The organism is Enterobacter sp. B79-1, assembly GCF_057444735.1.
On sequence record NZ_JBYAZJ010000005.1, the window covers coordinates 114,043 to 169,761 of the forward strand.

58 protein-coding genes (2 of these 58 cut by a window edge) are annotated in these 55,719 nt (G+C 58.6%); 24 read left to right on the top strand and 34 right to left on the bottom strand.

Annotated features, from left to right (window positions below; genetic code table 11):
* From srlD to gutQ, 4 genes are all read left to right on the top strand, one after another.
* Nucleotides 1–238 carry the 3' portion of a sorbitol-6-phosphate dehydrogenase gene (gene srlD / locus AC2T6E_RS15335; protein ID WP_148401014.1) on the top strand. 542 nt of this gene lie to the left of the window's left edge, so only the last 238 of its 780 coding nucleotides appear in the window; its start codon lies off the left edge, out of view; its stop codon occupies nt 236–238.
* 92 nt (nt 239–330) lie between these two features.
* A complete protein-coding gene (gene gutM / locus AC2T6E_RS15340) occupies nt 331–690 on the top strand; it encodes a transcriptional regulator GutM (protein WP_010434428.1) in 360 nt (119 codons plus the stop codon).
* A 63-nt stretch (nt 691–753) separates the two neighbouring features.
* Nucleotides 754–1,527 (top strand): glucitol operon DNA-binding transcriptional repressor SrlR, encoded by a 774-nt coding sequence (gene srlR, locus AC2T6E_RS15345; protein WP_010434430.1) that lies wholly within the window; start codon nt 754–756, stop codon nt 1,525–1,527.
* Complete coding sequence (gene gutQ, locus AC2T6E_RS15350; protein WP_486692400.1) at nt 1,520–2,485, top strand: arabinose-5-phosphate isomerase GutQ; 966 nt, start codon at nt 1,520–1,522, stop codon at nt 2,483–2,485. The genes srlR and gutQ overlap by 8 nt, the downstream gene beginning before the upstream one ends.
* Here the strand turns inward: gutQ and norR are convergent.
* Nucleotides 2,482–3,996, bottom strand: a complete 1,515-nt coding sequence (gene norR / locus AC2T6E_RS15355) for a nitric oxide reductase transcriptional regulator NorR (protein WP_120159332.1) — start codon at nt 3,994–3,996, stop codon at nt 2,482–2,484. The genes gutQ and norR overlap by 4 nt on opposite strands.
* A 186-nt stretch (nt 3,997–4,182) precedes the next feature.
* Here norR and norV point away from each other — a divergent pair, with 186 nt between their 5' ends.
* On the top strand, nt 4,183–5,631 hold the full coding sequence (gene norV, locus AC2T6E_RS15360) for an anaerobic nitric oxide reductase flavorubredoxin (RefSeq protein ID WP_486692402.1): 1,449 nt from the start codon (nt 4,183–4,185) through the stop codon (nt 5,629–5,631).
* The gene (norW, locus tag AC2T6E_RS15365; protein WP_454539390.1) at nt 5,628–6,761 is read left to right on the top strand and encodes an NADH:flavorubredoxin reductase NorW; all 1,134 of its coding nucleotides are present in this window, start codon (nt 5,628–5,630) and stop codon (nt 6,759–6,761) included. The genes norV and norW overlap by 4 nt, the downstream gene beginning before the upstream one ends.
* Before the next feature lie 113 nt (nt 6,762–6,874).
* Here the strand turns inward: norW and AC2T6E_RS15370 are convergent, their stop codons facing one another.
* The 4 genes from AC2T6E_RS15370 to AC2T6E_RS15385 form a co-directional block, all read right to left on the bottom strand.
* Nucleotides 6,875–7,897, bottom strand: coding sequence for a HoxN/HupN/NixA family nickel/cobalt transporter (locus AC2T6E_RS15370; RefSeq protein ID WP_454539391.1), 1,023 nt, complete (start codon nt 7,895–7,897; stop codon nt 6,875–6,877).
* Nucleotide 7,898: 1 nt separating this feature from the next.
* The gene (gene hypF, locus AC2T6E_RS15375) at nt 7,899–10,115 is read right to left on the bottom strand and encodes a carbamoyltransferase HypF (protein ID WP_214594547.1); all 2,217 of its coding nucleotides are present in this window, start codon (nt 10,113–10,115) and stop codon (nt 7,899–7,901) included.
* A 6-nt stretch (nt 10,116–10,121) separates the two neighbouring features.
* Nucleotides 10,122–10,667: an electron transport protein HydN gene (gene hydN / locus AC2T6E_RS15380; RefSeq protein ID WP_108416405.1), complete on the bottom strand. Its 546-nt coding sequence runs from the start codon at nt 10,665–10,667 to the stop codon at nt 10,122–10,124.
* 134 nt (nt 10,668–10,801) lie between these two features.
* The gene (locus AC2T6E_RS15385) at nt 10,802–11,815 is read right to left on the bottom strand and encodes a LacI family DNA-binding transcriptional regulator (RefSeq protein WP_010434454.1); all 1,014 of its coding nucleotides are present in this window, start codon (nt 11,813–11,815) and stop codon (nt 10,802–10,804) included.
* A 213-nt stretch (nt 11,816–12,028) separates the two neighbouring features.
* Here AC2T6E_RS15385 and ascF point away from each other — a divergent pair, with 213 nt between their 5' ends.
* The gene (gene ascF / locus AC2T6E_RS15390) at nt 12,029–13,480 is read left to right on the top strand and encodes a PTS cellobiose/arbutin/salicin transporter subunit IIBC (protein ID WP_108416404.1); all 1,452 of its coding nucleotides are present in this window, start codon (nt 12,029–12,031) and stop codon (nt 13,478–13,480) included.
* Between the two features lie 18 nt (nt 13,481–13,498).
* The gene (locus AC2T6E_RS15395) at nt 13,499–14,923 is read left to right on the top strand and encodes a 6-phospho-beta-glucosidase (RefSeq protein ID WP_486692406.1); all 1,425 of its coding nucleotides are present in this window, start codon (nt 13,499–13,501) and stop codon (nt 14,921–14,923) included.
* Between the two features lie 81 nt (nt 14,924–15,004).
* Here the strand turns inward: AC2T6E_RS15395 and hycI are convergent, their stop codons facing one another.
* From hycI to hycA, 9 genes are all read right to left on the bottom strand, one after another.
* Nucleotides 15,005–15,460, bottom strand: a complete 456-nt coding sequence (gene hycI, locus AC2T6E_RS15400; protein ID WP_486692408.1) for a hydrogenase maturation peptidase HycI — start codon at nt 15,458–15,460, stop codon at nt 15,005–15,007.
* Nucleotides 15,453–15,863, bottom strand: coding sequence for a formate hydrogenlyase maturation HycH family protein (locus tag AC2T6E_RS15405; protein WP_148401027.1), 411 nt, complete (start codon nt 15,861–15,863; stop codon nt 15,453–15,455). The genes hycI and AC2T6E_RS15405 overlap by 8 nt, the downstream gene beginning before the upstream one ends.
* A complete protein-coding gene (locus AC2T6E_RS15410; protein WP_260662661.1) occupies nt 15,860–16,627 on the bottom strand; it encodes an NADH-quinone oxidoreductase subunit B family protein in 768 nt (255 codons plus the stop codon). Before AC2T6E_RS15410 ends, AC2T6E_RS15405 begins: the two co-directional genes overlap by 4 nt.
* Nucleotides 16,627–17,169 carry a formate hydrogenlyase complex iron-sulfur subunit gene (locus AC2T6E_RS15415; protein ID WP_447854666.1) on the bottom strand — a complete coding sequence of 181 codons (543 nt, stop codon included), beginning with the start codon at nt 17,167–17,169 and terminating at the stop codon, nt 16,627–16,629. Before AC2T6E_RS15415 ends, AC2T6E_RS15410 begins: the two co-directional genes overlap by 1 nt.
* A 9-nt stretch (nt 17,170–17,178) precedes the next feature.
* Nucleotides 17,179–18,888: a formate hydrogenlyase subunit HycE gene (gene hycE, locus AC2T6E_RS15420; protein WP_486692411.1), complete on the bottom strand. Its 1,710-nt coding sequence runs from the start codon at nt 18,886–18,888 to the stop codon at nt 17,179–17,181.
* 15 nt (nt 18,889–18,903) lie between these two features.
* Nucleotides 18,904–19,827 carry a respiratory chain complex I subunit 1 family protein gene (locus AC2T6E_RS15425; RefSeq protein WP_100166276.1) on the bottom strand — a complete coding sequence of 308 codons (924 nt, stop codon included), beginning with the start codon at nt 19,825–19,827 and terminating at the stop codon, nt 18,904–18,906.
* A 1-nt stretch (nt 19,828) separates the two neighbouring features.
* Nucleotides 19,829–21,643: a formate hydrogenlyase subunit 3 gene (hycC, locus tag AC2T6E_RS15430; protein WP_148401029.1), complete on the bottom strand. Its 1,815-nt coding sequence runs from the start codon at nt 21,641–21,643 to the stop codon at nt 19,829–19,831.
* Nucleotides 21,640–22,248, bottom strand: a complete 609-nt coding sequence (locus AC2T6E_RS15435; protein ID WP_214606281.1) for a 4Fe-4S dicluster domain-containing protein — start codon at nt 22,246–22,248, stop codon at nt 21,640–21,642. The genes hycC and AC2T6E_RS15435 overlap by 4 nt, the downstream gene beginning before the upstream one ends.
* Nucleotides 22,249–22,320: 72 nt before the next feature.
* A complete protein-coding gene (gene hycA, locus AC2T6E_RS15440) occupies nt 22,321–22,785 on the bottom strand; it encodes a formate hydrogenlyase regulator HycA (RefSeq protein WP_108416396.1) in 465 nt (154 codons plus the stop codon).
* Nucleotides 22,786–22,996: 211 nt separating this feature from the next.
* Here hycA and hypA point away from each other — a divergent pair, with 211 nt between their 5' ends.
* The 10 genes from hypA (at nt 22,997) to AC2T6E_RS15490 (ending at nt 32,926) form a co-directional block, all read left to right on the top strand.
* The gene (hypA, locus tag AC2T6E_RS15445) at nt 22,997–23,347 is read left to right on the top strand and encodes a hydrogenase maturation nickel metallochaperone HypA (RefSeq protein ID WP_010434483.1); all 351 of its coding nucleotides are present in this window, start codon (nt 22,997–22,999) and stop codon (nt 23,345–23,347) included.
* A gap of 3 nt (nt 23,348–23,350) precedes the next feature.
* Nucleotides 23,351–24,214, top strand: coding sequence for a hydrogenase nickel incorporation protein HypB (hypB, locus tag AC2T6E_RS15450; RefSeq protein WP_481977741.1), 864 nt, complete (start codon nt 23,351–23,353; stop codon nt 24,212–24,214).
* The gene (locus AC2T6E_RS15455; RefSeq protein ID WP_486692523.1) at nt 24,205–24,477 is read left to right on the top strand and encodes a HypC/HybG/HupF family hydrogenase formation chaperone; all 273 of its coding nucleotides are present in this window, start codon (nt 24,205–24,207) and stop codon (nt 24,475–24,477) included. The genes hypB and AC2T6E_RS15455 overlap by 10 nt, the downstream gene beginning before the upstream one ends.
* A gap of 3 nt (nt 24,478–24,480) precedes the next feature.
* Complete coding sequence (hypD, locus tag AC2T6E_RS15460; RefSeq protein WP_253178971.1) at nt 24,481–25,602, top strand: hydrogenase formation protein HypD; 1,122 nt, start codon at nt 24,481–24,483, stop codon at nt 25,600–25,602.
* Entirely contained in the window at nt 25,599–26,609 is a 1,011-nt protein-coding gene (hypE, locus tag AC2T6E_RS15465) for a hydrogenase expression/formation protein HypE (RefSeq protein ID WP_108416391.1), read from the top strand. The genes hypD and hypE overlap by 4 nt, the downstream gene beginning before the upstream one ends.
* A gap of 62 nt (nt 26,610–26,671) precedes the next feature.
* Entirely contained in the window at nt 26,672–28,744 is a 2,073-nt protein-coding gene (gene flhA / locus AC2T6E_RS15470) for a formate hydrogenlyase transcriptional activator FlhA (protein ID WP_465284728.1), read from the top strand.
* Between the two features lie 152 nt (nt 28,745–28,896).
* On the top strand, nt 28,897–29,895 hold the full coding sequence (gene eitA, locus AC2T6E_RS15475; RefSeq protein ID WP_108416389.1) for a siderophore ABC transporter substrate-binding protein EitA: 999 nt from the start codon (nt 28,897–28,899) through the stop codon (nt 29,893–29,895).
* Nucleotides 29,895–30,932, top strand: coding sequence for a FecCD family ABC transporter permease (locus AC2T6E_RS15480; RefSeq protein WP_042717167.1), 1,038 nt, complete (start codon nt 29,895–29,897; stop codon nt 30,930–30,932). Before eitA ends, AC2T6E_RS15480 begins: the two co-directional genes overlap by 1 nt.
* Nucleotides 30,932–31,693 (top strand): siderophore ABC transporter ATP-binding protein EitC, encoded by a 762-nt coding sequence (eitC, locus tag AC2T6E_RS15485; protein ID WP_316383868.1) that lies wholly within the window; start codon nt 30,932–30,934, stop codon nt 31,691–31,693. Before AC2T6E_RS15480 ends, eitC begins: the two co-directional genes overlap by 1 nt.
* Before the next feature lie 15 nt (nt 31,694–31,708).
* Nucleotides 31,709–32,926 (top strand): MDR family MFS transporter, encoded by a 1,218-nt coding sequence (locus AC2T6E_RS15490; RefSeq protein ID WP_447854662.1) that lies wholly within the window; start codon nt 31,709–31,711, stop codon nt 32,924–32,926.
* Nucleotides 32,927–32,934: 8 nt separating this feature from the next.
* On the opposite strand, the gene AC2T6E_RS15495 is transcribed toward AC2T6E_RS15490, so the two are convergent.
* Nucleotides 32,935–33,279: a nitrous oxide-stimulated promoter family protein gene (locus AC2T6E_RS15495; RefSeq protein ID WP_214606278.1), complete on the bottom strand. Its 345-nt coding sequence runs from the start codon at nt 33,277–33,279 to the stop codon at nt 32,935–32,937.
* Nucleotides 33,280–33,453: 174 nt separating this feature from the next.
* On the opposite strand from AC2T6E_RS15495, the gene AC2T6E_RS15500 reads away from it, so the two are divergent.
* The gene (locus tag AC2T6E_RS15500; RefSeq protein WP_010434511.1) at nt 33,454–33,684 is read left to right on the top strand and encodes a SymE family type I addiction module toxin; all 231 of its coding nucleotides are present in this window, start codon (nt 33,454–33,456) and stop codon (nt 33,682–33,684) included.
* Nucleotides 33,685–33,727: 43 nt separating this feature from the next.
* Here AC2T6E_RS15500 and AC2T6E_RS15505 read toward each other — a convergent pair whose 3' ends face one another.
* Together AC2T6E_RS15505 and AC2T6E_RS15510 are read right to left on the bottom strand one after the other, a co-directional pair.
* On the bottom strand, nt 33,728–34,210 hold the full coding sequence (locus AC2T6E_RS15505) for a hypothetical protein (RefSeq protein ID WP_253178974.1): 483 nt from the start codon (nt 34,208–34,210) through the stop codon (nt 33,728–33,730).
* Nucleotides 34,207–35,034, bottom strand: a complete 828-nt coding sequence (locus AC2T6E_RS15510) for a winged helix-turn-helix domain-containing protein (protein ID WP_089601224.1) — start codon at nt 35,032–35,034, stop codon at nt 34,207–34,209. The genes AC2T6E_RS15505 and AC2T6E_RS15510 overlap by 4 nt, the downstream gene beginning before the upstream one ends.
* 390 nt (nt 35,035–35,424) lie before the next feature.
* Here AC2T6E_RS15510 and mutS point away from each other — a divergent pair, with 390 nt between their 5' ends.
* Nucleotides 35,425–37,986 carry a DNA mismatch repair protein MutS gene (mutS, locus tag AC2T6E_RS15515; RefSeq protein ID WP_486692419.1) on the top strand — a complete coding sequence of 854 codons (2,562 nt, stop codon included), beginning with the start codon at nt 35,425–35,427 and terminating at the stop codon, nt 37,984–37,986.
* 93 nt (nt 37,987–38,079) lie between these two features.
* Here mutS and AC2T6E_RS15520 read toward each other — a convergent pair whose 3' ends face one another.
* The 3 genes from AC2T6E_RS15520 to AC2T6E_RS15530 are packed head-to-tail and all read right to left on the bottom strand — an operon-like array spanning nt 38,080 to nt 40,331.
* Nucleotides 38,080–38,301 (bottom strand): non-oxidative hydroxyarylic acid decarboxylases subunit D, encoded by a 222-nt coding sequence (locus tag AC2T6E_RS15520; protein ID WP_003862116.1) that lies wholly within the window; start codon nt 38,299–38,301, stop codon nt 38,080–38,082.
* A gap of 10 nt (nt 38,302–38,311) precedes the next feature.
* The gene (locus AC2T6E_RS15525) at nt 38,312–39,739 is read right to left on the bottom strand and encodes a non-oxidative hydroxyarylic acid decarboxylases subunit C (RefSeq protein ID WP_010434519.1); all 1,428 of its coding nucleotides are present in this window, start codon (nt 39,737–39,739) and stop codon (nt 38,312–38,314) included.
* Nucleotides 39,729–40,331, bottom strand: coding sequence for a non-oxidative hydroxyarylic acid decarboxylases subunit B (locus AC2T6E_RS15530; protein ID WP_108416384.1), 603 nt, complete (start codon nt 40,329–40,331; stop codon nt 39,729–39,731). The genes AC2T6E_RS15525 and AC2T6E_RS15530 overlap by 11 nt, the downstream gene beginning before the upstream one ends.
* Before the next feature lie 172 nt (nt 40,332–40,503).
* Between AC2T6E_RS15530 and AC2T6E_RS15535 the strand changes: the two genes are divergently transcribed.
* Entirely contained in the window at nt 40,504–40,911 is a 408-nt protein-coding gene (locus AC2T6E_RS15535; protein WP_100166286.1) for a MarR family winged helix-turn-helix transcriptional regulator, read from the top strand.
* Here AC2T6E_RS15535 and AC2T6E_RS15540 read toward each other — a convergent pair.
* On the bottom strand, nt 40,908–41,795 hold the full coding sequence (locus AC2T6E_RS15540; RefSeq protein ID WP_486692422.1) for a LysR family transcriptional regulator: 888 nt from the start codon (nt 41,793–41,795) through the stop codon (nt 40,908–40,910). The genes AC2T6E_RS15535 and AC2T6E_RS15540 overlap by 4 nt on opposite strands.
* Before the next feature lie 109 nt (nt 41,796–41,904).
* On the opposite strand from AC2T6E_RS15540, the gene AC2T6E_RS15545 reads away from it, so the two are divergent.
* Together AC2T6E_RS15545 and AC2T6E_RS15550 are read left to right on the top strand one after the other, a co-directional pair.
* The gene (locus AC2T6E_RS15545) at nt 41,905–43,113 is read left to right on the top strand and encodes an MFS transporter (protein WP_214606276.1); all 1,209 of its coding nucleotides are present in this window, start codon (nt 41,905–41,907) and stop codon (nt 43,111–43,113) included.
* Complete coding sequence (locus tag AC2T6E_RS15550) at nt 43,110–43,487, top strand: DUF4440 domain-containing protein (protein WP_089601212.1); 378 nt, start codon at nt 43,110–43,112, stop codon at nt 43,485–43,487. The genes AC2T6E_RS15545 and AC2T6E_RS15550 overlap by 4 nt, the downstream gene beginning before the upstream one ends.
* Before the next feature lie 54 nt (nt 43,488–43,541).
* Here the strand turns inward: AC2T6E_RS15550 and rpoS are convergent, their stop codons facing one another.
* From rpoS to cysG, 13 genes are all read right to left on the bottom strand, one after another.
* A complete protein-coding gene (rpoS, locus tag AC2T6E_RS15555; RefSeq protein ID WP_013098493.1) occupies nt 43,542–44,534 on the bottom strand; it encodes an RNA polymerase sigma factor RpoS in 993 nt (330 codons plus the stop codon).
* Nucleotides 44,535–44,593: 59 nt separating this feature from the next.
* On the bottom strand, nt 44,594–45,718 hold the full coding sequence (gene nlpD / locus AC2T6E_RS15560) for a murein hydrolase activator NlpD (protein ID WP_010434532.1): 1,125 nt from the start codon (nt 45,716–45,718) through the stop codon (nt 44,594–44,596).
* Nucleotides 45,719–45,834: 116 nt separating this feature from the next.
* A complete protein-coding gene (locus tag AC2T6E_RS15565; RefSeq protein ID WP_010434533.1) occupies nt 45,835–46,461 on the bottom strand; it encodes a protein-L-isoaspartate(D-aspartate) O-methyltransferase in 627 nt (208 codons plus the stop codon).
* Nucleotides 46,455–47,216, bottom strand: a complete 762-nt coding sequence (gene surE / locus AC2T6E_RS15570) for a 5'/3'-nucleotidase SurE (protein ID WP_010434534.1) — start codon at nt 47,214–47,216, stop codon at nt 46,455–46,457. Before surE ends, AC2T6E_RS15565 begins: the two co-directional genes overlap by 7 nt.
* Nucleotides 47,197–48,246 carry a tRNA pseudouridine(13) synthase TruD gene (gene truD / locus AC2T6E_RS15575; protein ID WP_108416380.1) on the bottom strand — a complete coding sequence of 350 codons (1,050 nt, stop codon included), beginning with the start codon at nt 48,244–48,246 and terminating at the stop codon, nt 47,197–47,199. The genes surE and truD overlap by 20 nt, the downstream gene beginning before the upstream one ends.
* The gene (gene ispF / locus AC2T6E_RS15580; protein ID WP_108416379.1) at nt 48,243–48,722 is read right to left on the bottom strand and encodes a 2-C-methyl-D-erythritol 2,4-cyclodiphosphate synthase; all 480 of its coding nucleotides are present in this window, start codon (nt 48,720–48,722) and stop codon (nt 48,243–48,245) included. Before ispF ends, truD begins: the two co-directional genes overlap by 4 nt.
* Nucleotides 48,722–49,432 carry a 2-C-methyl-D-erythritol 4-phosphate cytidylyltransferase gene (gene ispD / locus AC2T6E_RS15585; RefSeq protein ID WP_042716231.1) on the bottom strand — a complete coding sequence of 237 codons (711 nt, stop codon included), beginning with the start codon at nt 49,430–49,432 and terminating at the stop codon, nt 48,722–48,724. Before ispD ends, ispF begins: the two co-directional genes overlap by 1 nt.
* A gap of 19 nt (nt 49,433–49,451) precedes the next feature.
* A complete protein-coding gene (ftsB, locus tag AC2T6E_RS15590; RefSeq protein WP_003862095.1) occupies nt 49,452–49,763 on the bottom strand; it encodes a cell division protein FtsB in 312 nt (103 codons plus the stop codon).
* A 79-nt stretch (nt 49,764–49,842) separates the two neighbouring features.
* Nucleotides 49,843–50,169, bottom strand: coding sequence for a DUF3561 family protein (locus tag AC2T6E_RS15595; RefSeq protein WP_042716229.1), 327 nt, complete (start codon nt 50,167–50,169; stop codon nt 49,843–49,845).
* A 58-nt stretch (nt 50,170–50,227) separates the two neighbouring features.
* Nucleotides 50,228–50,833: an adenylyl-sulfate kinase gene (cysC, locus tag AC2T6E_RS15600; RefSeq protein ID WP_174341017.1), complete on the bottom strand. Its 606-nt coding sequence runs from the start codon at nt 50,831–50,833 to the stop codon at nt 50,228–50,230.
* A complete protein-coding gene (cysN, locus tag AC2T6E_RS15605) occupies nt 50,833–52,257 on the bottom strand; it encodes a sulfate adenylyltransferase subunit CysN (RefSeq protein ID WP_089601201.1) in 1,425 nt (474 codons plus the stop codon). Before cysN ends, cysC begins: the two co-directional genes overlap by 1 nt.
* 9 nt (nt 52,258–52,266) lie before the next feature.
* Nucleotides 52,267–53,175: a sulfate adenylyltransferase subunit CysD gene (gene cysD / locus AC2T6E_RS15610; RefSeq protein WP_010434549.1), complete on the bottom strand. Its 909-nt coding sequence runs from the start codon at nt 53,173–53,175 to the stop codon at nt 52,267–52,269.
* Between the two features lie 9 nt (nt 53,176–53,184).
* Nucleotides 53,185–54,543, bottom strand: a complete 1,359-nt coding sequence (gene cysG / locus AC2T6E_RS15615; RefSeq protein WP_486692428.1) for a siroheme synthase CysG — start codon at nt 54,541–54,543, stop codon at nt 53,185–53,187.
* Nucleotides 54,544–54,779: 236 nt separating this feature from the next.
* Between cysG and AC2T6E_RS15620 the strand changes: the two genes are divergently transcribed.
* On the top strand, nt 54,780–55,719 hold the 5' portion of the coding sequence (locus AC2T6E_RS15620) for an aminopeptidase (RefSeq protein WP_108416375.1). The gene runs 104 nt beyond the window's last position; 940 of the gene's 1,044 nt are visible here — the first part of the coding sequence; its start codon is at nt 54,780–54,782; its stop codon lies off the right edge, out of view.

Below are 55,719 nucleotides of genomic sequence, written 5' to 3' on the forward strand. Positions count from 1 at the left end.
GCTGATGCTGGGCAACCTGTTGAAATCGCCGATGTTCCAGTCCCTGCTGCCGCAGTACGCCACCAAGCTCGGCATCAAGGCTGAGGAAGTGGAGCAGCACTACATCGATAAAGTGCCGCTGAAGCGCGGGTGCGACTATCAGGACGTGCTGAACATGCTGCTGTTTTACGCCAGCCCAAAAGCCTCGTACTGCACCGGGCAGTCGATCAACGTGACCGGTGGGCAGGTCATGTTCTAAGTCCCTTCCCCGGTGGCGCTGCGCTTACCGGGGCTACAATACCCGTAGGCCGGGTAAGGCGCAGCCGCCACCCGGCATTTAAGGAGTGAAATATGGTAACCGCACTCATCACCGTCGCCGCCCTCGCCTGGCTGTGCCAGATGGCGTTTGGCGGCTGGCAGATCCACCAGTTTAACCGCGCGTTTGATGCCCTGTGCCAGAAAGGTCGCGTCGGGGTCGGGCGTTCCGGCGGACGCTTCAAACCGCGCGTGGTCGTCGCCGTTGCGCTGGATGAAAACAATAACGTCTGCGATTCCCTCATCATGCGCGGCATGACCGTCTTCGCCCGGCCGGTGAAAATCCAGGCAATCAACGGCATTTCGCTCCAGGAATTACGGCCTGATGTGATCTTTCCCCATGATCCACTCTGTCAGAATGCACTATCATTAGCGCTTAATCTGAAACATGGATAATTTCGTTGTGAAAGCTATAGACTTGCGAAATTATCATTTCGCAACCTAAGGAACGAAGCGCCTATGAAACCTCGTCAGCGGCAGGCGGCCATTCTCGAACATCTGCAAAAGCAGGGAAAATGTTCGGTAGAGGATCTGGCCCACTACTTTGACACCACCGGCACGACAATACGCAAGGACCTGGTATTGCTCGAAAACTCTGGCGCCGTCATTCGAACCTACGGCGGCGTGGTGCTCAATAAGGACGAAGCGGACCCGCCTATCGATCACAAAACGCTGATCAATACCCACCAGAAAGCGCTAATTGCCGAAGCTGCCGTAAAATTTATCCAGGACGGTGATTCCATCATTCTGGATGCAGGCAGTACCGTCCTGCAGATGATCCCGCTGCTCAGCCGCTTTAACAACATCACGGTGATGACCAACAGCCTGCACATCGTCAACGCCCTGTCGGAGTTCGACAGCGAGCAGACCATCCTGATGCCCGGCGGCACCTTCCGCAAAAAATCGGCGTCGTTTCACGGCCAGCTGGCGGAGAATGCCTTCGACCACTTCAGCTTTGATAAACTCTTTATGGGCACCGACGGCATCGACCTGAACGCGGGCGTTACGACGTTCAACGAGGTGTTCAGCGTCAGTAAAGCGATGTGCAACGCCGCGCGGGAAGTGATTTTGATGGCAGACTCGTCGAAGTTTGGCCGCAAAAGCCCCAACATTGTCTGTAGCCTTGAAAGCGTTGATAAGCTGATTACCGACGCGGGTATCGACCCGGCGTTCAAGAAAGCGCTGGAAGAGAAAGGAATCGACGTGATCGTAACCGGAGAAAGAGATGAGTGATTTTCTGTTAGAAACGGGCCGCCAGACGCTGATGCTGGAACTGCAGGAAGCCAGCCGCCTGCCGGAACGTCTGGGCGAGGATTTTGTCCGCGCGGCCAACACCATTATCCACTGCGAAGGCAAAGTGATCGTGGCGGGCATCGGTAAATCCGGCCATATCGGCAAAAAGATTGCCGCGACGCTCGCCAGCACCGGCACCCCGGCGTTCTTTGTGCATCCGGCAGAAGCGCTGCATGGCGATCTCGGGATGATTGAAAGCCGCGACGTGATGCTGTTTATCTCCTACTCCGGTTCGGCCAAAGAGCTGGACCTGATTATTCCACGCCTGCAGGAAAAATCGGTCGCCCTGCTGGCGATGACCGGGAAATCCCGCTCGTCGCTGGCGCTGGCCGCCAAAGCGACGCTGGATATTTCCGTTGAGCGTGAAGCCTGTCCGATGCACCTTGCCCCGACCTCCAGCACCGTTAACACCCTGATGATGGGCGACGCGCTGGCGATGGCGGTGATGCAGGCGCGCGGCTTTAACGAAGAAGATTTCGCCCGTTCGCATCCGGCGGGCGCGCTCGGCGCACGCCTGCTCAATAAGGTTCACCACCTGATGCGCACCGACGATGCCATTCCGCAGGTCAAACTCGATACCAGCGTCATGGACGCGATGCTGGAGCTGAGCCGCACCGGTCTGGGGCTGGTTGCGGTCTGCGATGACAACGGGAGCGTCAAAGGCGTGTTCACCGACGGCGACCTGCGCCGCTGGCTGGTGGGCGGCGGCAGGCTGGAAACCAACGTGTCGGACGCCATGACCAAAGGCGGGCTGACGCTCAACGCCGAGAGCCGCGCCATTGAAGCCAAAGAGGTGCTGATGAAGCGCAAAATCACCGCCGCTCCGGTGGTGGATGATGCCGGCAGGCTGTGCGGTGCTATCAACCTGCAGGATTTTTATCAGGCCGGAATAATCTAGCCCTTCAGTCCCAGACGCTTCGCCAGCCTGTGCAGGTTGGCGACGTCCATCTCCAGCGCCCGGGCGCACGCCGCCCAGCTGCGGTTGTTCTGCTCCAGCGCGCGGGTAATCATCTGACGCTGAAATTCTTCCGTCGCCTCGCGCAGATTCTCGTTTGCGCTCTCAGGCGCAGCAGCCTTCACGGTCGGGGCACTTTCCTCATGCACTGCAAATTGCTGTGCATGAATTACCACCTCATCCCCCGAACGCGTCGCACGCGCCAGCACCACCGCGCGGTGGATCGCATGCTCCAGCTCGCGTACGTTGCCTGGCCAGCCGTAGCTCAGCAGATGCGACCTCGCCCCCGGGCTCAGCACCACGCGGGAAAGCCCCATCCTGAGTCGGCACTGCTCGCAGAAAAAGCCCGCCAGCAGCACCACGTCGTCCCCGCGCTCGCGCAGCGGCGGCACCGTAAGCGGGAACACGCTCAGGCGATGGAACAGGTCAGCGCGGAAGTTCCCGGCCAGTACCTCTTCACGCAGGTCGCGGTTGGTGGCGGCCAGCACGCGCACGTCCACTCTGTGACTGCGGTCATCCCCTACGCGCTGGATGTCGCCGTACTGCAACACGCGCAGCAGCTTGGCCTGCAGCGACAGGGAAAGCTCGCCGATTTCATCCAGAAACAGCGTGCCGTTATCCGCCATTTCAAACTTGCCGCTGCGGTTGCTGATGGCCCCGGTAAACGCCCCTTTAACGTGACCAAACAGCTCGCTTTCCGCCACGCTCTCCGGCAGCGCGGCGCAGTTGAGGTACACCAGCGGGTTCACCGCGCGCGGCGAGGCTTCGTGAATGGATTTCGCCACCAGCTCCTTACCGGTGCCGGTTTCCCCGAAGATCAGCACGTTTAAATCTGAGGCGGCAACAATCTCAATCTCTTTTTTGAGCTGAGCCATGCCCGGAGAAAGGCCGATCATCTCCGTGTGCGTTACCTGCTCAAACGCCGCCGGGCTGCCGGGAAGAATGTTCTGGCTCTCCAGCTGTTCAATCAGCAGGGCATTGTTCAGCGCCCCGGCGGCCAGGGCGGCAATCAGGCGCAGCTCTTCATCGCTAAAGGTGTCGAACTGGTCCGGCGACAGGCCGTCGAGGGTCAGTGCACCAATCAGGTTTTGTCCGGCAAACAGCGGCAGGCCGATACAGGCGTGCACCTTCAGGCTCTCCTGTCCGGGAATAAGCCCGTCGTACGGGTCAGGCAAATCGCTGTCCGCCGGGAAGCGCACCACGTCACCCGCGCGGGCGATAGTTTCCAGACGCGGATGGCCTTCAAGGGTAAAACGCCGCCCGAGCACGTCCTTCGCCAGCCCGTCGATAGCCAGCGGAATAAACTGCCGCCCTTCATAGCGCAGCAGCGCCGAGGCGTCACACGCCAGCACGTGGCGCAGCGTGGAGATCAGCCGCTGAAAGCGGTCCTGATGGCCGATACCGGTTTGCAGCTCAATGGCGATCTTCGCCAGTACGTCGACGGAAAAGCTCATAGTGACCTCGCTGTCATTTTGACAATGCATATTGTCATATTGACACTGATTTTAATAGTCATAATGACTACCCATTACGGATCATGAAAATTTTTATCAAACAAAATCAACACATTAAAAGTTGGCACGCAACTTGATATAGGCAAACCATCTTATTTGAAAATGCTGTATTACGTAGAGGTTGCTATGTCTATTCTGGTTAAAAATAACATTCATTGGGTCGGTCAACGTGACTGGGAAGTGCGCGATTTCCACGGGACGGAATACAAAACGCTGCGCGGCAGCAGCTACAACAGCTATCTCATCCGCGAAGGAAAAAACGTGCTGATCGATACCGTCGATCACAAGTTCAGCCGCGAGTTCGTGCAGAACCTGCGCGGTGAAATCGACCTGGACGCCATCGACTACATCATCATCAACCACGCGGAAGAAGATCACGCCGGCGCGCTGACCGAGCTGATGTCTTACATTCCGAACACGCCGATCTACTGCACCACCAACGCCATCGACTCGATCAACGGCCACCACCACCATCCGGAGTGGAACTTCCATACCGTGAAAACCGGCGACGCGCTGGATATCGGCAACGGCAAACAGCTGATCTTCGTGGAAACCCCGATGCTGCACTGGCCGGACAGCATGATGACCTACATGACCGGCGACGCGGTGCTGTTCAGCAACGACGCCTTCGGCCAGCACTACTGCGACGAGCGCCTGTTCAACGACGAGGTGGACCAGACCGAGCTGTTCGAGCAGTGCCAACGCTACTACGCCAACATCCTGACGCCGTTCAGCCGCCTGGTGACGCCAAAAATTACCGAAATTCTCGGCTTTAACCTGCCGGTGGACATGATTGCCACCTCCCACGGCGTGGTGTGGCGTGAGAACCCGACCCAGATCGTCGAGCTGTACCTGAAGTGGGCGGCGGACTATCAGGAAGACCGCATCACGATCTTCTACGACACCATGTCCAACAACACCCGCATGATGGCGGACGCCATTGCCCAAGGCATCAACGAAATGGACCCGAACGTGGCGGTGAAAATCTTCAACGTGGCGCGCAGCGATAAGAACGAGGTATTGACCAACGTGTTCCGCTCTAAGGGCGTGCTGGTGGGTGCCTCCACCATGAACAACGTGATGATGCCAAAAATTGCCGGTCTGGTGGAAGAGATGACCGGCCTGCGTTTTCGCAACAAGCGCGCCAGCGCCTTTGGCTCCCACGGCTGGAGCGGCGGCGCGGTAGACCGTCTCTCCACCCGTTTACAGGATGCGGGTTTTGAAATGTCCCTCAGCCTGAAAGCCAAATGGCGTCCGGATATCGACGCCCTGGAGATCTGTCGCCAGCATGGCCGCGATATTGCCCGTCAGTGGGCGCTCGCTCCGCTGCCGGAAGTGGCGGCAAACCCAACCGAACAGCAGGAAACCTGCGCCTGTGCCGCCGCGGCGGCCGCCGATCTCGGCCCGCGCATGCAGTGCAGCGTCTGCCAGTGGATTTACGACCCTGAACTGGGCGAACCGCTGCAGGATGTGGCCCCGGGCACGCCGTGGCGCGACGTGCCGGACAACTTCCTCTGCCCTGAATGTTCACTCGGTAAGGACGTCTTTGACGAACTGGGTACGGAGGCAAAATGAGCAACGGTATCGTCATCATCGGCTCGGGCTTTGCCGCCCGCCAGCTGGTGAAAAACATCCGCAAGCAGGATGCCAGCGTGCCGCTGACGGTGATTGCCGCCGACAGCATGGACGAGTACAACAAGCCTGATTTAAGCCACGTCATTAGCCAGAATCAGCGCGCCGAAGACCTCACCCGCCAGACGGCGGGGGAGTTCGCAGAGCAGTTTAACCTGCGTCTGTTCCCGTACACCTGGGTCACCGATATCGACGCCGATGCCCACGTAGTGAAAGCGAAAGAGAAAACCTGGCAGTACGACAAGCTTGTGCTGGCCACGGGTGCCTCTGCGTTTGTGCCGCCGATTGAAGGCCGCGAGCTGATGATCACCCTCAACAGCCAGCAGGAGTACCGGGCCAGCGAAACGGGGCTTCGCGACGCTCAGCGGGTAATGATTGTCGGCGGCGGGCTGATCGGCACCGAGCTGGCGATGGATTTCTGCCGGGCGGGCAAATCCGTCACCCTGGTTGACCACGCGGCGAGCATTCTGTCGGCGCTGATGCCCGCAGAAGTAAGCAGTCGCTTACAGCATCGCCTGACCGACATGGGGGTGCATCTGCTGTTGAAATCGCAGCTGCACAGCCTGAGCAAAACCGAAGGCGGCATTCGTGCCACGCTCGACCGCAGCCGCAGCGTTGAGGTGGACGTGGTTATTGCGGCGACGGGCCTGCGCCCGGAAACCGCGCTGGCGCATCGCGCAGGTGCCGAAACAGGCCGTGGCGTGAAGGTAAATAGCGACCTGCAAACCACGCAGCCGGATATTTACGCCCTGGGCGACTGCGCTGAAATTAACGGTCAGGTGCTGCCCTTTTTACAGCCAATTCAATTAAGCGCGATGTATCTGGCGAAAAACCTGCTCGGCGGCAGCGCGCCGCTGAAATTACCCGCCATGCTGGTTAAAGTCAAAACGCCGGAATTACCGCTGCATCTTGCCGGTGAAACGCAGCGTCAGGATCTAAACTGGCAAATTACCCTCGAACCGCAGGGAATGGTCGCGCGCGGTGCCGATAATGAGGGTCAGATGCGCGCTTTTGTCGTCAGTGAAGATCGGATGAAAGAAGCCTTCGCCCTGCTGAAATCGCTACCTGCTTAACCCTCGTATTGCCGGGTGGCGCTTCGCTTACCCGGCCTACTCAACAACAAAACGGCAAACCTTGTAGGCCCGTGCAAGCGTAGCGCCGCCGGGCAAAAACTGGGCTGGGTAGTTCAGGAACGCACCACCAGCGCGTCGTAGCCGCGCCAGCGGTAGTTGACCATGGAGATCAGCCAGCAGGCAACGAACAGCCCAACCACCACAAACCCGGCGTTGCCCAGGTTGTCGTTTACCGCGGCAATTAGATCCCAGACGCCGCCGCTGAGGGCGAATTTGTCCATCAGCAGGCCCAGCGCTTCCAGCCCGCCGATAAACAGCGCCACCACCACGGAGGTGCCGGTGATGGTCATGTTGTAGTAGAGCTTGCGCTGCGGCTTGTTAAACGCCCAGCCGTAGGCACCGACCATCAGCAGGTTGTCGAGGGTATCCACCAGCGCCATGCCGCTGGCGAAGAGCGCCGGGAAGATCATGATTGACCACACCGACATCCCGCTGGAGGCGCTGGCAGCAGAGATCCCCAGCACGCCAATCTCGGTGGCCGTGTCAAAGCCGAGGCCAAACAGGAAACCAACCAGGTACATCTGCCAGCTTTTATTCACCAGGCGGAAGGTTTTGCCGAACAGCCAGTTCATGACGCCGCCCTGGGCAGGTAGCGTGATATCGCCCTGCACTGGCCTGCCGTGTTTCAGCGCCTGAAAACTGCGCCAGACGCCGCGCAGGATCACCATGTTCACCAGCGCCATCGCCAGCAGGAAGGTCGCCGACACCGCCGTGCCAATCAGGCTGCCAGTTTCGTGGAACCATTCCATGTTTTTCTGAAACGCCGTCGCGGTAGCGGCGATGGCAATCGAGGCCAGCACCACGATGGTGGAGTGCCCCAGCGAGAACCACGCCCCCACGCCGGACGGGCGTTTGCCCTGCTGCATCATCTTACGCGTCACGGTATCAATCGCGGCGATGTGGTCGGCGTCCACCGCGTGACGCAGCCCGTAGCACCACGCCAGCAGGCTGGCGGCCATCAGCGCCGTGCTGCCGCTAAAGGCGTGCCATGCCCATCCCCAGGCCAGCAGGTTTGCCATTACCAGAGCCAGCAGCAGAAGCGCGGCGCGAGGTTCATTGCGTAAGAGTCGTAACATTTTAAGTCCTTTGTGAACATGACCGGGCGGCGGCGACCACCGCCTGCCCGAAGGAGATCGCTCCGTCACCTGCGGGCAGGTGCGAAGGAAAAAGAAGCGTAAAGTCAGAAAGATAATGACGCAGGCGCGCGCGCAGCAGACGGTTGTGCACCACGCCGCCGCTGAGGCAGATTGTCGACAGCGATAAGCGTCGGGCATGGTGCGCGGCGAGTTCCGCCAGCCCTTTTGCCAGCGCGTCGTGAAACGCCCACGCGCGCTCGCACGGCTCAGCCTGCCAGCTCAGCCACTGCTGCCAGAACTGCGCGAGGTTGTCGACAGACAGCGTCACCAGATGTTCCACGCCGTTACACTGTGCCGCCAGCGCTTCCAGCCGACAGGCCGCTTCACCCTCCCAGGATTGGGTTTCAATGCCCAGCGCGCAGGCGACCGCATCAAACAGGCGACCACATGACGAGGCCTGCGGCGCGTTGATGCCGCGCCCGATCGCCGTCGCCAGCAGCGGCCAGTTCTGGCGCTGTACCGCGCGCGTTTCCGGATACTGCTGCCAGTCAGGGACAAATGCCAGACAGTGGGCGAGCAGATTGCGCCACGGCTGCCGCGCCGCCAGATCGCCGCCCGGCAGCGCAACGGCAGGCAGCCCGCCCAGATGCTCGCATGCGAGATAGTTCACCCGCAGGCACTCCCCGCCCCACAGCGCGCCGTTCTCGCCCATGCCGATCCCGTCCAGCGTGAGGGCGATAACGTCTCCGCCCTCACGCGGCCAGCCGTTTTCCGCCAGGCACGCCGCCGCGTGGGCGTGATGGTGCAGTACGGTTTCGACCGGCAGCGCCTGCGCTTGCGCCCATTGTTGCGTGTGATAGCCCGGATGGGCGTCGCACACCACGCGCTCCGGCTGGAAGGCGTAGATGTCCTGCATCGTCGAGAGCGCGCCACACCACTGCGCTTCGACACCCTCGTCGCCAAGATCGCCAAAATGCTGGCTCAGCACCGCCTGGCTGCCACGCACCAGGCAGAAGGTGTTTTTCATCTCCGCACCGGTGCATAACATGGCGGGGATATTCTCAAAACCCGCAGGCAACGTGATGGCATCCGGCACAAAACCGCGCGCCCGGCGAAGCATCGCGCCGTCCCGATCCATCACCGAATCGTCCATCCGTTGAAGAATATCGCGATTGTGCAGCAGGAAGCCGTCCGCGATCTTGCCCAGTTCATCCAGCGCCTGTTGATTACTGATGGCAGGCGGCCTGCCGCTGAGGTTGCCGGAGGTCATCACCAGCGGGCGCTGGCAGTCCATCATCAGCAAATGTTGCAGCGGGTTTGCGGGAAGCATGATGCCCACGCTATCCAGACCCGGCGCGATTGCCTCGGGGAACACCGGCAGCCAGGCTTTTGGCGTGAGCACGATGGGTGCAGCGGGTGAGCGCAGCAGCGTCTGAATCGACTCAGGCAGCTTATCCGCCTGCGGGATCATCACCGCCAGCGGCTTCGATGGACGCTGCTTGCGTGACCGCAATGTCAGTATCGCCTGCGGGTTGAGCGCGTCGCAGACGAGGTGAAAACCGCCCAGCCCTTTAACCGCGACGATACCGCCGTCCTTGAGCATCGTCACCGCCGCACGCAGTGCCGTTTCGCGGGTGGCAACAACGTCACCGGCACGCCATTCCAGCGCTGGCCCGCAGTCCGGGCACGCCACCGGCTGGGCGTGAAAACGTCGGTCGGCAGGATTGCGGTACTCCGTCTCACAGGGTGCGCACAGGGGAAATGCGGCCATCGACGTGGCCGGACGGTCATAGGGCATGGCGCGAATAATGGTAAACCGCGGCCCGCAGTGGGTGCAGTTGATAAACGGGTAGCAATAACGGCGCTCGCCGGGGTCGCGCATTTCAGCCAGACACGCCGGACAGGTGGCGGCATCCGGCACAATCTGGGTGTCCATGGCGCCGCCCGCACTGTGGCGGATAACAAACGCGTCCGGCAGGTTCGTCCAGGTGAACGGCTGCGTTTCAACGTGGTCAATGCGTGCCAGCGGTGGGCAGTCCTGATGCAGCCTCGCGGTAAAGGCCCCCCCATTACCCGCGAGGCGCACCAGCACGCCCTCTCCGTCGTTGCAGACATCGCCCGTTAGCTGAAGCTGATGCGCAAGCTGCCAGACGAAGGGCCGAAACCCCACGCCCTGCACCTTGCCGCGCACGCGCAGCTGTACGCCGTTACTGCTCATGGCAGATCAGAACAGCAGTGATGCTGAAGTATCGAACGCCGCACGACGGCGCTTTTCGGCGCTCATCTGCTCAAGCTTGTCGCGATCCACGCAGACCAGCGCGTGCGTCGGGCAGGCTTCCATGCAGGCCGGGCCCGCCTCACGGTGGTAGCAAAGATCGCATTTGTTGGCTTCGGCTTTCTCCGCCCGCACGCTCAGCCCCAAACCGCTGTTGCGCACGACCGGACGGACAACCACCTCCATCGCGCCGTACGGGCAGGCGACCACGCAGGTTTTACAGCCAATGCAGCGCTCCTGCATCACGTGCACAAAGCCTTTCTCGCGTTTAATCGCCCCGTTCGGACAGACGTTCGCGCACGGCGCGTCTTCGCACTGGCGACAGATGGCGGCGGTAGAAATATTCACGCCTTTAATGACGTGGATGCGTGGCAGGAACGTGTCAGGAGTCAGCGACGCGCAGTCCTGCTCCGCCTGATGGGAAACCACGCACGCCACTTCACAGGTACGGCAACCTATGCACTTACTGGCATCGGCCATAATAAAACGGTTCATCTGCTTCTCCAGCATTACAGTTATGCGCGGAGATATTCATAAACCGTGCCAATTATTAACATTATGATTTTTAACGATTTTAAAAATGAGTGTGGTGCTGTCATCGTCACTTATGACGATAACTGCTGTCGACGTCACCGATGCGGACCGTCGATCACGGAGTCGCGCAGGATAAGCTCACCGGAGAAGGTTTGCTGGTATTTGAACTCACCGCCGTCAAGCATGAAGATCAGGCGGCTGATGGTCTCCTTGATCATCTCCGTCACCGGAATGCGCACGCTGGACAGAGACGGCACCATGTACGGCGCGATAGCCACATCGTCGAAACCAATCACCGACACCGCGTCCGGCGTGGCGACACCGCTGTCGTGCAGCTGCTTCATGGCACCAATCGCCATATCGTCATTACTCGCCACCAGCGCCGTAAAGCGTTCGCCCCGGGATAACAGCTCCGCCACTGCTGCCGCACCGCTGGCCGGGTTCCATTTCCCCTGCGCAATTAGCTCCTGGCGCAGTGGAATGCCGTGCTGCATCAGTGCTGCCCGGTAACCGGAAAGACGCTCAACGCCGGTCGGGGAATCGAGTGAGCCGGTGATAAACGCAATATCCCGGTGGCCTTTCGCAATCAGCTTCGACACCGCATCCTGGCAGGAGGCGTTATGATCGGACCAGACGCTGTGGCTGCTGTTTTTCCGCAGTCGTCGGTTGAGCACCATAATCGGCTGCTCGCACTTTTCGACGATCTCGTCCATCTCCTCCACGCTCAAAAAGCGCGGATAGATGATCACCGCATCGCAGCGCATATCCAGCAGATACTGAATGGCCTCGCGCTCCTCGTCGGCGCTGTGCTTGCCGTCCGCAAGGATCAGCTGGCGCCCCTTCTCTTCGGTCATGCGCGCGGCGTGGAACAGCAGTTCGCTAAAGTAAACGCCGTGGTAAAGGGTGTTCGTCACCACCAGCCCCAGCGTCTGGGTACGCCTGGTCGCCAGGTTGCGCGCCAGCAAATTCGGGCGATAGCCGCTCTCTTCAATGGCCTGAAACACCCGGTCTTTGGTCTCCTGGCTGACATAGCCATTTCCCGACAGCACCCGGGAGACCGTCGCTTTCGAAACGCCTGCCCGCTTCGCCACTTCCAGCATCGTGGTCATGTTGTTATTCCGTTTGAAACTGATGAGCGCAGTGTACTGCACTGCAAAAAAATTGTCGCAGCGGCGAAATCACGCTTTGACTTACGATAGGTGATCGTCATCACGAATGTGAAAAATGTACAAAAAGCGATCTTGTTTCATTCAAAGAAACTCATGATGATTATGTGAAACCGGTTTCCTACATTTCTCACAACGATAACAGGATCACATCCGATGGCCAAAAATTACGCCGCGCTGGCGAACGACGTTGTCAGCGCGCTGGGCGGCAAAGAAAACATTGTCGCCGTCACTCACTGTATGACGCGTCTGCGCTTCGTCCTGAAAGACGAAAGCCTTACCGATGCCGCGCGTCTGAAAACCATCAGCGGCGTGCTCGGCGTGGTACGCAATGACAACCAGTGTCAGGTCATTATTGGCAACACCGTTTCTCAGGCATACCGCGAAGTGGTGAGCCTGCTGCCAACCAGCCTGCAGCCTGCCGTACCGGAAGGCCCGCAGAAACTGACATTACGCCGCATCGGCGCCGGGATCCTCGACGCGCTGATCGGTACCATGTCCCCGCTGATCCCGGCGATCATTGGCGGCTCGATGGTCAAGCTGCTGGCAATGATCCTCGAGATGACCGGCGTGCTGGGCAAGGGCGATCCCACGCTGACCATCCTGACGGTCATTGGCGACGGCGCGTTCTTCTTCCTGCCGCTGATGGTGGCGGCCTCGGCGGCGGTGAAGTTCAAAACTAACATGTCGCTGGCTATCGCCATTGCGGGCGTGCTGGTGCACCCGAGCTTTATCGAGCTGATGGCGAAAGCCGCGCAGGGCGAGCACGTTGAGTTCGCCTTTATCCCGGTGACGGCGGTGAAATACACCTACACCGTCATCCCGGCGCTGGTCATGACCTGGTGCCTGTCGTACATCGAACGCTGGGTGGATCGCATTACCCCGGCGGTGACGAAAAACTTCCTCAAGCCGATGCTGATCGTGCTGATTGCAGCCCCACTCGCCATCGTGTTGATTGGCCCGCTGGGCATCTGGATCGGTAGCGCCATCTCCGCGCTGGTCTACACCATTCACGGCTATCTGGGCTGGCTCTCCGTCGCCATTATGGGCGCGTTGTGGCCGCTGCTGGTGATGACCGGGATGCACCGCGTCTTTACGCCGACCATCATTCAGACCATTGCCGAGACGGGCAAGGAAGGGATGGTGATGCCGTCGGAAATCGGCGCCAACCTGTCGCTCGGCGGCTCGTCGCTGGCGGTAGCGTGGAAAACCAAAAACCCGGAACTGCGCCAGACGGCGCTAGCGGCGGCGGCCTCCGCCATCATGGCGGGGATCTCTGAACCGGCGCTGTATGGCGTGGCGGTGCGTCTGAAACGTCCGCTGATTGCGAGCCTGATCAGCGGCTTTATCTGCGGCGCGGTGGCGGGCATGGCCGGTCTTGCCAGCCATTCGATGGCGGCACCGGGGCTGTTCACCAGCGTGCAGTTCTTCGACCCGGCCAACCCGATGACCATCGTATGGGTGTTTGGCGTGATGGGGCTGGCAGTGGTGCTGTCGTTTGTTCTGACCCTGATACTCGGCTTTGAGGATATCCCGGTCGAAGACGAGGCTGAAAAAGCGCGCGCCCTGCAGACCGCACCGGTTCAGAACAAAGCAGCAGAAGCATAAATTGAAAGCGAGGTAAGAATGTCTGTTTTTCCACAAGGATTTTTATGGGGCGGCGCGCTTGCCGCCAACCAGAGTGAAGGTGCTTACCGTGAAGGCGGCAAAGGGCTAACCACGGTCGATATGATCCCGCACGGCGCGAATCGCCTGGCGGTGAAGGTCGGTAAGGAAAAGCGTTTCTCGCTGCGTGACGACGAGTTCTACCCGAGCCACAAGGCGATTGATTTTTACCATCGCTATAAAGAAGACATCGCCCTGATGGCGGAGATGGGCTTTACGGTGTTCCGCACCTCGATTGCCTGGAGCCGCCTCTACCCGAACGGCGACGAGCCGCTGCCGAACAAAGAGGGTATTGCCTTCTACCGCGCGGTGTTCGAGGAGTGCAAAAAGTACAACATTGAGCCGCTGGTAACCCTGTGCCACTTCGACGTGCCGATGCACCTGGTAACGGAGTACGGCTCCTGGCGCAACCGCAAGATGGTCGATTTCTTCGCCCGCTACGCCCGCACCTGCTTTGAAGAATTTAACGGGTTGGTGAAATACTGGCTGACCTTCAACGAAATCAACATCATGCTGCACAGCCCGTTCTCCGGCGCGGGGCTGGTGTTTGAGGAGGGTGAAAACGAAGATCAGGTGAAATACCAGGCCGCGCACCACGAGCTGGTGGCGAGCGCGCTGGCAACCAAAATTGCTCACGAGGTGAACCCGGAAAACCAGGTCGGCTGCATGCTGGCGGGCGGCAATTTCTACCCGTACTCCTGCAAGCCGGAAGACGTGTGGATGGCGCTGGAGAAAGACCGCGAGAACCTTTTCTTTATCGATGTGCAGGCGCGCGGCAGCTACCCGGCCTACTCCGCCCGCGTGTTCCGCGAAAAAGGCGTGGTGATTGTGAAAGACCCGGGCGACGACGACCTGCTGAAAAACACCGTCGACTTTGTCTCGTTCAGCTATTACGCCTCGCGCTGCGCGTCGGCGGACATGAACGCGGGCAATACCAGCGCGGCGAACATCGTGAAGTCCCTGCGTAATCCGCATATTCAGGTGAGCGAATGGGGCTGGGGCATTGACCCGCTCGGGCTGCGCATCACCATGAACATGATGTACGACCGCTACCAGAAGCCGCTGTTCCTGGTGGAGAACGGACTCGGGGCGAAAGATGTTATTGATGAAAACGGCGAGATCAACGACGACTACCGCATCAGCTACCTGCGGGAGCACATCCGCGCGATGGGCGACGCGATTGAGGACGGCGTGCCGCTGATGGGCTACACCACCTGGGGCTGTATCGACCTGGTATCGGCCTCAACGGGCGAAATGAGCAAACGCTACGGTTTTGTGTACGTTGACCGCGATGACGCCGGAAACGGCACGCTGGACCGCAAGCGCAAGAAATCGTTCTGGTGGTACAAGAAGGTGATTGCGAGTAACGGGGCGGATCTCGAGTAGCCTGTTTTGCCGGGTGGCGGCTTCGCCTTACCCGGCCTACAAAACCGTAGGCCCGGTAAGCGTAGCGCCACCGGGCGCTGTTCAGAGCCGGGAAAATCCCCCGTCCCCAACCCACTCCGCAAGCCGTGAATAGACCACGTCCACCGCCTCTTTCACCGGCGGCGTCATCGGGTAATAAAACCCAACGATGTCCGGCTGAATGCCCAAAAACAGCACCTCGCCCACGTCGTCTTTAATCTGATCGACCAGGTAGTTCAGCGGCATATTGTGCGTCGTCATCATAAACATCCCGGCGATGTCGTCCGGGTCAATCAGGCGGATCTCACCGGGGTTAAGACCCATATCGGTGGCATCGACGATTAACAGCCTGTCCGGACGCAGTTCGCGAATGGCGACCACGTCGTTTTCCGGCGCGCTGCCGCCGTCGATAACCACCCAGCTGCCCTGCGGGTTCGCGGCGCACATCTCTGCCAGCAGCGGACCCGCGCCGTCGTCGCCCATCATGCTGTTGCCCACACACAGTAAAACGTCAGTCACGTAATCTCCTCACCATCAGGTAGATGGCGCTCTCCTGATGTATATCGTGCAGCATGCTAAGCAGCGTTTTGCTCCACGCCTGCTGCTCGGGGGTTTGCCTGCTCAGCGCCGCGTCAAAGGCGTTGGCGAGCATCGCAATGTGGTTGGCGTCGATGACGATCTCGCCGTACTTCGGCACGCCCTCCATTTTGCGCCGCGCCGTGCTGCCCTCCTCCAGCGTGGCGATCCACGTCAGGTACTCGGGCCACGGGCAGCTTAACGCCGCCTCCAGGCAGTCGATCACCCCGAGGTGGTGCCCAATCGCCAGGCTGTAATAGACCACCTGCTGCGCCGCATCCGGCGTGGCATCGTTCTCATCAATAAACTTACGGCTCAGCTGGCTGAACACCACCGTTTCACTCATCGGATACGCGCCTCATCCACAACGCTGTTCAGGTTCGCCACAATCTCGTTGAGACGCGGATCGTTTTCCGCCTCCAGCCAGCGCGCCACCTGATGGTCGCCCTGGCTCAGCAGGCGCAGATAATCGTCGGCAATCTGACGCCCGTAACGGTAGCCAGCTAGCCTGCGCGCCGTGCGGTCCACTTTCACCCGCAGCGGCTGCACCATGTCCGGGTGCAGGATGGCCGCAGGTTTGTTGTCCAGCTCGCCCGGCTCGCGGGCGTGGATTTTTTGCTCCAGCAGGCCGAGCGCCATCGCAAAGCCGTACAGCGTCGCGGCGGGCGTTGGCGGGCAGCCCGGAATGTAGACGTCCACCGGCACGATTTTGTCGGTGCCCCCCCAGACGCAGTAAAGGTCGTGGAAGATGCCGCCGCTGTTGCCGCAGGCCCCGTACGAGATGCAGATTTTCGGGTCCGGCGCAGACTGCCAGGCGCGCAGCGCGGGGGAGCGCATGGCGCGGGTGACGGCCCCGGTGAACAGCAGAATGTCCGCATGACGCGGGGACGGCACCACCTTGATGCCGAAGCGCTCGGCGTCAAACAGCGGTGACAGGGTGGCGAAGATCTCGATCTCGCAGCCGTTGCAGCCGCCGCAGTCCACGCGGTAGACGTAGGCCGAGCGTTTGATTTTTTTCAGCAGCGACGCCTTCATGCTGGCGATGGATTCGTCCACCGTCATCGGCACCGGAATACCGTTAGCGTCGCGCGGGCCCAGTAGGTTTTCCATCAGCTGGCCTCTCTCATATGGCGGGTGATATCAATACGGTCGGACGGCAGCAGGCACTGCTGACGCTTGCACTCCGGGCAGGTTTCAAAGCTTTCGCGGTGATGCTCCACGCGGGCGTCGCCGTTGTGCTGCAGCAGCGCGATGGCGTAGTCGATCTCTTTTTGCACGGCGAACGGGCGCTGGCAGACGCGGCAGTTGCACAGCGCAAAGCGCGACTGCTGGAGGAAGTCCTCTTTTTTCCACACCGCCAGCTCGTACTCCTGAGACAGGCGAATGGCGACCGTCGGGCAGACCTCCTCGCAGCGGCCGCAGAAGATGCAGCGCCCGAGGTTAAACTGCCAGGCCAGCTCGCCGGTTTTCAGGTCCGTTTCCACCGTTAAGGCATTCGACGGGCAGGCGTTGACGCAAGCCGCGCAGCCGATGCACTGCTGCGGGTTGTGCTCCGGCTTGCCGCGAAAGTTTTTATCCACCGGGATCGGCTCGAGCGGATAACTACTGGTCTGCGCGCCGGTTTTGATCACTTTTTTGATAAAGGTAAACATGGCGAATCCTTATTTCAGCGGCGAGTTCTTACGCTCGATGCTGTAGCGCTCAAGCTCTTTGTACGGCACCACCTGGCTTTTCTTCTTGCGCACGTCCACGACGGTCATGCGATCGGTGCAGGAGTAGCACGGGTCGAGGCTGCCGATGATCAGCGGCGCGTCAGAGACGGTGTTGCCGCGCAGCATGTAGCGCAGGGTTGGCCAGTTGGCGTAGGTCGCCGCACGACAGCGCCAGCGGTAGAGCTTCTGGTTGTCGCCGGTCATACTCCAGTGGATATCGTCCCCGCGCGGCGCTTCGGCAAAGCCGAGGGCAAAGCGGTTTGGAATGTAGGTGAAGCCCTCCACCATCAGCGGGCCGCCCGGCAGGTTATCGAGGCCAAAGTCGATCATGTTCAGCGCGGTGAATACCTCGTTGATGCGCACCTTCAGGCGGGAGATGACGTCGCAGCCCTGCTCGCTGTGCACGGTCATCGGCAGCAGGCCGTAGCCGACGAACGGGTGATCGGCGCGGGTATCGCGGGCGTGGCCGCTGGCGCGCACCATCGGACCGACGTTGCTGAAGTCGCGGGCGATTTCCGGATCAAGACGACCGATGCCGACGGTGCGCTGCTCGATGTTGGGCGTGCTGAGCAGCATGTCCACCAGCTCCTGCACGTCCCGGCGCATCTGCTGCGCCAGCTGGCGGGTCTGGATCATGTCGTCCTTCAGCAGGTCGCGGCGGATCCCGCCGATTAGGTTCAGGCCGTAGGTTTTACGCGCCCCGGTAAGGATCTCCGCCATCTTCATCGACGCTTCGCGTACGCGGAAGAACTGCATAAACCCGGAGTCAAAGCCGACGAAGTGGCAGGCCAGGCCGAGGTTGAGCAGGTGCGAGTGCAGGCGCTCCACTTCCAGCAGAATGGCGCGGATCATCTGCGCGCGTTCCGGCACCACGATCCCCATGCCGTTTTCCACCGAGGTGGTGTAGGCGGTGCTGTGGGCAAATCCGCAGATGCCGCACACGCGGTCAGAGAGGAACGTGACTTCGTTGTAGCCCATGCGGGTCTCCGCCAGCTTCTCCATGCCGCGGTGGACGTAGAACAGGCGGTAGTCGGCGTCGATAATGTTCTCGCCGTCGACGAACAGGCGGAAGTGGCCCGGTTCGTCGGAGGTAACGTGCAGCGGGCCAATCGGCACCACGTTATTCTTCTTGCTGCCCAGCTCGTTGATGAACTCGTAGGTTTCGCTGTCGGTGGTCGGGGCCGGGCGCTGGCGATAGTCCATGCTGTCCTTGCGCAGCGGATAGAGTTCATCCGGCCAGTCGTCCGGCAGCACCAGACGACGCTCGTCCGGCAGGCCAACCGGCACCAGGCCGTACATGTCGCGCACTTCGCGCTCGCCCCAGACGGCGGCAGGCACGCGCGGCGTGACGGACGGGTACTCCGGCTTGTTCGGGTCGACTTCGACGCGCACGGTGATCCAGCACTTCTCGCCCTGCTCCATCGACATCACGTAGTACACCGCATAGTTGCCGCACAGCTGGCGCTCGTCGTTGCCGAACAGCACCGACAGCCAGCCGCCCTGCTGGTAGTAGAGAAACTCCACCACTTCCGGCAGATAGTTCACCTTTACGGTGACGGTTATCTGGTCTTTGGTTTGCCAGGATTCCTCCAGCACCACGCCGGGGAAGGCCTGATGCAACGCGGCGAGATACTGCTGACCTTTCTTTTCTTCAGACATAAAAACTCTCTTTAATCACGCCACCAGCAAGGAGACGAACGCTAAAAATGCAAAACCAAAACCGGCCCAGGTGATGCGCGACGTTTCGACAAAACGCAGGCGCGCCATGCTGTTTTCAAACAGGGCAATCACCAGCACGCCGACCAGCAGCTTGAGGGCGGCAATCACGACGGCCAGCACCAGACCGCCCGCGGAGAAGTGCGTCATCTGCCCCCACGGGAAGAAGACGCCGACAAACATCTGCAGCACCACCAGCTGTTTGAGGCTGATGCCCCACTTCAGCACCGCGAAGCCGTAGCCGCTGTACTCTGTAAGCGGCCCTTCCTGCAGCTCCTGCTCCGCTTCTGCCAGATCGAACGGCAGTTTGCCCATCTCAATAAAGGTGGCGAACGCGCAGGCGCAGAGCGCCAGCACCAGCGGGATCGAGCGCGCCACAGGCCAGTGATAAACGGTGTCGGTGATAAAACTGATATGGGTTGAACCCGCGACCTGCGCGGCGACCCACAGCCCCAGCAGCAGGATCGGCTCAACCAGCACGCCCAGCATCGCCTCGCGGCTGGCACCGATGCCGGTAAATGGGCTCCCGGTGTCCAGGCCCGCAATGGCAAAGAAGAAGCGGGCGATGGCGAAGAGGTAGATAAGCGTAATCAGATCGCCAAGCACGGGCAGCGGCGACGCCACCGTGACCACCGGCAGCGCGGTGGCGATGGTCAGCATGACGCCCACCATTACAAACGGCGTCAGGCGGAAGACCCAGCCTGCGGCATCCGGGGCCACGCTCTGACGAGAAAGCAGCTTGAAGAGATCGCGATACTCCTGGAGCACCCCGGGCCCGCGACGGTTATGCATTCGGGCGCGTGCCACGCGCGTGATGCCCGACAGCAGCGGCGCAGCGGCGAACAGCACCAGCGCCTGAAGAATTGCCAGTAACAGACTCATGTCAGGCTCCTCGTGAAATCACAATGACCACCAGCACCGCCAGCTCGATGACCGCCAGACGGCGGAACAGCGCGGGCACGGCGGCACTCTGCCAGCCGGGTACCCAGCCCACCGGGTTCAGCCAGTGGCGCAGCTTCAGCACGGCGGCGAAGTTCTCCTTCACCGGCATGGCGAAACCGTGGGCGGTGATAACCATCGACTGTTCGTGTTCATAGCCGCAGGCCCACGCCGCCCCGCGAGAGCGGGAGGCAAGGCGGTCGCGCCTGAAGAACAGCATCAGCACGAACGGCAGCAGCGGCGCGGCAATCAGCAACAGCGCCATCATCGGCTGGGATACGACGGTATGCGCCGTCGCGAGCGGCAGTGGAATAGCGTTACCCAACAGCGGCAGCAGCCACGGCGCGGCGACGCCGCCCGCGATGCAGCACAGCGCCAGCGCGACCACGCTGGCACACATCAGTACCGGTGCGCAGCAGGCGCTTTCCGCTTCGCGGGTGCGCGGCGCGCCGAGGAAGGTCACGCCGTAGACTTTCGCCATGCACATCACCGCCAGCGCGCCGGTTATCGCCAGTCCAACCGCCAGCAGCGGGCCGAGCAAACGCGCGATAAAGAGATCGCTCTGACCGAGCGCGAAGAAGGACTGATAGATCACCCACTCCCCGGCAAAGCCGTTCAGCGGCGGCAGCGCGGCCATTGCCATTAGCCCTACCAGCATCGCCAGTGAAATCACCGGCATCTTTTTGCCAATCCCACCGAGCTTTTCAATATCCCGATGGCCGGTGCGGAACCAGACGCTTCCCGCGCCGAGGAACAGGGTGCTTTTAAACAGGCTGTGGTTGACGAGGTGGTAAAGACCGCCGATAAACCCGGCTGCGATCAGCGCAGGATGATTGAGCGCCAGCCCGGTCACGCCCGCGCCCATTCCGAGCAGAATGATGCCGATGTTTTCCAGCGTGTGGTACGCCAGCAGGCGCTGGATGTTGTGCTCCATCAGCGCGTACAGCCCGCCGACGAACGCGGTGATCATACCGGCAATCAGCAGCACGACGCCCCACCACAGCGGCGGCTGTCCGCCGGCCAGCGTGATGCTCAGAATACCGAACAGCCCTACCTTCATGACGACGGTGGAAAACAGCGCGGCGGCGGGCGCGGAGGCATTCGCATGCGCCTGCGGCACCCAGCCGTGCAGCGGGATAATCCCGGCGAGCAGGCCAAAGCCGATCACGCCCAGCAGCCAGACGTCATTCCCCAGCGGATGACCGTTGAGCGCAGCGAAGTCCAGCGTGCCGAAACGTTGCCACACCCGCCAGCAGGCCAGCGCCAGCAGCAGCGTGCCGAGGCGTCCCAGCGCAAACCACAGCTTGCCGGAGGCGCTGCAGCCCGTCAGGAACACGCCGCACAGCGCCATGATCTCCGCCATCACCACCAGCGCGCCGAGGTTGCTGGCGATAACGGTACAGACCGCCGTTGCCATCAGCAGGTTAACCAGCAGGCCGTTGGCTTTGGCGTGCGCATGGCGGTGCCAGTCGATATTGAACAGGCTGATAAACAGTCCGCACAGGCCAAAGGTCACCAGCCAGATGGCATTCAGCGGAGTAATAGCCACGGTATGACGAATTAGCGGCATGAGTGTTTCAACAGATTGCCCGCCGATCAGAACGACACCGCCCGCAGCGAGCGTCATCACGCTACCGACCGCCCCGCCGATACCAGCGATCCCGCCGCTCAGGGTTTTATGGAAAGAGAACACCAGCGCCAGCACGGCGGCGGCAGTGAAGCACGCCACGGCGCTGTTAATCATGAATATCGCGTTCATTTCGCCCCCTCGTTAAGCGCCTGCAAAAGCGAAAGATCGCCAAAATCGCTGTTGATGGTCAGCTCGCGCTTGCGCTTGCTGGTGCGGGTGATGTCGCGAATGTTGACCAGAATCAGCGCCCTGGTCGGGCAGGTGCGCACGCAGGCCGGGCCCTGTTCGTCAAAGCTGCACAGATCGCATTTCACCGCGACGGCGCGGATGCCGGGCACCCAGTCCAATAGCGTGCTCACCTTCGCCGGTGCGGGCGGCGCGGGCGGGGCTTTCGGGGTATTTGCGTTCGCCGGAATATGCAGCGGGCGGCTGCCGGAAAATTCAATCGCACCGAACGGGCAGGCAATGCCGCACAGCTTGCAGCTGACGCACAGGCTTTCGTTGAGCTGGACAGCGCCATCAACGCGGGTGATGGCATTCACAGGGCAGACACCCGCGCAGGGGGCATCTTCACAGTGGTGGCAGAGCTGCGGAGCAGACTCTTTTTCATTACGCATGACGCGCAGACGCGGCATGGACTGCAGCCCGTGCAGGCGGTGGGTTTCCGAACACGCCGCCTCACAGGTTCGACAGCCAATACAGACCGTCGAGTCAGCAATTACAAAACGGTTCACCGGGCAATCCTCAGGTGATGGTCATTTTTGACGAAGAAAAACTGTCTTATCGACACTTTCGACACTTGGTTATCAGGCAACGTTTGCGGAGGCATTTCCCGCCGTCAGCTGTTTCAGATCGACCGGCAGGTCGTGCTCAACCGCGGTATAAAGCCCGTTATAGACCGGCGCGATTTTCTCCAGATAGTGCTCGAGCACCTGCTGGCGATCGCGGTTGCTGACGTAGCCATCGACCATGCCGTCAGCCATCAACTGCGCTTGCGCAATACAGTGTTTTTCACCCTCTTTGTTCTCAACAAAGTACTCAATGGTGTGGCTGTTAAAGCTGTCCGCCAGGGTGACAAAGACCGTGAAGTGGCCAAAAAGGACAAAGCGCATATCGCCCTGCGCCGCGCAGCTCATCGCATGATGCAGACGAGCCTTTGACAGGGTGATCCCCTGAACCAGAGAGTTGCAGTAGAGGTGCCACTGATCCTGGAGCTGCTGATGACGCTGCGCGATGTAATCCGCTTTTTCGCTGATTTCCCAAATAGTCATAAAAGGTATCCGGTTAATGGAGATAGCGGCTGTTAAGCAGATTCCATGCCAATTTTTAACATTATGATTTATATAGATTTTAACTCTTATTGCACTGTCAACCGCGCGGTGTCGACGTGTCATTTCGACAGTGTTGACACCGTCACGCCCTAACAAAAATCAAGCTGGCACCGTTATTGCATTCAATGGCGCAATTCATTGAGGAGGCGTCATGCACGAAATCACCCTCTGCCAGCGGGCTCTGGAGCTTATCGAACAGCAGGCAGTGCAAAACCACGCGAAGCGCGTCACCGGCGTCTGGCTGAAGATCGGGGCGTTTTCCTGCGTCGAGACCAGCGCCCTGACCTTCTGTTTTGAACTGGTGTGTCGCGGCACGCTGGCAGAAGGCTGCGAGCTCCATATTGAAGAGCAGCAGGCGGAGTGCTGGTGTGAGCAGTGTCAGCAGTACGTGACCCTGCTGTCATCAAAGGTTCAGCGCTGCCCGCAGTGCCAGAATACCGGGCTGCGGATCGTGGCGGATGACGGTATGCAGATCCAACGCCTCGAAATTGAGAAGGAGTAATGTATGTGTAGCACCTGCGGTTGCGCCGAAGGCAACCTGTATATCGAAGGGGATGAACATCGTCCTCATTCCGCGTTTCGCTCCGCGCCCTTTTCACCGGCCCCGCGTCCTGCGGCGACGCTGACGGGTATCACCTTTACGCCGCAGCAATCCTCTGCGGGCGATCTGCACTACGGCCACGGCGAAGCGGGTACCCACGCGCCGGGCATCAGCCAGCGCCAGATGCTGGAGGTGGAAATCAACGTGCTGGACAAAAATAACCAGATTGCCGCCCGCAACCGCGCCCGCTTTGCCGCCCGTCAACAGCTGGTGCTGAACCTGGTCTCCAGCCCCGGCTCCGGCAAAACCACGCTGCTGACCGCAACCCTCAAACGCCTGAACGAACGCGTTTCCTGCGCCGTCATTGAAGGCGACCAGCAAACCGTTAACGACGCGGCGCGCATTCGCGAAACCGGCACGCCGGCGATTCAGGTCAACACCGGCAAAGGCTGCCATCTGGATGCGCAGATGATTGCCGACGCCACGCCGCGTCTGCCGCTGCCGGATAACGGCATCCTGTTCATTGAAAACGTCGGCAACCTGGTCTGTCCAGCGAGCTTTGACCTTGGCGAACGGCATAAAGTCGCGGTGCTCTCCGTCACCGAAGGGGAAGACAAACCGCTGAAGTACCCACATATGTTTGCCGCCGCCTCCCTCATGCTGCTGAATAAAGTTGATCTGCTGCCGTACCTGAATTTCGACGTGGATAAATGCCTGTCCTGCGCCCGGGAAGTGAACCCGGACATTACGATCCTGCTGGTCTCCGCCACGCGCGGCGACGGGATGGATGCATGGCTGAACTGGCTGGAGAGCGAACGATGTGCATAGGCGTCCCCGGACAAATTCACACCATCGACGGTAACCAGGCCAAAGTTGAAGTCTGCGGCATCCTGCGCGATGTCGATCTCACGCTGGTGGGCAGCTGCGATGAAACGGGCGCATCGCGTCTCGGCCAGTGGGTGCTGGTCCACGTGGGGTTTGCCATGAGCGTGATTAACGAAGCGGAAGCCCACGACACGCTCGACGCCCTGCAAAACATGTTCGACGTGGAGCCTGACGTGGGCGCGCTCCTGTACGGCGAGGAGCGATAGCACATGCGTTACGTTGATGAATACCGCGCGCCTGAACAGGTGATGCAGCTTATCGGGCACCTGAAAACGCGCGCGGCGCTGCTGGACTACACCAAAGAAAGACCGCTGCGGATCATGGAGGTGTGCGGCGGACACACGCACGCCATCTTCAAATTTGGCCTCGACCAGCTGCTGCCGGAAAACATCGAGTTTATCCACGGCCCCGGCTGCCCGGTCTGCGTTTTGCCGATGGGGCGTATCGACAGCTGTATCGAGATTGCCAGCCAGCCCGACGTCATTTTCTGCACCTTTGGCGACGCGATGCGCGTGCCGGGGAAAAATGGCTCGCTGCTGCAGGCGAAAGCGCGCGGGGCCGACATCCGGATCGTCTATTCGCCGATGGATGCCCTGACGCTGGCAGCGGATAACCCCGCGCGCAAGGTCGTGTTTTTTGGCCTGGGGTTTGAAACCACCATGCCCGCCACCGCCATCACGCTGCAGCAGGCTAAAGCGCGCAGCGTCGATAACTTTTTCTTTTTCTGCCAGCACATCACGCTCATCCCCACGCTGCGCAGCCTGCTGGAGGAGCCGGAAAACGGCATTGACGCCTTTCTGGCACCGGGCCACGTCAGCATGGTGATTGGCACAGACGCCTATGGTTTTATCGCTGAACAGTACAATCGTCCGTTAGTGGTGGCTGGTTTCGAACCGCTTGATCTACTGCAAGGCGTAACCATGCTGGTTGAGCAGAAAATAGCGGCCCTGAGCGCGGTGGAAAATCAGTATCGCCGCGTGGTACCCGATGCGGGTAATGAACGAGCGCAGCAGGCGATAGCCGACGTGTTTAGCGTTGAGGGCGACAGCGAATGGCGCGGTCTGGGAGTGATTGCCGAATCCGGCGTGCGTCTGACGCCCGCGTATCAATCCTTCGACGCAGAGGCGCATTTTCGCCCGCAGCCGCAGCAGGTGTGTGACGATCCGCGCGCGCGCTGCGGTGAGGTACTCACCGGCAAATGCAAACCTCATCATTGCCCGTTATATGGCAACACCTGTAACCCGCAAACCGCGTTTGGCGCGCTGATGGTCTCCTCCGAGGGAGCCTGCGCCGCGTGGTATCAGTTCCGCAATCAGGAGTGTGAAGCATGAACACGGTTGAAATGGCGCACGGCAGCGGTGGTCAGGCGATGCAGCAGCTCATTAATCAGCTGTTTATGGAAGCATTCAACAACCCCTGGCTGGCCGAACAGGAAGACCAGGCGCGCATTGACCTGTCAACGCTCACCGCTCACGGTGACAGACTGGCGTTCTCGACCGACAGCTACGTCATCGACCCGCTGTTCTTTCCCGGCGGTGATATCGGCAAGCTCGCCATTTGCGGTACGGCCAATGATATCGCCGTCAGCGGCGCGGTTCCGCGCTACCTCTCCTGCGGGTTTATTCTCGAAGAGGGTTTACCGATGGCAACGCTTAACGCGGTGGTCAGCAGCATGGCGCAGACCGCACGCGAAGCGGGCATTGCTATCGTCACCGGTGATACCAAAGTGGTCCAGCGCGGCGCGGCGGATAAACTTTTCATCAATACTGCAGGAATGGGGGCAATACCGGCCGATATTCACTGGGGCGCGCAGCAGCTTGGTGCAGGCGACGTGCTGATCGTGACCGGAACGCTGGGCTGCCACGGGGCAACCATTCTTAACCTGCGCGAAGGCTTAGGTCTGGACGGCGAACTGCGCAGCGACTGCGCGGTACTCACACCGCTGATTCAAACCCTGCGTACCCTTCCGGGCGTAAAAGCCCTGCGGGACGCCACCCGAGGCGGCGTGAATGCCGTCGTACACGAGTTTGCGGCAAGCTGCGGATGCGGCATTGAGCTGACCGAGCGCGATCTGCCCGTCAAGCCTGCCGTGCGCGGACTGTGCGAACTGCTGGGACTTGATCCGCTTAACTTTGCTAACGAAGGTAAACTGGTGATCGGCGTGGAACGTACCGCTGCAGAAGCGGTGCTGGAACAGCTTCGCGCCCATCCCTCAGGAAAAAACGCCGCTATCATTGGCGAAGTGGTTGAGCGCAAAGGGGTGCGCCTGGCCGGGCTGTATGGCGTTAAACGCACGCTGGATCTGCCGCACGCGGAACCCTTACCCCGAATTTGCTAGAACCGCGCCATAAGCGGTCAGCACTGAATCTCTTTTTTTGCCAGTTTCTATTGGAAAGCAATATGCCGTATACACCGATGAGCGATCTTGGACAGCAGGGCCTGTTTGACATCACGCGCACACTTTTACAGCAGCCCGATCTCGGCGCGCTGAGCGATGCCCTGACCCGGCTGGTCAGGCAATCTGCGCTGGCGGACAGCGCCGCGATTGTGCTGTGGCATAACGGAACGCATCGCGCGAGCTACTACTCAACGCGTGATAACGGCAAAGCGTTTGAGTATGAGGACGAAACGTACCTCGCGCATGGCCCGGTGCGCCGTATACTCTCCCGGCCTGAAGTGCTGCACTGCAATTTTGCGGAGTTCAGGATGGCGTGGCCAAGGCTGGCGGAGAGCAATCTCTATCAGCCTTTCGGGCATTACTGCATGTTGCCGCTGGCGGCAGAGGGTCAGATTTTTGGCGGCTGCGAGTTTATCCGCACGACCGACCAGCCCTGGAGCGAGGCGGAGTACGAGCGCCTGCACACCTTTACCCAGATAGTGGCCGTGGTGGCTGAGCAGATCCAGAGCCGCGTCACCAACAACGTCGATTACGACCTGCTGAGCCGCGAGCGCGACAACTTCCGCATTCTGGTCGCCATCACCAACGCCGTGCTGTCGCGCCTCGACATGGATGAGCTGGTCAGCGAAGTCTCGAAAGAGATCCACCACTATTTCAAAATCGATGCCATCAGCATTGCGCTTCGCGGCCATCGCAAGGGTAAGCTGAACATCTACTCCACCCACTATCTTGATGAGGCCAATCCGGCACACGAGCAGAGCGAGGTCGATGAGGCCGGTACGCTCTCCGAGCGGGTGTTTAAAAGCAAAGAGATCCTGCTGCTCAACCTGAACGAACAGGATCCGGTGGCCCCTTACGAGCGAATGCTGTTCAACACCTGGGGCAACAAAATTCAGACCCTGTGCCTGCTGCCGCTGATGTCCGGCAACACCATGCTGGGCGTGCTGAAGCTGGCGCAGTGCGAGGAAGGCGTATTCACCACCGCCAACCTGAAGCTGCTGCGCCAGATTGCCGAGCGTATCTCCATCGCGCTGGATAACGCCCTCGCCTACCAGGAGATCCACCGCCTGAAAGAGCGGCTGGTGGACGAAAACCTCGCCCTGACCGAACAGCTCAACAACGTGGACAGCGAGTTTGGCGAAATCATCGGGCGCAGCGACGCCATGTACAGCGTGCTCAAGCAGGTTGAGATGGTGGCGCAAAGCGACAGCACGGTGCTGATTCTGGGCGAAACCGGCACAGGTAAAGAGCTGATAGCCCGCGCCATTCACAACCTGAGCAACCGCAACAGCCGACGGATGGTGAAGATGAACTGCGCCGCGATGCCTGCGGGACTGCTGGAAAGCGATCTGTTCGGCCACGAACGCGGGGCCTTTACCGGGGCCAGCAGCCAGCGGCTGGGCCGTTTTGAGCTGGCGGACAAAAGCTCGCTGTTCCTTGATGAAGTGGGCGATATGCCGCTGGAGCTGCAGCCGAAGCTGTTGCGCGTCCTGCAGGAGCAAGAGTTTGAGCGGCTTGGCAGCAACAAGCTGATTCAGACCGACGTGCGGCTGATTGCCGCCACCAACCGTGACCTGAAAAAAATGGTCGCCGACCGCGAGTTTCGCAGCGATCTTTACTATCGCCTGAACGTCTTCCCGATCTGCCTGCCGCCGCTGCGCGAACGCCCGGAAGATATCCCGCTGCTGGTCAAAGCGTTTACCGCAAAGATTGCGCGGCGGATGGGCAGGAACATCGACAGCATCCCAGCCGAGACGTTACGCACCCTCTCGTCGATGGAGTGGCCGGGTAACGTGCGCGAACTGGAAAACGTTATCGAGCGCGCGGTGCTGCTGACGCGCGGGAGCGTTCTGCAGCTCTCCCTGCCTGAAATCTCCCTGCCGGAGGAAACCCTCGTTGCGGCAGAAGTGGCGCAGAACGGCGAAGATGAGTATCAGCTGATTATGCGCGTGCTGAAAGAGACCAACGGCGTGGTGGCCGGGCCTAAAGGAGCCGCCCAGCGCCTGGGGTTAAAACGCACTACCCTGCTGTCGCGCATGAAGCGGCTTGGGATTGATAAAGAGAGCCTGGTTTAAGTCCACATTCCGGCGGTGTTTTCTGACACCGCCTTTCGTTACCCTGCGCAATTGTCCCTCATTGACACCAAATCGTTTCCTCTGTATAAAATTCCGCCTTAATAATGAGTTTCATTTGCAACAACAATAATATTAATGAAGGGTAGCGTTTAATGAAAAAGGTCATCTGCGCGTTAGGCCTGGCGATTGCGTCGGTCGGTTCTGCTCTGGCAACCACATATCCCCTGACGATTGAAAACTGTGGCTATAAAGAGACGTTCACCAAAGCGCCGGAACGCGTCGTGGCCTTGGGTCAGAACACCGTCGAAATTTTGCTCCTGCTGGGCCTGGAAGATAAGGTCAAAGCCAGCGCCTTCTGGCCGACAAAAGTGCTGCCGCAGCTGGCTGAGCAGAATGCAAAAATCAAAACCCTGACGGTCGAAATCCCGACGCTGGAATCCATCCTTTCGCAAAATCCCGATTTTGTTCCAGCCCAGCTTCCTCTGCTGCTCGGGCCGGAAAGTAAGGTCGCAAAACGTGAAGATCTGGCCACCGTCGGCGTGAACAGCTATTTATCACCAGGCATGTGCGCCACCAAAAAGGCCGCAGGCGATATGTACGGCAGCCGTCAGACGCTGTGGGATATGACGTACCTTTATAAAGAGATTGAAGATTTCGCGAAGATTTTCAACGTTGAAGCGCGCGGCCAGGCCGTCATTGCCGATTTCAAAAAACGCGAGGCCGACCTGCGTCAGGAATTTGGTAAAAACAAAAAAGATCTCTCGTTTGTCTTCTGGTTCTCAAGCGCCTCGCCTTCGGCGGATGCCTATGTCGGCGGGAAAAACAGCGCCTCCGGTTTTATTGCCAACGTGCTGGGCGGCCATAACGCCATTACCGCTGAGACCGAATGGCCAACCGTCGGCTGGGAAAGCATTATCGCCGCGAACCCGGACGTGATTGTTGTCTCCAGCCTGGATCGTAACCGCTGGGCGCTGGATAACGCGGAAGAGAAAATCAAATTCCTGAAAAGCGATCCCGCCGTCAGCCAGCTGGACGCGGTGAAGAAAGGCCGTATCGTGGTGATGGACGGCCAGGCCATGAACCCGACAATCCGCACGATTTACGGCGCTGAACAGGTGGGCGAGCAGCTCAGAAAGCTGGGGCTGAACTGATGACGGCAGCCGTACTTCAGGCCCGACAGGGCCTGTTCCTGACCACCTCTGCTCTGCTTGCCGTCGTCCTGCTGTTGCTGGTGATCGCTCTCGGCGTCAGCGTCGGCGAGCTGTCGATTCCGCTGTCCAACGTCTTTTACGCTATTGGCAATAAGCTGGGGCTGACCGACGTTCCGCTCAACCGCATCTATGAGAGCGTGATCTGGGACTTTCGCCTGAGCCGCGCGCTGGTGGCGGCCTGCTGCGGCGCGGGGTTAGCCATCTGCGGCGCCGTGCTGCAAAGCCTGCTGAAGAACGCGCTGGCGGAACCTTACGTGCTCGGCGTGTCGGCGGGTGCGTCAACCGGTGCGGTGTCGGTCGTCGTATTAGGGATTGGCACCGGCGCGGTGTCGCTCTCTGCGGGCGCGTTTGCCGGGGCGTTTGCCGCCTTTGCGTTTGTCGCCTTCCTGACGAACGGCGCGCGCGGCGGCAATGAACGCACCATTCTGGCGGGCGTAGCCGCCTCACAGCTGTTCAACGCCATTACCGCCTATACCATCAGCACCTCCGCCAGCGCGCAGCAGGCGCGTGACGTGATGTTCTGGCTGCTAGGCAGCTTCAGCGGCGTACGCTGGCCGGAATTCCAGCTGGCGCTGGTGGTCGTGCTGGCGGGCCTTGCCGTCTGTCTTTACTATTCCCGGGCGCTGGATGCGTTCACCTTCGGTGACGATGCCGCCGCCTCTTTAGGTATTGCCGTACCCTGGGTGCGTCTTGCCTTGTTCACCACCACCGCACTGATTACCGCGACCATCGTCAGCATGGCGGGCTCAATCGGCTTTGTGGGTCTGGTGGTGCCGCACGTCATGCGCTTCCTGTTCGGGCCGCTACACCGCACGCTGCTGATTGCCAGCGCGCTGGCGGGCGCGATCCTGATGGTGCTGGCCGATATCGCCTCGCGCATGCTGATTGCCCCACAGAGCCTGCCCGTCGGCGTAGTCACCGCGCTGGTGGGCGTGCCGTTCTTTGCCGTAATTATCTACCGTTCAAGGAATAAGTGATGAGTATCTGCGCTGAAAATATTACCTGGAAGGTAGGCAAAAAGGTCATCGTCAACGGCGTCTCGCTGAAGGTTTCACGCGGCGAAACGGTAGGACTGCTCGGCCCTAACGGCTGCGGAAAATCGTCGCTTTTGCGCATACTGGCAGGCCTGCGTCGCCCGGACAACGGCAGCGTTACCCTGGACGGTCAGGACATCTCCCGCATCGCCAAAAAGCAGCTGGCGCGCCGCGTGGCGTTCGTTGAGCAGCACGGCATGACCGATGCCAACATGCGCGTGCGCGACGTGGTGAAGCTCGGGCGCATTCCGCACCACTCCCCTTTTTCGAACTGGAGCGCGCAGGATGACGAAACCGTCACTGCCGCCTTGCAGCGTGTCGATATGCTGGACCGCAGCGAGCAGGGCTGGATGAGCCTGTCCGGCGGAGAACGGCAGCGGGTGCATATCGCCCGCGCGCTGGCGCAAACGCCAACCGAAATCCTGCTGGATGAACCCACCAACCACCTGGACATTCACCATCAGATGCAGCTGATGCATCTCATCAGCGAGCTGCCGGTGACCAGCATCGTCGCCATCCACGATCTTAACCACGCATCGATGTTCTGCGATTCGCTGATCGTTATGCAAAAAGGGCAGATCGTCGCAACCGGCACCCCGCAGGCGATCCTGTCGGAGGAGCTGCTATGGGACGTTTTCAGAGTGAAAACCAAAATTGAGATCTCGCCGTACCATGGTAAAAAGCACATTCACTTTATTGTGTAGAGCCGAGTAAACAGCATGCCATTGCGCCCTGCCGCCACCCTCTGGCCGCCCGTTCTGCTGGGCAGCCAATTTGTTTTCAACATTGGCTTTTATGCCGTTGTGCCCTTCCTGGCGATATTCCTGCGCGATGACCTGCTGCTCTCCGGTGGGCTGATCGGGCTGGTGCTTGGTCTGCGCACGTTTTCGCAGCAGGGGATGTTTATCGTTGGCGGCGCGCTGTCGGACCGCTACGGCGCGAAAATCGTTATCCTGAGCGGCTGCGTCATCCGCGTAGCGGGTTATCTGCTGCTGGCCTTCGGGCAATCGCTGTGGCCTATTATTCTCGGGGCGTGTCTGACCGGCATCGGCGGCGCGCTCTTCTCGCCCGCCATTGAAGCGCTGCTGGCGAAAGCGGGAACACAAAGTGAGGCAAAAGGTAAACGGAGCCGCGCAGAGTGGTTTGCGCTCTTTGCCGTTTGCGGGGAACTGGGCGCGGTGCTGGGCCCGATTGCGGGTGCCCTGCTGACGGGGCTTGGCTTTCGTCAGGTTGCGCTGGCTGGCGCCGGCGTGTTTGTCGTCGCGCTCGCGGTGCTCTTCTTCTGCCTGCCGGCAGCCCGCCATAGCCAGCGTCCGCTCGCTATTCAGCCCTGGTGGACAACATTTCGCCAGACGCGATTCGTCGCCTTTATCATCGCCTACAGCTCGTGGCTGTTGAGCTATAACCAGCTCTACCTGGCGCTACCGGTGGAGATCCAGCGCTCCGGAGGCAGCGAGAAAGATCTGGGCCCACTGTTTATGCTGGCCTCGGTGCTGATCGTCGCGTTTCAGCTCCCCCTTGCGCGTGTTACAAGGCGGATCGGCGCGGTCAGAATTTTGCCCGTGGGCTTTTTGCTGCTCTCCGCGGCCTTTGCCAGCGTGGCGCTGTTTGCCGCAAAGGAGCCGCCGGAAGGCTGGCTGCGGCTGTTGCCCTCTGCGAGCATGGTCACGCTGTTAACGCTGGGGCAGATGCTGCTGGTGCCGTCTGCAAAAGATCTCATCCCCCGCTTCGCCGAGGAATCGACGCTTGGGGCCCACTATGGCGCACTCTCAACCGCCGGGGGCATTGCGGTACTGGCAGGAAACCTGCTGTTTGGCAGCCTGCTGGATCGCGCACTGGTGCCCTCGCTTGAGGCCGTTTATCCCTGGCTGCTGCTGGCCATTTTTCCACTCTGCAGCGCTGTCGCCTTGAATATTATCTGTCGACCGCTTCGGTAATAAATACGTTACGTTTTCGGACGATACTTTTGCGGCAACGCCGGTACTGGACGACGATCGTCAATCAGATGACGAAGAGTCAGAATCGGATGACGCCACAGCATTCTCGGCCCCGCCCAGCGCATCACCTGCTTCATCTCTTCTCGCTTCGCGGGCTGGTAGCAGTGAATGGGACACTGTTTACAGGCCGGCTTTTCTTCCCCAAACGCACATTTATCGAGACGCTTATTGGCATAGGCTCTAAGCGCCTGATAATGCCCCTCCTCTGTTGAAGCCTGAGGACATTTTTTCTCATACAAGGCGATCATTTTGGCGATCGTCACTTTTTCTCTTGCGATGCGTTTACCGGACATGGGAGATCACCCTCTCATAAATTGCATTTATGATACTCCTTTACGCAGTGATTTTCAGTCGTTGCATTCCGCTTTCTGAAGACGCCTTCCGCTATTAAGCCGGCGCGATGCCAGGGTTACTGGTATTTTATACAGCCAATACGTTCCCCTGTTAGCCAGCCAAGTGGAGTGCCTATGCAAGCGATTACCGCTACAAAAACGTACCGTCATTTAAAAGTCGGCTATTTTAGAAAGCGCCATGAAGATCGTAAAACCAAGATCCCGCGCCGATACAGTATGCACGCTGCCCTGAGTCTCAAAGGCGACTGGCTTGAAAAAGCGGGTTTTACGACCCATTCACGGGTCAGAGTGGGCGTCGAACAGGGGAAAATCATCATTGAGCTGGTGGAAGAAGACGGGAAATAACCATGCCGCCGTGCAGGCGGCGACATCACCTATTCCCGGCCAGTCAGCGCGCGCAGAAGAATATGGGGCGCTTACCCACGGAGAACATAAACCCCTTAGGCCCTTGTTTTGTAATTGAATAATTCATTTTTTTATTCGGATAAACAAAGAAGTCGGGCAGAACATCGCTGATAACGTCATTGGGCAGTGATTCATCATCATTCACATGATGAATATTGAGCGACGTAAAGTGGAAGGAGTCCTTGTTTTCCGTCCAGACATAGGAGACATCCCTGCGGATAACCCCTATCACTTTATCGTTCTTATAATACGTACCGCTTACCGCAACGATGCCGGTTTGCGTCTTCATCGTATACATGAAGTCCAGCGTTATGTTGGCACGTGCATTCTCGTGATACACGACGATAGAGGCCGAACAGGCTTCCGTGTTTTCCATTTTTTCCAGGCGCAAATGATAAAGCCAGGAAATCAGCGCGCCCGCGGCAAAAAACACCAGGCACAGTATAGCGATTGTCCTTTTCGTCATTGCATATACCCCCTGAAATACAATGCCGTGCATTCTGCATTGGGTTCTGCTTCATAAGGCTTTCTGCAGGCGAGTACGGACAGGGCAGGCGCATTGCTGGAAGAAGAGAAATAAATCCACGGGTACTTTTTACAATCAAGCCCGGTTTTCATGATAATTTTAATAAAGCGCGAGAAATTACCAATACTTTTAATATCATCACTTTGCGAGAAATAGTGGCAACCGTTTTCGGTTCGGTTAATGGTGTAATTCTGGAAAAAATCTTTATCCGGATTATCTCGGAAGATGTGATGCAGCATGAAATAGCCCAGTGCAAAGGAGATAATCATTAAGAGCACAGGAAAAAACAGGCGACGTAATTTACGCGGCGATTTTTTTTCGACCAGCACCTGAGACGTATTCACCGCCGGTTGTTCGACAGGCACCGTCAGAGGCGCTTCGGGCAACGAAACCTCTGCAGGTTCTTCTGTATCCACCCCATCCGTTTCAACGCGAGTGACCTTTACGCTTTTATGAATCTGGAAACCTTTTCTCGGCACCGTCGCAACCAGCGTGTCGCTCGTTTCTCCAGCCGAACGCAAACCGCGCCGGATAATAGAGATATTCTGATAAAGCGTATTTGCCGGGACGATCATCCCGTCCTCGCCCCACACTTTATCGAAGAATTCTTTCTGGTTCACCACCTCTGGCGAGGATTCCAGTAAAAGCGCGAGACAACGACTTGCTGGCGTTGTCAGAATTACGCTTAATTCAGGTTTATTCAACGAGACAAGGACGTTTTTGTCAGGACAAAATTTAATATTATCGTTAATTATCCAAAACATACGCTACTCGCTCGACAGCAAACAGAATCGGGAAACTATTGATATGAATGATAATTATACGCTGCGGCTATTTCTTGTCAAAGCAAGAAGTTACGGTATAAGTGAGCGAAAGAATGCGTTCCTGAATGAATGAATAATATAACGAGTGCTCTTATGCGGAAAGTACGTGCAAAAAGCCCCGTTTTCGCATAGATGGAATCCGGTACGCACTTTAGTCGAAAGAGCCTTCTCCTTCTGTTTTCCTGCCCTAAAGACTCCGTTATCATGGTCACCAAACATTGCATGATAAGACGCTCAGGATTTCATGAGTTCCAATGAGACAGGACGACACCTGACAATAAAAACAAAAGCCAACTCATTGAAAGTTAATAAAATGGACACGATACGCTAATGAGTACACTAGAGAATTTCGACGCACATACCCCCATGATGCAGCAGTACCTGAAGCTGAAAGCACAGCATCCGGAAATTCTGCTGTTTTACCGTATGGGCGACTTTTACGAGCTCTTTTATGACGATGCTAAACGTGCGTCGCAGTTGCTCGACATCTCCCTGACCAAACGCGGCGCATCGGCAGGTGAGCCCATCCCTATGGCCGGTATCCCGCATCATGCGGTGGAAAACTATCTGGCGAAACTGGTGAATCAGGGGGAATCCGTCGCCATTTGCGAGCAGATTGGCGATCCCGCCACGTCAAAAGGCCCGGTTGAGCGCAAAGTCGTGCGCATCGTCACGCCCGGCACCATCAGCGACGAAGCGCTGCTGCAAGAACGCCAGGATAACCTGCTGGCCGCACTCTGGCAGGATGGTAAAGGATTTGGCTATGCGACGCTGGATATCAGCTCCGGGCGTTTTCGCCTGAGTGAACCGGCTGACCGTGAGACGATGGCTGCCGAATTGCAGCGTACTAACCCGGCAGAGCTGCTCTACGCCGAAGATTTCGCTGAAATGGCGCTGATTGAAGGTCGTCGTGGTCTGCGTCGTCGTCCGCTGTGGGAATTCGAAATTGATACTGCGCGCCAGCAGCTCAACCTGCAGTTTGGCACGCGCGACCTGATTGGCTTTGGCGTGGAAAACGCCCCGCGCGGACTGTGTGCGGCAGGCTGTCTGCTGCAATATGTAAAAGATACCCAGCGTACTGCCCTGCCGCATATCCGCTCTATCACCATGGAGCGTCAGCAGGACAGCATCATCATGGACGCCGCCACGCGCCGTAACCTGGAGATAACCCAAAATCTGGCGGGCGGCGTTGAAAATACCCTGGCTTCCGTCCTCGACAGTACCGTTACGCCGATGGGCAGCCGCATGCTTAAGCGCTGGCTGCATATGCCGATTCGCGACACCAATACGCTTATCGGCCGCCAACAAACCATCGCCGCATTGCAGGACAGTTACACCGAATTACAGCCGGTACTGCGTCAGGTAGGCGATCTGGAGCGTATCCTCGCCCGTCTGGCTCTGCGTACGGCACGTCCGCGCGACCTCGCACGTATGCGCCATGCCTTCCAGCAGCTGCCGGAACTGCGCGCTCAGTTGGGCAACGTCGACAGCGCACCGGTGCAAAAATTGCGCGAAACGATGGGCGAGTTCACCGAGCTCCGCGAACTGCTTGAGCGCGCCATCATCGATGCGCCTCCGGTTCTGGTGCGCGATGGCGGCGTGATTGCCCCCGGATATAACGAAGAGCTGGACGAGTGGCGCGCGCTGGCAGACGGCGCAACGGACTACCTTGATAAGCTGGAGATCCGTGAACGCGAGCGTCTGGGTCTTGATACCCTGAAAGTGGGCTATAACGCGGTCCACGGCTACTACATTCAGATCAGCCGCGGGCAGAGTCACCTGGCGCCGATTCACTACGTGCGCCGCCAGACGCTGAAAAACGCTGAGCGCTACATTATTCCCGAGCTGAAAGAGTACGAGGACAAAGTCCTCACCTCGAAAGGTAAAGCGCTGGCGCTGGAAAAGCAGCTGTATGACGAGCTGTTCGACATGCTGATGCCGCACCTGGCCGATCTGCAGCTAAGCGCCGCCGCGTTGGCCGAACTGGACGTGCTGGTCAACCTGGCTGAACGCGCTGAAACGCTGAACTATACCTGCCCGACCTTTACCGACAAGCCCGGCATTCGCATTACCGAAGGGCGTCATCCGGTGGTGGAGCGCGTGCTGAACGAACCGTTCATCGCTAACCCGCTCAGCCTGTCGCCGCAGAGACGCATGCTGATCATTACCGGACCGAACATGGGCGGTAAGAGTACCTATATGCGTCAGACGGCGCTGATTACGCTGCTTGCGTATATCGGCAGCTACGTCCCGGCGCAAAACGTGGAGATTGGCCCAATCGACCGCATCTTTACCCGCGTCGGGGCTGCGGACGATCTGGCGAGCGGTCGCTCAACCTTCATGGTCGAGATGACCGAAACGGCCAACATTCTGCATAACGCCACCGAGCACAGCCTGGTGCTGATGGACGAAGTCGGGCGCGGAACGTCAACCTATGATGGTTTGTCCCTGGCGTGGGCCTGTGCGGAAAGCCTCGCGAATAAAATCAAGGCTATGACGCTGTTTGCGACCCATTACTTCGAACTGACGCAGCTCCCGGAGAAAATGGAAGGGGTGGCGAACGTGCATCTTGATGCGCTGGAGCACGGCGACACCATCGCCTTTATGCACACGGTGCAGGATGGCGCGGCGAGCAAGAGCTATGGGCTGGCCGTAGCGGCGCTGGCAGGTGTACCGAAAGAGGTGATCAAGCGCGCGCGTCAGAAACTGCGCGAGCTGGAAAGCCTGTCGCCGAACGCGGCGGCGACGCAGATAGATGGTACGCAGATGTCGCTGCTGGTGCCTGCGGAAGAGACGTCGCCAGCCGTGGAAGCGCTGGAGAATCTCGACCCGGATTCACTGACGCCGCGTCAGGCGCTGGAGTGGATTTATCGGCTGAAGAGTCTGGTTTAGTTCTCTGCGGTCTGCTTTGTCGGGTGGCGGCTTCGCCTTACCCGACCTACAAAACCCGTAGGCCCGGTAAGCGCAGCGCCACCGGGCTTTTTTTTACAACAGCGGCGGGATCGTTGGCACCTGCGGTGCCTCGTCAATATCCTTCTGCGTCATGCGAAACGCTTCAGGGTAGTGCTCGCGGCTGGTACGGCGCAGCGGTTCGGTATCGCGCCATGTATATAAACAATGCTGGCACTGGTAAACGGTCCAGACCCCTTTCACCGGTGACGTCGCCATCACTTCAATATGCTCATCGGCACAACGTGGACAAATCATCTTTTCCTCCTTATTGGCGTGCTGCCAGCATCGCGGTCAATTTTTCAGCCCAGGCTTTGGTTTCAGGCAGATCCTGTACCGGCTGGCTGTAGTGGCCACGGGTGTCCGGTGCAACTGGCGTGGTGGCATCAATAATCAGCTTGTCGGTAATGCCCGCCGGACTGGAGCCAGGGTCAAGCTCGAGGACCGACATGTTCGGCAGCTGTACCAGATCCCCTGCCGGGTTCACTTTCGACGACAGCGCCCACATCACCTGCGGGAGGTTGAACGGATCGACATCTTCATCCACCATGATTACCATCTTCACGTAGCCCAGACCGTGCGGCGTGGTCATGGCACGTAAACCGACCGCGCGGGCAAAACCGCCGTAGCGTTTTTTGGTGGAGATAATCGCCAGCAGTCCGTGGGTGTACATCGCGTTCACCGCCTGCACTTCCGGGAATTCTGCTTTTAGCTGCTGGTAAAGCGGTACGCAGGTTGCCGGGCCCATCAGATAATCAATCTCGGTCCACGGCATGCCGAGGTAGAGCGACTCAAAAATCGGTTTGGTGCGGTAAGAGACTTTGTCGATACGTACCACCGTCATGTTACGTCCACCGGAATAGTGCCCGGTAAACTCGCCGAACGGCCCTTCGATTTCACGCTTGCGGCCTTCGATGACCCCTTCGAGGATCACTTCAGAACCCCAGGGCACATCGAAGCCGGTCAGCGGCGCGGTGGCAATCGGGTACGGGCTTTCACGCAGCGCACCGGCCATTTCATACTCGGACTGATCGTATTTCAGCGGCGTGGCGCCCATCAGGGTGATGATCGGGTCGTTACCGAGGGTAATCGCAATCGGCAGATCTTCACCGCGCTCTTCCGCTTTATGCAGATGCAGAGCGATATCGTGCATCGGAACAGGCTGGAGGCCGAGCTTGCGCTTGCCCTTCACTTCCATGCGGTAGATGCCGACGTTCTGCTTGCCGAAGTGGTCCGGGTCGAGCGGATCGCGCGAGACGACGCACGCTTTATCGAGATAAAAACCGCCGTCACCGTCGTTCAGGCGAAATAGCGGCAGAATGTCGAACAGGTTGATCTCTTCACCGTCCACCGTATTCTGCGCCCAGGCCGGGTTAGCGCGGCGCTCTGGCGTAACGGGGAATTTATCCCAGCGGCGAATAAACTCGTCGATCTGTTTTTTTACCGGGGTGTTCGCAGGCAACCCCATCGAAATGGCGTGGTTCTGCCAGGAGCCGATGGTGTTCATCACCACGCGGGCATCGGTAAAGCCGCGAATGTTGTCGAACCACAGCGCGGGCGCGCCGTCGCCAATGCGGCCGGTCGCGTTAGCGGCCGCCGCCAGATCCGGCTCGGCGTTTACCTCTTCCTCAATTTTCAGCAGTTGCCCTTGCTCATCGAGCGCCTGCAGGAAGCTTCTCAAATCATCAAATGCCATCTTTAGTCTCCTGTGAAAAATGTTTCGCCTCGCGCAACCCGTTCCAGCGGCGCGCCTTTTTATGCTCCAGACCGAACTGGTCGAGCACGCGGGTCACGATATGCTGGGTGATGTCATCAGCGGTTTGCGGGTGGTTGTAATACGCAGGCATGGGCGGCACCATCGCCACGCCCATGCGGGAAAGGGCAAGCATATTCTCAAGATGAATGGTGCTGAGCGGTGTTTCGCGGGGAACCAGCACCAGCTTGCGCCCCTCTTTCAGCACCACATCCGCCGCACGCCCCACCAGCCCCTCGGCGTAGCCCGCGCGGATGCCTGCCAGCGTTTTCATGCTGCAGGGAATGACGATCATGCCGTCGGTGCGAAACGAGCCGGAGGAGATGGTGGCGGCCTGGTCAGCCGGGCTGTGGACGACGTCAGCCAGTGCGGCAACGTCCTGCGCGGCGTAAGGCGTTTCCAGCTCAATGGTGGTTTTTGCCCACTTCGACATCACCAGATGGGTTTCCACCTCCGGCATGTCTCGCAGCGCCTGCAATAAAGCCACACCCAGCGGCGCGCCCGTTGCTCCCGTCATTCCTACTATCAATCTCATTCAGTACCTCAATCATTTTGTTCGCATACGAACATATTGAGTAACCTACTCCTGGAACCTGTTCATGACAAGATCGTTCGCATACGATCACACTAAATGCTAAAAACTCCCGCGTTATAATCCAGGGCGTTAGCGGCTATCATAGAGAGTGAATTTTTTCGTCGGAGTGTTCATGGAACTAAGACAAGAAGCGTTCCACCTGTTACGCCAGCTTTTTCAACAACATACTGCGCAATGGCAGCATGCTTTGCCGGAGCTGACCAAGCCGCAATATGCGGTTCTGCGCTCAATTGCCGAACATCCGGGTATCGAACAGGTGGCATTGACCGAAGTGGCAGTCAGCACGAAAGCGACGCTGGCAGAGATGCTCAGCCGCATGGAGGCGCGTGGGCTGGTAAAACGCGAGCACGATCCCGCAGATAAGCGCCGCCGGTTTGTCTTCCTGACGCCAGAAGGTGAAGCCCTGCTTGCAGGCTGTAAACCGGTCGGCAATGACGTGGATGAGGCGTTTTTAGGACGCCTGAGCAAGGCTGAACGCGAGCAATTTTCTGCGCTTATCAAAAAGATGATGCACGACTAATTCACCCTCGCACGCATAAAATCGATAAACTTTCGGACTTTCGCGGGCACGTGTTGGGCATCGGGATAAACCGCATAGATGCCCTGCTGTGCAAAGGTGTAGCCCGGTAATACCGACGCCAGCTGCCCTGCATCCAGCGCATTTCGCACCAGCCATTCAGGCAGTAACGCCACGCCGCTTCCGGCACGTGCGAAAGCCATCAGCGCCTGAGCACTGTCAGCATACAGACGCGGGGCTTTCGTGATTTCAAACGAGACAATCTCTCCGCTGCTCGCTTTCACCTGCCAGCGCAGTGGAGAGGGCAAACGCTCGTGAATGATCCAGTCGGCTTTCGCCAGCTGTTCAAGCGTCTCTACCGGATGGTTAGCCAGCCAGTCCGGCGCTGCCACCGGCAATATGGCGAAAGAGGTAATCATCGCGGCGTGGTAGCGTGAATCAGCGAGCGTACCCAGCCGGATGGCGACGTCAAAGCGCTCAGAGATAAGGTCGGCATGCAAAGAGGACGAAACGTGGCGCACGCGAAGTTCCGGGTGCTGCTGACTAAATTCCGCCAGCAAAGGCACCACAACCTGCGAGCCGTACTCGGGCGTGGTGGTTATCCGCAATTCTCCGGAGAGTCCCGCATGATTCGCGCGGACATCGTCCTGCAGTTGTTCTGCCTCCTTCAGAAGCGCGACGCTTCGCTGATGAAAAAGCGCGCCTGCCTCGGTTAACGTCAGACGGCGGGTTGACCGCAGCAGCAGCGTAACGCCCAGCTCGTCTTCAAGCTGGCGAATGTTGAAACTCACCACGGCTTTTGTCAGCCCCATTGCCTCTGCCGCGGCGGTGAAGCTGCCCGCCTCCGCGACTGCGATAAACATCGCCGTACGCTGTAGAGTAAACATCGTTAACCTTCATCACTGTCAAAAATATTTTGACAGTATATCGCTGTTTGTCGCGTTTATCCGTAGCTTGCGGGCCGATACGATACGCCACCTCACCGGAGGATCCACCATGACGTATCGCAGCAAAGTCGCCGTTGTCTATCTGCTCGGCTTTTTCCTTGATTTGATAAATATGTTTATTGCCAGCGTCGCCTTTCCGGCCATGGCGCGCGCGTTCAACACTACACCCTCAGCGCTTGCCTGGGTCAGTAACGGGTACATTGCCGGTCTGACGCTAGCGATCCCTTTCGGCAGCGCGCTGACGCGCCGCATCGGGCCGAAGCGCGTCATCCTCCTCTCTCTGGCTCTCTTTAGCGCGGCCTCCGCTGCTGCGGGACTGTCTTCCTCGCTGGAAAGCCTGATTGCCTGGCGTGCACTGCAAGGGATTGGCGGTGGCTTGCTGATCCCGGTGGGACAGGCGCTGACCTGGCAACAGTTTAAGCCTCACGAACGCGCCAGGCTCTCCTCGGCGGTGATGCTCGTCGCGTTGCTTGCCCCTGCCTGCTCCCCTGCTATCGGGGGACTGCTGGTGCAGACGCTAAGCTGGCGCTGGATCTTTTTTGCTACGTTGCCCGTCGCCATCGTCACCTTTGTTTTAGCCTGCGTATGGCTTAACGCTGAAATGCCGCCGAAGAAAACAGCCAGGCTGTTAAACCTCTCCTTGCTGACCGACCCACTTTTGCGTTTTTCCATGCTTGTCTACGTGTGCGTGCCCGGCATCTTTATCGGGGTAAACGTAACGGGCATGTATTATCTTCAGAGCGAAGCCAGCATGACGCCCGCCGCAACGGGCATGCTTATGCTGCCATGGTCCGCGGCATCGTTTATGGCCATTATGGTAACAGGACGCTATTTTAACCGCGTCGGACCCCGTCCTCTGGTGGTAATCGGGTGCCTTTTGCAGGCGACGGGCATTCTGCTTTTACTGAACGTCAGTTCGGCATCGCCAGCGCTGTTATCTGTCGCGGCCTTTGTGTTGATGGGGGCCGGAGGCAGTCTTTGCAGCAGCACGGCGCAGAGCAGCGCGTTTCTGACGACAGCCCGGGACGATATGCCTGACGCCAGCGCCCTGTGGAATCTTAATCGTCAGCTAAGCTTTTTTGCGGGAACCCTGCTACTGGCGCAGGCGCTGAGCATTGCGCAGGTTTATCTTGCGCCGCTCGTCGCCTGGCACGGGATGTTTATTTTTGCCGCAGGCATCACTTTAGTGCCTGTATTGTACGTTTCTCGTCTTAACACGATGCAGGTGCTCAGCCAGCTGCGACAGGAGAATTCATGACGCTTTTTGAACACGACATTATCGACCTCCACATTGCGCTTGAAAACTGGTTAGGCAAAGGTGAAGGTGAGGCTGAAACCTTGCTCACCCGCTTTCGACCGGATTTTCTGATGATACCACCAGGCGGCGCACATCTTGACTATCACGCCCTTGCCCATTTTCTCGACACCCAGCGTGGAAGCCGACCCGGCCTGAAAATCGTCATTGATGAACTCGCCACGATAGAAGCCTGGGATAACGGCGCAGTACTTCACTATCGCGAGACACAAACCCGCCCCGATATGCCGGTAAACGTGCGCTGGTCGACGGCGGTGCTGAATCAGGAAGGCGACAGAATTACGTGGCGTCTGCTGCACGAAACGGCACAGCCGTAGCACCAAAGAAAAATGGCCCGTCTTACGACGAGCCATTTTTTGACGAAAGGTTGCTTATTCGCGGAACAGCGCTTCGATATTCAGACCTTGCCCCTGCAGGATTTCTCGCAGGCGGCGCAGACCTTCAACCTGAATCTGACGAACACGTTCACGGGTCAGGCCAATTTCACGGCCGACGTCTTCCAGTGTCGCAGCTTCATACCCCAGTAAACCGAAACGACGTGCCAGCACTTCACGCTGTTTGGCGTTCAGTTCGAACAGCCATTTGACGATGCTCTGTTTCATGTCATCGTCCTGCGTGGTGTCTTCCGGGCCGTTGTCTTTTTCGTCGGCCAGGATGTCCAGCAGCGCTTTTTCGGAGTCGCCACCCAGCGGGGTGTCAACCGAGGTAATGCGCTCGTTGAGACGCAGCATACGGCTTACGTCATCAACCGGTTTATCAAGCTGTTCGGCAATCTCTTCCGCGCTCGGTTCGTGGTCCAGTTTATGGGACAACTCACGCGCGGTACGCAGATAGACGTTCAGCTCTTTGACGATGTGGATCGGCAGTCGAATCGTACGGGTTTGGTTCATAATTGCCCGTTCGATGGTCTGACGAATCCACCAGGTCGCGTAGGTTGAGAAGCGGAACCCGCGTTCCGGGTCAAATTTCTCAACTGCGCGGATGAGACCTAAGTTGCCCTCTTCAATCAGGTCCAGCAGAGCCAGACCACGATTGCCGTAACGGCGAGCAATTTTCACGACCAGTCGCAGGTTACTTTCAATCATGCGACGGCGCGAGGCAACATCACCACGCAAAGCACGACGTGCGAAATAGACTTCTTCTTCGGCCGTTAACAGTGGGGAGTAACCAATCTCCCCAAGGTAAAGCTGAGTCGCGTCCAGTACACGCTGTGTGGCGCCCTGCGATAACAGCTCTTCTTCAGCCAAATCGTTATCACTGGGTTCCTCTTCTACTAAGGCTTTTTCGTCAAAAGCCTCTGCTCCGTTCTCATCAAATTCCGCATCTTCATTTAAATCATGAACTTTCAGCGTATTCTGACTCATAAGGTGGCTCCTACCCGTGATCCCTGAACGAGACACCCTGGCTGGCATGCCCCGTCAAATTATCGCTGCGGCAGATACTGCAGCGGGTTTACGGATTTCCCCTTGTAACGAATTTCAAAATGCAAGCGTGTAGAGCTGGTTCCGGTGCTACCCATGGTAGCGATTTTTTGCCCCGCCTTAACTTCTTGTTGTTCCCGGACCAGCATTGTGTCGTTATGGGCGTAGGCACTCAGGTAATCATCGTTATGTTTGATGATAATAAGATTACCGTAACCGCGCAGAGCGTTACCGGCATAGACAACGCGTCCGTCTGAGGTCGCGATGATAGCCTGTCCCTTACTCCCTGCGATATCGATCCCTTTATTTCCTCCCTCGGAGGAAGAGAAGTTTTCGATAACCTTGCCGTCAGTCGGCCAGCGCCATGCAGAGATAGGCGAACTGGTGGAGGTACTGCTGGCAGTCGGTTCAGTAGAGCTAACCACAGGTGCCGTAACCGGTGCTGTGACAGCAGTCGCAGTCCCTTTATTATTCGGCAACATTTTGTTAGCACTCTGATCACCTGAATCCTCAGAATACGTAATTACAGGTTGTGAAGCAACCACCGTGGTGGATTTTTGTGCAGGCATAACGCTGTTATTTTGCGCGGTCACATCCGCCGCAGAAACGGTGTTCCCCGGCGTGAGTGGCGTACCCGTCGCGTTGCCTACCTGGAGCGTTTGGCCGACTTCCAGTCCATACGGGGCCTGCACGTTATTACGCTGTGCCAGATCGCGGAAATCGTTCCCGGTGATCCAGGCAATATAGAACAGCGTGTCGCCGCGCTTCACGGTGTAGGTGCTGCCGCCGGTATAGCTCCCTTTCGGAATGTTCCCATACTTGCGGTTGTATACTATACGGCCATTTTCCGTCTGAACAGGTTGTTCAACTGGCTGAATCTGTGTTGGCTGCGTGGTTGGACGCTGAACCGGCTGGATCTGCGGAGTTTGCTGCGCCGTAGAGGTGCCCATTTTCGGCGGAGGAGTGATCAACATTCCGCTGGACGTGTTACCCGAGCCGCTGTTCCCGCCGACGGAGCTTACAGGCGCAGGTGCGTTATTCGAACTTGTACAGCCTGCCAGCCAAAGCGAAACCAGTGATAATGCCGCAACACGGCTGATGGTGAATTTTGGGCTTCCCGCGCTCATTTATCCCCCAGGAATGTGTTAACTACCAGTGACTTAAAAATAACCGTGATGGCACGAACCTTTTGCGCCACACAATACGCTGAATTTGCCTTAATAACCCTGGATAAATCCGAGTCTCAGGCCAGCTCTCCCTTAACCAGAGGCACAAAGCGTACGGCTTCTACGGTATCGATAATAAACTCGCCGCCACGCCGACGAACACGCTTCAGAAGCTGGTGTTCATCGCCCACGGGCAAGACGAGAATGCCGCCTTCATCCAGCTGCGACAAGAGTGCAGCCGGGATCTCCAGCGGTGCGGCCGTGACGATAATGGCATCAAACGGGGCGCGAGCCTGCCAACCCTGCCATCCATCACCGTGACGTGTTGAAACATTATGTAAATCAAGTTGTTTCAGGCGACGACGCGCCTGCCACTGTAAACCTTTGATGCGTTCGACGGAACAAACATGGCGAACAAGATGCGCGAGGATCGCGGTTTGATACCCCGACCCAGTGCCAATCTCCAGCACGCGGGACTCCGGCGTTAACTCCAGCAGTTCCGTCATGCGCGCCACCATGTAGGGCTGAGAAATGGTCTGGCCTTGCCCAATAGGCAACGCCACGTTTTCCCACGCTTTGTGCTCAAACGCCTCGTCTACAAACTTCTCGCGCGGAACCTGGGCAAGCGCATCCAGCACATGCTCGTTGGTGATCCCCTGAGCGCGAAGTTGTTCCAGAAGAGTTTGTACACGTTTGCTTACCATTGCACGTTCACCCCGACCCGATCTAACCAGTCCGACACCACATCATGCGCGCTATACGCGGTTAAATCTACGTGCAGTGGCGTAACGGAAACATACCCTTCATCGACAGCAGCGAAGTCCGTATCTGGACCGGCATCGCATTTTTCGCCCGGAGGCCCAATCCAGTAGAGGGTATTGCCGCGCGGATCCTGCTGCGGAATAACCTGGTCAGCAGGATGACGGCTGCCACAGCGCGTCACGCGGATCCCCTTGATCTCATTGAGCGGGAGGTCGGGCACGTTGATATTCAGGATACGGCCCGTACGCAGGGGTTCACGCCCCAGCGCGCGAAGAATCGAACAGGTGACCGACGCCGCCGTGTCGTAATGCGTATGGCCGTTAAGCGAAACCGCCAGCGCCGGGAAGCCCAGATGACGTCCTTCCATCGCTGCCGCCACGGTACCGGAGTAGATCACGTCATCGCCGAGATTCGGTCCGGCATTGATACCTGACACCACAATGTCCGGGCGCGGGCGCATCAGCGCATTCACGCCGAGGAACACGCAGTCGGTCGGCGTGCCCATCTGTACGGCGATATCGCCATTTTCAAAGGTAAAGGTGCGAAGCGACGACTCCAGCGTCAGTGAGTTAGACGCTCCACTGCGGTTACGATCGGGAGCCACAACCTGCACATCCGCAAATTCGCGAAGGTGTTTCGCCAGGGTCTGTATACCTGGCGCGTGGATCCCGTCATCGTTACTCAGCAATATTCGCATAATCACCCGAGGTGTTGATAAGTTCCCTGACAACACTGGTGGCAAAGCTACCTGCAGGTAGCCAGAAGCGTAACTCAACGGTCACGTCATCCCACCAGTTCCAGCTTAACTGCTGCGGGTAGAGCAACATCGCGCGGCGTGCTGCTTCGACTTTTTCCCGCACCAGCAGTGATTGTAATTCTGGCGCGTCCGCGACGGCTGACTGCTCGGCAGCGAGCGCGTCGCCCTGCGTGCCCCAGTCGCCCGTACCGGGCATCGCGGCCGTAATCATCAGCGCTTTGGCGTCCACACGAGACTGGACATCGGCCATTTCCTCGGCCGTTGCCACAAACCAGCTTCCGCGTCCCGCTAATTGTAGCGCATCGCCGACAACAACTTGATTAGCGTCCGATTTTTTCAGACGTTCGCTCACAATCTGATTAAACAACGCACTGCGGGCCGCAGACAACCAAAAACTGCGTTTATTCCTGTCGCGTACCGGTGCATCGCTTTGCGCCCAGCGCAGTGCGCCCTGCAGGTTGCTGCCACCGATACCAAAACGCTGTGCGCCGAAGTAGTTCGGTACGCCGCGTTCGTTTATCGCCTGTAGGCGTTTTTCAACGTCTTCGCGGTCAGTCACTTCACGCAGCACCAGCGTAAAGGCGTTGCCTTTCAACGCGCCCAGACGCAGTTTGCGCTTGTGGCGGGCGTACTCCAGCACTTTACAGCCTTCAAGCTCAAACTGGCTTAAATCCGGCATCGTATTGCCCGGCACGCGCGCGCAGATCCACTGTTCAGTGACCGCATGTTTATCTTTCTGTCCGGCAAAGCTCACTTCGCGGGCATGAATTTTCAGGAATTTTGCCAGCGCGTCGGCCACAAACCGTGTGTTGCAGCCGTTTTTCAGAATGCGCACCAGAATGTGCTCGCCTTCGCCATCCGGCTCAAAGCCCAAATCTTCCACCACGAGGAAATCTTCCGGGCTGGCTTTCAGCACCCCGTTCCCCTGCGGTTTACCGTGCAGGTATGTCAGGTTGTCAAAGTCTGTCATGTGCTCGCCTTCACCAGCAGCGCCACGGCTTCACAGGCAATGCCTTCGCCACGGCCCGTGAAGCCCAGCTTCTCGGTGGTGGTCGCTTTGACGTTGACGTCGTCCATATGGCAGCCCAGATCTTCCGCGATAAACACGCGCATCTGCGGAATGTGCGGCAGCATTTTAGGTGCCTGAGCGATGATGGTCACATCGACGTTACCCAGGGTGTAGCCTTTCGCCTGAATGCGGCGCCACGCTTCGCGCAGCAGTTCGCGGCTGTCTGCCCCTTTAAATGCCGGGTCGGTGTCCGGGAACAGCTTGCCGATATCCCCCAGCGCGGCAGCGCCCAGCAGCGCGTCGGTTAGCGCATGCAGCGCCACGTCGCCATCAGAATGCGCCAGCAGTCCTTTTTCGTAAGGAATACGCACGCCGCCAATGATAATTGGGCCTTCTCCGCCAAAGGCGTGTACATCAAAACCGTGTCCAATTCGCATTATGCCTTCTCCTGATGGGTCGAACGGGTAAGATAAAATTCCGCGAGCTGCAAATCTTCCGGGCGCGTCACTTTTATATTATCAGCGCGCCCTTCAACAAGCTCAGGGTGAAAACCGCAATACTCCAGCGCTGAGGCTTCGTCCGTGATGGTCGCACCGTCTTTAAGCGCACGCGTCAGGCAGTCGTGGAGCAGTTCGCGGGGGAAAAATTGAGGCGTCAGCGCATGCCATAAATCAACGCGCTCAACGGTATGGGCGATAGCCTGTTTGCCCGGCTCGGCGCGTTTCATGGTGTCACGCACGGGGGCAGCCAGAATCCCGCCGACCTTGCTTGTTTCGCTCAGGGCCAGCAGACGCGCAAGATCGTCCTGATGCAGACACGGACGCGCCGCGTCATGTACCAGTACCCACGAGGCGTTTCCGGCAGCCTGAATGCCCGCCAGCACGGAATCGGCGCGCTCGGCACCACCGTCAACGACGGTAATCTGTGGGTGGTTTGCCAGCGGGAGCTGCGCGAAGCGCGCATCGCCTGGGCTGATGGCGATGACCACGTGCGTCACCCTCGGGTGCGCCAGCAGCGCCGCCACGGCGTGCTCAAGGATCGTTTTATCGCCAATTGAAAGGTACTGCTTGGGACATTCTGTCTGCATGCGCCGGCCAAAACCTGCGGCCGGCACCACGGCACAGACGTCCGAAAAAGTTGCTGCCATGTCGTAATCCTGGGCCTGATTATCGATTGTTTTGTGCTGAGCCCTGATTGCGTTTAGACGCATCCGGAACCAGACGATAAAAAGTTTCGCCCGGCTTAGTCATACTGAGTTCATTGCGTGCGCGTTCCTCAATCGCCTCTTGCCCGCCATTGAGGTCATCAATTTCAGCAAAGAGTTGATCGTTTCGCGCCTTGAGTTTGGCGTTTGTTGCCTGCTGAGCCGCGACGTCATCGCTTACCCGGCTATAGTCGTGCAGTCCGTTCTTACCGAACCACAACGAATATTGCAGCCAGACCAGCAAAGCCAGCAACAGCAGCGTTAGTTTACCCATCCTGCCCCCTGAAAAAACGGCATCATCATCCCATAACTTTCCGTTCGACTCTACTCCGGGGTTTTAATTATGTCGCAAGTTAGCCCATCAGCCATAAAAACAGCAGGCCAAACATCACCACAACGGTCACAATCGTGATAACCGTACTATACAGGAGTCGGCCATTGAAGAGGGAGTGCAGCGCAATACCCACCACGACCGCCACAGGCATCAGCGCCAGGAAGAAAGGCCAGGTATAGAGGAAGAAGAACAGCGTGTTACCGCCGTAAATGAGAAACGGGATGCCCAGCGCCAGTAACCACGAGATAAAGCCGACAATGGCCCCGGGGAAGGACCAGGTTGTCTCGTCGTCGGTCGTTAACGGCTCCGACCCGGTGGTGATAATGTAGTTTTCACTGTTGCGCATAGCTGATCCTGTGACCATGACTCATCGTTCGGGAAGACAGCTCCCGAACGATACCGTCTCAGGATCTGATAATATCGTCCCGTCTGAGCAGGTCTAATAATTGGCTTACTAAATTTGTTACCAATTGTTGACCTTCCAGGTGAATCTCTGGCGATTCAGGCGCTTCGTAGACCGCGTCAATGCCGGTGAAGTTACGCAGTTCTCCGGCACGGGCTTTTTTGTACAGCCCTTTCGGGTCGCGCGCTTCGCAAATCTCCAGCGGCGTATCGACAAACACCTCGATAAAGCGATCCTGACCCACGCGTTCGCGCACCATCTGGCGCTCGGCGCGGTGCGGTGAGATAAATGCGGTCAGCACCACCAGCCCGGCATCCGCCATCAGGCTGGCGACTTCGCCCACCCGGCGGATGTTCTCTTTGCGGTCATCGTCGCTAAACCCCAAATCGCTGCACAGGCCGTGGCGCACGTTGTCGCCGTCCAGCAGGTACGTGCTTACGCCCTGCTGATGCAACGCCTCTTCCAGCGCGCCCGCCACCGTCGATTTACCCGAGCCGGACAGCCCGGTAAACCACAGTACAACGCCACGGTGCCTGTGGAGCTGTTCGCGCTGGGCGACGGTGACCGGATGAGGATGCCAGACGACGTTCTCATCATGGGCGGCCATTACTTGCCTCCCAGCAGATCGCGTGCGCCCCAGTGCGGGAAGTGCTTGCGCACCAGCGCGTTCAGTTCCAGCTCGAAGGCGCTGAATTCAGACGCCACGGCAGCCTGTTCTTTAGGCTCGCGCACCATACCGGCCCCGACGGTCACGTTGGTCAGCCTGTCGATAAAGATCAGCCCGCCCGTAACCGGATTCTGCTGATACGGATCCAGCACCAGCGGTTCGTCGAAGGTCAGATCGACCAGACCAATGCCGTTCAGCGGCAGCTCGGTGACGTCACGATGGGTCAGGTTGTTGATATCCACCTGAAACTGAATGCCGTCCACGCGGGCGCGGGTTTTCTTACCGGCAATTTTAATGTCATAGCTTTGGCCTGCGGTCAGCGGCTGTTCGGCCATCCACACCACATCCACGGACGCGCCCTGCACTGCCGCCAGCGTTTCGTGGGCATCCACCAGCAGATCGCCCCGGCTGATATCAATTTCGTCTTTCAGCACCAGCGTTACCGCTTCACCGGCGCCCGCTTCTTGCAGGTCACCGTCGAAGGTGACGATGCGGGCGATGGTGGATTCCACGCCGGATGGCAGCACCTTAACGCGCTGGCCGACCTTCACGAAGCCTGACGCGAGGGTGCCGGAGAAGCCGCGGAAATCGAGGTTAGGACGGTTCACGTACTGTACCGGGAAGCGCATCGGCTGGGTGTCGACCACGCGCTGAATTTCAACAGTTTCCAGCACTTCCAGCAGCGTCGGGCCGCTGTACCAAGGCATGTTCGCGCTCTGCGAGGCGACGTTATCCCCTTCCAGCGCCGAGAGCGGTACAAAGCGAATATCCAGGTTGCCCGGCAGCTGTTCGGCAAAGGTCAGGTAGCTCTGGCGGATCTCCTCGAACTTCTCTTCGCTGAAGTTCACCAGATCCATCTTGTTAACCGCCACCACCAGGTGTTTGATCCCCAGCAATGTCGAGATAAAGCTGTGACGACGGGTCTGATCCAGCACGCCTTTACGCGCGTCCATCAGCAGGATCGCCAGGTCGCAGGTGGAGGCGCCGGTCGCCATGTTACGGGTGTACTGCTCGTGCCCCGGGGTGTCGGCAATAATAAATTTGCGCTTCTCGGTAGAGAAGTAGCGGTAGGCCACGTCAATGGTGATGCCCTGCTCGCGCTCCGCCTGCAGGCCGTCCACCAGCAGGGCCAGGTCGAGTTTTTCACCCTGGGTGCCGTGACGCTTGCTGTCGTTATGCAGGGAAGAGAGCTGATCTTCATAAATCTGGCGCGTATCGTGCAGCAGGCGGCCAATCAGGGTACTTTTCCCGTCATCCACGCTGCCGCAGGTCAGAAAACGCAGCAGGCTTTTATGTTGTTGCGCGTGCAGATACGCTTCCACGCCGCCTTCGTTGGCAATTTGTTGAGCAATAGTGGTATTCATGGCGGCTCCTTAGAAATAACCCTGACGTTTCTTCAGCTCCATGGAGCCTGCCTGGTCGCGGTCAATCACGCGCCCCTGTCGCTCGCTAGTGGTGGACACCAGCATCTCTTCGATGATCTCCGGCAGCGTCTGCGCGCTGGATTCCACCGCGCCGGTCAGCGGCCAGCAGCCGAGGGTACGGAAACGCACCATCTGTTGTTTGATTACCTCACCCGGCTGCAGGTCGATGCGATCGTCGTCGATCATCATCAGCATGCCGTCGCGCTCCAGCACCGGGCGTTCAGCGGCCAGATACAGCGGAACGATTTCGATGTTTTCCAGGTAGATGTACTGCCAGATATCCAGCTCGGTCCAGTTGGAGAGCGGGAAGACGCGAATACTTTCGCCTTTGTTGATCTGACCGTTGTAGTTGTGCCACAGCTCCGGGCGCTGGTTTTTTGGGTCCCAGCGGTGGAAGCGGTCGCGGAAGGAGTAGATACGCTCTTTGGCGCGGGATTTCTCTTCGTCGCGGCGCGCGCCGCCGAAGGCCGCGTCAAAACCGTATTTATTCAGCGCCTGCTTCAGCCCTTCGGTTTTCATGATATCGGTGTGCTTGGCGCTACCGTGCACGAACGGGTTAATGCCCATCGCCACCCCTTCCGGGTTTTTATGCACCAGCAGCTCGCAGCCGTAGGCTTTCGCGGTACGGTCGCGGAACTCGTACATTTCGCGGAATTTCCAGCCGGTATCCACGTGCAGCAGCGGGAACGGCAGCGTGCCCGGATAAAACGCTTTACGCGCCAGATGCAGCATGACGCTGGAATCTTTACCGATGGAGTACATCATCACCGGGTTAGAAAACTCGGCGGCCACTTCGCGGATAATATGGATACTCTCCGCTTCAAGCTGCCGCAGGTGTGTAAGACGTTTTTGGTCCATAACCGTTCCTTAAGCCAAATTTACGACAGAAGAACCAAAGCCTTCTGTATCGGTTGTGTTCTGAAACCAGGCGAGCGTGCTGTGCAACTGCACCACTTCCCCCACCACGATCAGGGCGGGCATCGGGGCGTCTTTCGCCAGGGTTGCAAGATGTTCCAGCGTGCCCGTCGCAACGTGCTGATCGACGCGCGTGCCGCGAGAGATCACGGCAACGGGCGTCGTCGCCTCGCGACCGTGCTGAATAAGTTGTTCGCTGATGTCTGCCGCTTTCATCGTGCCCATGTAGATCGCCAGCGTCTGGCGGCTCTGGGCGAGATGCGACCAGTCAAACGGCGTGCTGTCGGCCTTGTAGTGTCCGGTCACAAAGGTCACGCTCTGGGCGTAATCGCGATGGGTTAGCGGGATACCGGCGTAGGCCGTCACCGCAGAGGCCGCCGTGATGCCGGGCACCACCTGGAACGGTACGCCCGCTTCGGCTGCCGCCTGCAGCTCTTCGCCGCCGCGACCGAAAATAAACGGATCGCCCCCTTTCAGGCGCACCACGGTTTTACCCGCTTTGGCGGCGTCAACCAGCATCTGGTTAGTGTCGTGCTGCGGCACCGAATGCTCGCCAGCCCGTTTGCCGACGCAGATTTGCTCCGCGTCGCGACGGATCAGCTCGCGCACGCCGTCGGTGACCAGATGGTCGTAGAACACCACGTCCGCGTCCTGCAGCACCTGCAGGCCACGCAGCGTCAGCAGACCGGCATCACCCGGCCCTGCCCCCACCAGAATGATCTCCCCGCTCGTGCTGCCAGGGTTATCCAGTTCGTCCTCGAGGAGTTTCTGCGCCGCCGTCTCATTACCGGCATGCATCAGGCTGGCAAAGCGGCCGCGAAACACGCGCTCCCAGAAGCGACGGCGTTCCGTCACGCTGGTCAGGCGGTTTTTCAGGTGGTCACGCCAGAAGCTGGCTTTTTCCGCCATGCGCCCGAGGCTGGTCGGCAGCAGCGCTTCGATTTTTTCCCGCAACACGCGCGCCAGCACCGGCGCGGTGCCGCCGGAGGAGATCGCCACCAGCAGCGGTGAGCGGTCAACAATCGACGGGAAGATAAACGAGCACAAAGGCTGGTCGTCCACCACGTTCACCAGGCGGTAACGGGCTTGCGCCGCGTCAGAAATTCGACGATTGAGTTCACGATTTTCGGTGGCCGCAATCACCAGCACCACGCTGTCGATTTGCGACTCCTCGAAATCCGCCTCTTCGACTACCCGTACCTGCGCGCCTGCCCGTTGCAGGAACGCGATTTTGCGATCGGCAATGTCACCCGTACCAACAACCAGCACCGGTCTCTCTTTAATTGCGGCAAATAAGGGCAGATAGTCCACAGGCAACAACTCACTAACAACAGGAATAGTGGGACTATAGGGGGCGACTTAGACCGAATGAAATTACGAATTGGAATGAGTAGTTACTCAATGGAATAACGCCATGAAAAAGCAAATATCAAAAACTGCTTAACATGCGAAATTTCGGGCATTTAAGAGCAATTCAAATTGTGTATGCACGATCACAGTTTCATACTAAGCGGGTTAAAAATTTGCTCTGTTTTTAAGGACTCACTATGTTTTCCGCAACGCGCCACCGTATTGCTGCCCTGGCGCTCGGCGTTTGCTTCATCCTTCCGGTTCAGGCAAAAAACCAACCTTATGGTGAAATCGCCAATATGCAGGCGCGGCATATTGCCACGGTCTTCCCTGGACGCATGACCGGCACACCGGCCGAGATGCTCTCCGCAGACTATATTCGTCAGCAGTTTGCCGATATGGGCTACCAGAGCGATATCCGCTCGTTTCACAGCCGCTACATCTATACCTCACGTAATAAAACAAAAAACTGGCACAACGTGACGGGCAGTACGGTCATTGCCGCACACGAAGGGAAAGCGGCTGAGCAGATCATTATCATGGCGCATCTCGATACCTTCGCCCCGATGAGCGACGCCGACACCGACAATAACCTCGGCGGTTTGACGTTGCAGGGGTTGGATGACAACGCGGCGGGTCTGGGCGTCATGCTTGAACTGGCCGAGCGAATGAAAAATATCCCAACGAAATACGGGATTCGCTTTATTGCCACCAGCGGAGAAGAAGAAGGAAAGCTTGGCGCTGAGAATCTCCTTAAGCGCATGAGCAATGAGGAGAAAAAAAATACGCTGCTGGTGATCAATCTCGATAATTTGATCGTCGGCGATAAGCTCTATTTTAATAGTGGGCAGAGCACCCCCAGCAGCGTGCGTAAATTAACGCGCGACCGGGCATTAGCCATCGCCCGTAGCCACGGTGTATATGCCACCACCAATCCCGGCGGCAACCCGGATTATCCGAAAGGAACGGGCTGTTGTAACGACGGCGAAGTGTTTGATAAAGCGGGCATTCCGGTTTTGTACGTTGAGGCGACGAACTGGGGTCTGGGCAAGAAAGATGGGTATCAGCAGCGGGCGAAAACGAAAGCGTTCCCGGAGGGGACAAGCTGGCATAACGTGATGCTGGACAATCAGCAGC

Coding starts and splice junctions, on each gene's coding strand:
- gutM (WP_010434428.1), top strand. CDS start 331: ATGGTAACCGCACTCATCACCGTCGCCGCCCTCGCCTGGCTGTGCCAG.
- hypF (WP_214594547.1), bottom strand. CDS start 10,115: ATGAGCAGTAACGGCGTACAGCTGCGCGTGCGCGGCAAGGTGCAGGGC.
- AC2T6E_RS15415 (WP_447854666.1), bottom strand. CDS start 17,169: ATGTTTACCTTTATCAAAAAAGTGATCAAAACCGGCGCGCAGACCAGT.
- cysC (WP_174341017.1), bottom strand. CDS start 50,833: ATGGCCGCCCATGATGAGAACGTCGTCTGGCATCCTCATCCGGTCACC.
- AC2T6E_RS15455 (WP_486692523.1), top strand. CDS start 24,205: ATGTGCATAGGCGTCCCCGGACAAATTCACACCATCGACGGTAACCAG.
- hypA (WP_010434483.1), top strand. CDS start 22,997: ATGCACGAAATCACCCTCTGCCAGCGGGCTCTGGAGCTTATCGAACAG.
- AC2T6E_RS15520 (WP_003862116.1), bottom strand. CDS start 38,301: ATGATTTGTCCACGTTGTGCCGATGAGCATATTGAAGTGATGGCGACG.
- AC2T6E_RS15385 (WP_010434454.1), bottom strand. CDS start 11,815: ATGACCACGATGCTGGAAGTGGCGAAGCGGGCAGGCGTTTCGAAAGCG.
- AC2T6E_RS15410 (WP_260662661.1), bottom strand. CDS start 16,627: ATGGAAAACCTACTGGGCCCGCGCGACGCTAACGGTATTCCGGTGCCG.
- AC2T6E_RS15500 (WP_010434511.1), top strand. CDS start 33,454: ATGCAAGCGATTACCGCTACAAAAACGTACCGTCATTTAAAAGTCGGC.
- AC2T6E_RS15510 (WP_089601224.1), bottom strand. CDS start 35,034: ATGTTTTGGATAATTAACGATAATATTAAATTTTGTCCTGACAAAAAC.
- eitC (WP_316383868.1), top strand. CDS start 30,932: ATGAGTATCTGCGCTGAAAATATTACCTGGAAGGTAGGCAAAAAGGTC.
- AC2T6E_RS15525 (WP_010434519.1), bottom strand. CDS start 39,739: ATGGCATTTGATGATTTGAGAAGCTTCCTGCAGGCGCTCGATGAGCAA.
- hycE (WP_486692411.1), bottom strand. CDS start 18,888: ATGTCTGAAGAAAAGAAAGGTCAGCAGTATCTCGCCGCGTTGCATCAG.
- eitA (WP_108416389.1), top strand. CDS start 28,897: ATGAAAAAGGTCATCTGCGCGTTAGGCCTGGCGATTGCGTCGGTCGGT.
- surE (WP_010434534.1), bottom strand. CDS start 47,216: ATGCGAATATTGCTGAGTAACGATGACGGGATCCACGCGCCAGGTATA.
- truD (WP_108416380.1), bottom strand. CDS start 48,246: ATGACAGACTTTGACAACCTGACATACCTGCACGGTAAACCGCAGGGG.
- AC2T6E_RS15540 (WP_486692422.1), bottom strand. CDS start 41,795: ATGTTTACTCTACAGCGTACGGCGATGTTTATCGCAGTCGCGGAGGCG.
- srlR (WP_010434430.1), top strand. CDS start 754: ATGAAACCTCGTCAGCGGCAGGCGGCCATTCTCGAACATCTGCAAAAG.
- AC2T6E_RS15370 (WP_454539391.1), bottom strand. CDS start 7,897: ATGTTACGACTCTTACGCAATGAACCTCGCGCCGCGCTTCTGCTGCTG.
- hycC (WP_148401029.1), bottom strand. CDS start 21,643: ATGAACGCGATATTCATGATTAACAGCGCCGTGGCGTGCTTCACTGCC.
- AC2T6E_RS15480 (WP_042717167.1), top strand. CDS start 29,895: ATGACGGCAGCCGTACTTCAGGCCCGACAGGGCCTGTTCCTGACCACC.
- hypB (WP_481977741.1), top strand. CDS start 23,351: ATGTGTAGCACCTGCGGTTGCGCCGAAGGCAACCTGTATATCGAAGGG.
- cysN (WP_089601201.1), bottom strand. CDS start 52,257: ATGAATACCACTATTGCTCAACAAATTGCCAACGAAGGCGGCGTGGAA.
- norR (WP_120159332.1), bottom strand. CDS start 3,996: ATGAGCTTTTCCGTCGACGTACTGGCGAAGATCGCCATTGAGCTGCAA.
- flhA (WP_465284728.1), top strand. CDS start 26,672: ATGCCGTATACACCGATGAGCGATCTTGGACAGCAGGGCCTGTTTGAC.
- AC2T6E_RS15550 (WP_089601212.1), top strand. CDS start 43,110: ATGACGCTTTTTGAACACGACATTATCGACCTCCACATTGCGCTTGAA.
- AC2T6E_RS15535 (WP_100166286.1), top strand. CDS start 40,504: ATGGAACTAAGACAAGAAGCGTTCCACCTGTTACGCCAGCTTTTTCAA.
- AC2T6E_RS15395 (WP_486692406.1), top strand. CDS start 13,499: ATGTCTGTTTTTCCACAAGGATTTTTATGGGGCGGCGCGCTTGCCGCC.
- hydN (WP_108416405.1), bottom strand. CDS start 10,667: ATGAACCGTTTTATTATGGCCGATGCCAGTAAGTGCATAGGTTGCCGT.
- mutS (WP_486692419.1), top strand. CDS start 35,425: ATGAGTACACTAGAGAATTTCGACGCACATACCCCCATGATGCAGCAG.
- ftsB (WP_003862095.1), bottom strand. CDS start 49,763: ATGGGTAAACTAACGCTGCTGTTGCTGGCTTTGCTGGTCTGGCTGCAA.
- hycA (WP_108416396.1), bottom strand. CDS start 22,785: ATGACTATTTGGGAAATCAGCGAAAAAGCGGATTACATCGCGCAGCGT.
- AC2T6E_RS15505 (WP_253178974.1), bottom strand. CDS start 34,210: ATGACGAAAAGGACAATCGCTATACTGTGCCTGGTGTTTTTTGCCGCG.
- nlpD (WP_010434532.1), bottom strand. CDS start 45,718: ATGAGCGCGGGAAGCCCAAAATTCACCATCAGCCGTGTTGCGGCATTA.
- AC2T6E_RS15595 (WP_042716229.1), bottom strand. CDS start 50,169: ATGCGCAACAGTGAAAACTACATTATCACCACCGGGTCGGAGCCGTTA.
- gutQ (WP_486692400.1), top strand. CDS start 1,520: ATGAGTGATTTTCTGTTAGAAACGGGCCGCCAGACGCTGATGCTGGAA.
- AC2T6E_RS15530 (WP_108416384.1), bottom strand. CDS start 40,331: ATGAGATTGATAGTAGGAATGACGGGAGCAACGGGCGCGCCGCTGGGT.
- ascF (WP_108416404.1), top strand. CDS start 12,029: ATGGCCAAAAATTACGCCGCGCTGGCGAACGACGTTGTCAGCGCGCTG.
- hypD (WP_253178971.1), top strand. CDS start 24,481: ATGCGTTACGTTGATGAATACCGCGCGCCTGAACAGGTGATGCAGCTT.
- cysD (WP_010434549.1), bottom strand. CDS start 53,175: ATGGACCAAAAACGTCTTACACACCTGCGGCAGCTTGAAGCGGAGAGT.
- AC2T6E_RS15490 (WP_447854662.1), top strand. CDS start 31,709: ATGCCATTGCGCCCTGCCGCCACCCTCTGGCCGCCCGTTCTGCTGGGC.
- AC2T6E_RS15565 (WP_010434533.1), bottom strand. CDS start 46,461: ATGGTAAGCAAACGTGTACAAACTCTTCTGGAACAACTTCGCGCTCAG.
- AC2T6E_RS15425 (WP_100166276.1), bottom strand. CDS start 19,827: ATGAGTCTGTTACTGGCAATTCTTCAGGCGCTGGTGCTGTTCGCCGCT.
- norV (WP_486692402.1), top strand. CDS start 4,183: ATGTCTATTCTGGTTAAAAATAACATTCATTGGGTCGGTCAACGTGAC.
- hypE (WP_108416391.1), top strand. CDS start 25,599: ATGAACACGGTTGAAATGGCGCACGGCAGCGGTGGTCAGGCGATGCAG.
- AC2T6E_RS15405 (WP_148401027.1), bottom strand. CDS start 15,863: ATGAGTGAAACGGTGGTGTTCAGCCAGCTGAGCCGTAAGTTTATTGAT.
- norW (WP_454539390.1), top strand. CDS start 5,628: ATGAGCAACGGTATCGTCATCATCGGCTCGGGCTTTGCCGCCCGCCAG.
- ispD (WP_042716231.1), bottom strand. CDS start 49,432: ATGGCAGCAACTTTTTCGGACGTCTGTGCCGTGGTGCCGGCCGCAGGT.
- AC2T6E_RS15545 (WP_214606276.1), top strand. CDS start 41,905: ATGACGTATCGCAGCAAAGTCGCCGTTGTCTATCTGCTCGGCTTTTTC.
- AC2T6E_RS15495 (WP_214606278.1), bottom strand. CDS start 33,279: ATGTCCGGTAAACGCATCGCAAGAGAAAAAGTGACGATCGCCAAAATG.
- ispF (WP_108416379.1), bottom strand. CDS start 48,722: ATGCGAATTGGACACGGTTTTGATGTACACGCCTTTGGCGGAGAAGGC.
- rpoS (WP_013098493.1), bottom strand. CDS start 44,534: ATGAGTCAGAATACGCTGAAAGTTCATGATTTAAATGAAGATGCGGAA.